Source organism: Gemmobacter nanjingensis (assembly GCF_014652195.1).
Taxonomy (GTDB): domain Bacteria; phylum Pseudomonadota; class Alphaproteobacteria; order Rhodobacterales; family Rhodobacteraceae; genus Gemmobacter; species Gemmobacter caeni.
In genome coordinates, this window is sequence record NZ_BMYI01000024.1 from 1 (window position 1) to 46,655 (window position 46,655).

A 46,655-nucleotide genomic window follows, 5' to 3' on the forward strand; every position below is an offset into this window, starting at 1 on the left:
CCAAATTCGCAAACTACGCCATCTACGAACACTGCCTCCCCTTCAACGTCGCCCGCGCATACGACGAAGCAAAAGGCATCGACACTCCCAAAATCTGGACCGCACAACGCGATCAACAAATGTGGGAAGCCCTGCAAGGCTGATCCCTTCGGGGGTCGGCAACCCCGGCCCCCGCTCCCGACATTTCCCCGGAGGATGCTGACGTGCTGAACGATCGTTACAGCCTGGCTTTCAAGCTATACCCCTACGAACGCTCCTCTGATCAGGATGCGGCGCAGCCCGTGCGGCATCCGGTGGTCATCGTCGGCGGCGGCCCCATCGGCATCGCCACGGCGCTGGATCTGGGCCAGCAGGGCATCCCCGTGCTGGTGCTGGACGATCACGAGGGCATCGGCATGGGCAGCCGGGCCATCTGCTTTGCCAAGCGCACCCTTGAAATCGCCGACCGCTACGGTTGCGGCAGGCCGATGGTGGAAAAGGGCGTGGTCTGGAACCTTGGCAAGGTGTTCCACGAGGATCGCCAGATCTATGACTTCAACCTGCTGCCCGAGGCCGGGCACAAGTATCCGGCCTTCATCAACCTGCAACAGCCCTATTTCGAGCGCTTCATGGTGGAGCGTGTGCGTGAATTGCAGGCCACCGGCACACCGATTGAAATTCGCGGCAAGAACCGGCTGGACGCCATCGAAGTGAAGGACGATCACGTCGTTCTGGACATCATGACGCCGGAAGGACCGTACCGGATCGAGGCCGACTGGCTGATCGGCTGTGATGGGGCCTCGTCCCCGCTGCGCGGCATGATGGGGCTGGATTTCGAGGGGCGGGTGTTTCAGGACAGCTTCCTGATCGCCGACATCCGCATGCACAATGACGAATTCCCGACCGAGCGCTGGTTCTGGTTCGAACCCACGCATGGCGCGGGGGCCTCGACCCTTCTGCACAAACAGCCGGATGATGTGTGGCGGGTCGATTTCCAGATCGGCTGGAACGTCGACCGCAAGGAAGAGATGAAAGAGGAAAACATCCGCCGCCGGCTGGATGCTTTCCTTGGCGAAGGGCTGGGCTATGACATCGTCTGGTCCTCGATCTACACGTTCCAGTGCCGCCGCATGAAGCGGTTCCGCCATGGCCGGGTGCTGTTTGCCGGGGATTCCGCGCATCAGGTTTCGCCGTTCGGGGCACGCGGGGCCAATTCCGGCATGCAGGATGTGGATAACCTCGGCTGGAAACTGGGTCTGGTGCTGAAGGGGCAGGCGCCTGAAAGCCTGATGGACAGCTATGATACCGAGCGGTGTTTCGCGGCGGACGAGAACATCCAGAACTCCAGCCGTTCCACCGATTTCATCACGCCGAAATCGAAGATCAGTCACACTTTCCGCAACGCGGTTCTGCAACTGGCGGAAAAGCATGCCTTCGCCCGCCCGCTGGTAAATTCGGGGCGGCTGTCACTGCCCTGTGTCTATGACAACGGGCCGCTGAATGGCGAGGATGCCCTGCCCGAGGCCCCCGCGCGCACGCGGCCGGGTGCGCCCTGCCCCGATGCTCCGCTGGCTGATGGTTTCGTGCTGGACAGGCTGGGCGGGGACTTCGTGCTGCTGACAATCGACGCCGATGCGCCGGAACAACTGGATGTGGGGGGCATTGCGCTGCGGCGCGTCAAGCTGTCGGTCAACGATGATGCGACCGGCGCACTGGCAGAGCGGTATCTGGGCGGGGCCACGTCAGCCGTGCTTTTGATCCGCCCCGACCAACATGTCGCCGCCCGCTGGGCCGCTTTTGACGAATCCGCTGTGCGACGCGCCGTTGGTCATGCCTGCGGCAAGGAGTAAGAAGATGGATCTGATCCTGACCCCGAATATTACCGATCCCGATGGTTTCTATGCCCGGCTGATCGCCGCCCATGACGGGCTGAGCGATGAGGAGAGCGCGGCGCTGAATGCGCGGCTGATCCTCGTCCTGGCCAACCAGATCGGGAATGCGGCGGTGCTGGAACAGGCACTGGCCGTGGCACAGGTGGGCAAGTAAGCCCACTGAGGGCGCCGTCGCGAGCCTGTCAGACAGAGGGAGTGGCCTCTCGGTCGGCCCGCACATGGGCCGCCAGAGCCGTTTCGGGGCGCTCGTCACAAGGCCCGATGGCGGCGCGCAGCCGGTGCAGTTCCGGCGCCATGATGGCGGTCTCGGCGGCTTGTGCCGGGGATGACAGCCGCAGCAGATCCGGCGCGTTCAGTTCCCTGGCGATGATCTGCGCCAGCGCGCCCAGGCTTCGGGCCGCGCCGGAGCCGATGTCAAAAGCTCCCGTTGCGCCTGACAGCAGCAGTGTAACGATGCAGTGCGCCACATGGGCGGTCGAAGCAAAATCGCGGATCAGACCCGATGCGCGGACCTCTGCGGGCTGGCCTTGTCGTATGGCGTCGATCAGCGATGGCACCAGCCTGCGCCGATCCTCGCCCGGCCCATAAAGGTGAAACAGGCGCGCCCAGACCAGCCCGGTGCCACAGACCGCCGCCAGATCGCAATGCAACTCCGCCTTGGCCTGCCCGTAGGGGGTTGAGGGGGCGATCAGACGGTCTTCATTCCACAGTCCCGCGATCTGCGCATCGTACTCTGCACAGGTGCCAAGCGCCAGAACCCTTGTCCCGCCCGCCGCGCAGAACCGGCGTATCAAATCCAGCGATGCAGCCTGCCATGCCGTGTTGGAGGGGGCGGTCCAGAAGCTGCCATGCGGCACCTCCCAGGCGGCGTGGATCAACAGCGGCGCCAGCCCTGCAACACGCGCGCGGTCTTCCTTGCGCAACAGGTCTGCCCGATGCCAGATCACCCCGGTTTGGGCCGGGCCGGGATGGCGGCTGACCGCATGGACCGGGATGCCGCGAAACCGCAGCTCTGCCAGAATGGCCCGACCGACGAAGCCGGTAGCGCCGGTCAGCGTAACCGGATCAGCCATGTACAAAATCCGGCCAGTCGCGGTCACGGCCCGAGATGACCGAGGGCGGTGCTGCCCAGCGGATGCCAAAGGCTGGGTCGTCCCAGCGGGCGCCGCGTGCGGCCTCGGGACTGTGCGGCACATCCATCAGATATTCCACCACGGCGCCGGGGGTCAGCGTCAGAAACCCGTGCGCAACCCCGCGCGGCAACAGCAGCGCCGCACCGTTTTCCGCCGAAAGCTCCACCGCATGCCAGCGCAGATAGCCGGGGCTTTCGGGCCGCAGGTCAAGCGCGACATCCTGAATGCGGCCCGCCACACAGCGCACCAGCTTCTGTTCGCCCTTCGGTTCGGCCTGCCAGTGCAGGCCGCGAAGGGTATGAGGAGCCGTATTGGTGGACAGGCTGGCCTGAACGGGCGTGAAATCGACCCCTGCCGCGGCAAAGCTTGCGGCGCACCATGACCGCCGGAAACCGCCCCGCGCATCTTCGTGGCTTTGGCTTTCCACCAGCCAGACGTCGGGCAGGGGCGTCGGGGCCAGCCGCATCAGAGCCGCCGCATTTCCGGCACGGCGGTCCACAGACCCCCGGCAAATCCGGCGCTGCGCAATTGGCCGACGATCTCGGGCGCGATGTTCCAGGGCAGGATCAGAATCTCGTCCGGCCCCATCGCCAGCAATTCGTGCGGGGCGATCACCGGAATATGGCTGCCGGGCAGCAGGCGGCCCTGTTTGGCGGCTGACAGATCGGCCACCGCCAGCAGATCTTTAGGGCGCACCCGCGCGGCATTCAGGAAGGTATTGCCCTTCGCCGCCGCGCCATAGGCTGCTACCTTGCGGCCCATGTCGGTCTTGGCTGCAAGCCAGGCCTGAAAGCCTTGCAGCACCTTGCGGACGCGGGCGTTGAAGCCCCTGTAGAAATCGTCGCTGTCCAGCCCGCGCGCTGCCTCTTCCGCGCGCAGCGCCAGAAGCGCGGGCGAGGCCGGGCGCACAGTGGCCGAAGCGAGAATGCGCAGGCTGCCGCCATGGGTAGGCAAAGTTTCGACATCGAAGACCTGAAGCCCGTGGCGGGCGAACAGCCGCTCCACCGCCAGCAGCGACCAATAGGCATAATGCTCGTGATAGATCGTGTCGAACTGTACCTGATCGACGAGGTTCAGCAGATGCGGCACCTCAACCGACAGCACGCCTTCGGGGGCCAACAGCAGGGCGAGACCGGCGACAAAGCCGTTGATATCGGGCACATGCGCCAGCACATTGTTGGCCACCACCAGATCGGCGCGGCCATGCCGGGCGGTCAGTTGCCCTGCGGTTTCCGGCGTCAGAAAGGCCACTTCCGTCGGCACATCGGCGGCGCGGGCGACCTCGGCCACATTGGCCGCAGGCTCGATCCCGAGACAGGGGATGCCCGTCGCCACGAAATTCTTCAGCAGATAGCCGTCGTTCGAGGCGACCTCGATCACCAGCGATCCCGGGTCAAGCCCCAGCCGCGCGGTCATCGTATCGCAAAACGCCCGCGCATGACCGAGCCAGGATGCGGAGGCAGACGAGAAATAGGCATAATCGCTGAAAATCGCGCTGGCATCGACCACATGGTCAAGCTGGACCATGCGGCAGGTGGAACAGACTACCGTTCGCAAGGGAAAGCGCGGTTCGTTGGCCCTGTCCGCATTTGGCGGCAGGTAGGAGTTGGCGACGGCCATGGTGCCAAGATCGCACAGGACCGGGCCGAAAGGGGCATCGCAGGCGCGGCAACGGGTTACGGCATCGGCCATGTCAGATCTCCAGATAGCGGCGGATGGCCTGATCGCTGTGCGCGGCCATATCGGTGTCGCGGGCCCAGGCATCGTACCAGCGGGCCGTTTCGGTCAGGGCCTGTGCCGTGCCAAGGCGAGGTGCCCAGTTCAGACAGTGGCGGGCCAGACCGCTGTCAAGCGCGAGGCGTGATTTCTCGGGCATCGGGGGCGCGTCGGAAAGACGCCAGTCCAGCGGTCGGCCCGTCGCCGCCTGCCAGCCGGCCAGAAGGTCGCGCACCGGAAGTTCGGCCTCGGCCGGCCCGAGGTTGACGGCCGGCGGGGCATCACCCGTGGCCAGGGTCTCGGCCAGCAGCAGATATCCTGCCACCACATCCAGCACATGCTGGAACGGCCGGGTCGCGTCGGGGTTGCGCAGACGCAGCGCTTTGCCTGCCTGCTGCGCCCGGACCAGATCGGGGATCAGCCTGTCCGGCCCGAAATCCCCGCCGCCGATGACATTTCCCGCCCGCGCCGTCGCAAGCGCGGGCAGATCGGCAAAGCTGGCCCGGTGGCTGGAAACCAGAATCTCGCAGGCGGATTTGGAGGCGGAATAGGGATCATCGCCGCCCAAGGCATCGGTCTCGACGAAGGCGCGGCTGCCGTCATTGCGGTAAACCTTGTCCGAAGTGACGATGACCGCCGCTGTGGCACCGGAGCCGCGCAGGGCCTGCAACAGGTGCAGGGTTCCGGTGACATTGCTGTCCCATGTGCCTTGCGGATCACGGTATCCGGTCGAGACGATCGCCTGCGCCGCCAGATGCAACACGACCTCCGCCCCGGCGACGGCCTGCCTGACCGCCCCGGCGTCCCGCAGGTCGCCGCGCAGATCCCGCGCCAGATCCTGGGCCACGTTCAGCGCCCCGAAGGCCGCAGGCCCGGCTGCGGGGGGGAGGGCGAAGCCGGTGACATCTGCACCAAGCGCGGCCAGCATCCGCGCTGCCCAGGCACCCTTGAAGCCGGTATGCCCCGTCAGCAGCACGCGGCGCCCGGCCCAGAACCGGGGATCGGGGCGCCTTACCACAGCTTCCACGGCGCCCGGCCCTCTTCCCACAGGCTCTGCAACTGATCGCGGTCGCGCAGCGTGTCCATCGGCTGCCAGAAGCCGTGATGGTCGAAGGCCATCAACTCGCCATCCCGCGCGAGGCTCTTGAGCGGCTCCTGCTCCCACACGGTCATATCGTCCCTGATCCGGTCCAGCACTTCCGGCGACAGGACAAAGAAACCACCGTTGATCATGCCGCCGTCGCCTGCCGGTTTCTCGGTAAAGGCGCCGACAAGATCGCCTTTGCGCTCCAGCGCCCCGAACCGGCCCGGCGGCGTTACGGCAGTAACCGTGGCCTGCCGCCCGTGTGCACGGTGAAAGGCGACCGCGGCACCGATGTCCACATCGCCGACCCCATCGCCATAAGTCAGACAGAAGGCAGGGTCATCGCGCAGCAGGTGCCCGACCCGCGCCAGACGCCCGCCGGTCTGTGTTTCCTCGCCGGTGTCGATCAGCGTCACCCGCCAGGGTTCGGCGGCGGGCCGCAGCACTTCGACGGCACCATTGGCCAGATCGACCGTAAGGTCCGAGGAAAGCTGCCCGTAGTTCAGAAAGTATTCCTTGATCTGCCAGCCGCGATAGCCAAGGCAGATGATGAAATCCTGAATACCATGCGCGGCATAGATCTTCATGATATGCCACAGGATCGGGCGGCCACCGATCTCGACCATGGGCTTGGGTCTCAGCCCGGTTTCTTCAGAAAGCCGCGTGCCGCGCCCTCCTGCCAGAATGACTGCCTTCACTCGGATGCCACCTTTCTGGCCAGATCATAGAAATTCCGGGTGAACCGCGCGGGCTGGCCCAGAGGGTTCGCGGCGATCTGCGCGCGCAGGCCGTGGCGCAGCGCAAGGCGGCGGGCGGGATGGGCCGCCAGACCGGCGGCGGCGGACACATAATCGGCGACCGACAGCGTCGCCAGATCGCCCAGCCCCGCATTGGACAGGTTCGAATAGCTGAGCCGCTCGGGAAAGCCCGCGCCGACAAGGCTGACCGTGGGCACCCCCATCCAGAGCGCCTCGCAGGTCGTGGTGCCGCCGACATGGGGCAGGGTATCCAGCGCGATGTCGATTTCGTTGTAGTGGCGCATATGATCGCCACGGACACCGATGAACTCCAGCCGGTCCGGGTCGACATCGCGGCGGGCGAAGGCGGCTCTCGCCCCCGCGACAAAGCTTCCGACCCCGGCTTCGGGCCGCAGGAACAGGAACCGCGATCCCGGTACGACCCGCAGTACCGCCGCCCAGGCGTCCAGACAGGCGGGGGTGTATTTGTACGGATTGTTCGCCGTGCCGAAGGTCAGATGGCCCTTGCGCGTCTGCGGCGTGCCCTCCGCGATCTCGTGCGGCCAGAACAGTCGCGACAGGGCGACCCAGGTTTCGGGCATCGCGAAGGGCCGTTCGATCAGCAGGCGCGGGTCTTCGGGCTGGAGATAGGGATCGGTCAGGATCAGGTCGATCTGTTCCAGCCCCGCCGAATGCGGATAGCCCAGCCAGCTTGCCCCCAGACGCGCGGGCCGTCGGGCCATCACCTCCAGCTTGTTCATCGCCGTGGACCCGCCGAGTTCGAACAGGATATCGAGCCCGTCCGCCGCGATCCCTTCGGCCACCTGATCATCCGGGCGCTTCGGCCAGTGACGAAAGCCGGTCACCTGCGCTTCCAGATGACGCTGCACCTGATCGGGTTCCTTCTCGCTGAAGGAATAACAGAAGACTTCGACCGCATCGCGGTCATAGTTTTCCAGCAACGGCAGGGTGAAATAGGTGATCGGATGGTGCCGCAGATCGGAGGACATGAAGCCCACGCGCAGCTTGCGGCCACCGGCAAGCGCCGGCAGGGCGACGGGCGGAACCGGGGTGATCTGGCGGGCAACGCGGCGTCCCCATTGCCGATGCCAGTCCACCAGCTTCAGCCGGTCGTCCAGGGTCTGCACCTGCCCCAGTTCATAGTGAACCGAGGAATGCAATCCTTGGGCCTGCCAAAGCGGCAGCAGGTTGTCCAGGCTGCCGGTCTGCGCCATCCGGTCTTCGTCCAGCACCCGTTGCAGGATGGTCCGCAGGGTGCGCGCGGCCTCGGGGATGCGCGTTGGAAACCGTTCCATCAACTGTTTGGCCAGGTGGTAGGCCCGTTCGATATGATCCGCCTCGTTGCCGTACCGGCTGCGCGACAGGCTTTCGGTCAGCCGGTCCAGCGCCACGAAACTGTCGGGATGACCCGCGACTGCCCGTTCCAGCGCCTGGTTCACCTGTTCGCGATCGCTGTCCCCGATCAGGTTGGCCAGTTGCAGGTTGGCGGCCAGATGTGCCGGGTCCTGCGCCAGAACCGCGTTCAGGATGGCCTGAGCCCGTGCCACATCGCCGGTGCGAAAGGACAGCCGCGCGTCGATGACAGCCAGTTCGCTGTCCCCGGGCCGCTCTTCGCACAGCTTTGCAATCAGGGCGCGCGCCTCGTCCACGCGCCCGGCAACCTGAAGCGCCTGAACCAGAAACGCCGTCATCTCGGTATCGCGCGGCGCCAGAGCCAGGCCACGCCGGAAGGAATCGCAGGCTTCCTCTGTCTGCGACAGTGCCATCTGCTGACGCCCCAGAAGCCGCCAGAGCGTTGCCGATGTCGGCTCGATCTTCAGGGCACTGCGGAAACAGGCCGCCGCCTTATCCGGCTGGCCCAGAGCCTCATAGACATTGCCAAGGTTCTGCCAGGGTGACCGGTCATGCGGGCGCAGCTTGCGGGCAAGCTCCAGAACTTCGGCAGCCTTTCCAAGCCGCCCGGCGCGTTTCAGCAGAACCCCCATCAGATTGACAGTGGCGCCATCCTTCTGCGCCTTGGCAAACAGCGGCTTGAAAGCTTCCACTGCCTCGGCGTGGCGGCCCAGTTCGGACAGCGCAAGCGCATGGCCGCGCGCCGTCAGCCGTGTCGAGGCGCCTGCTGCCCTTGCCTGGGCAAAAGCGGTGACCGCACCCTGAAGATCCCTGCGATCCAGCGCCTCCTGCGCAGAGGCAAGGGCAAGCTCGGCGGGGGTGAGGCGGATGTCTTTCATGTGCTGCGGCACCGTCAGTTGAACCGATGGCGCAGCACTTCCGCGCCGCGCCGCAAATCCGTGGCGGTGCCGGAATTGTCGACCAGCACAAAGGCTGTGCGGTTGCGTTCAAAGAACGCCAGCGCGCCGTCTCCACGGGCGGTCGCCGTGGCGGGCATGTCCGGTCCGTCGACACTGCGCAGCACGCTGAACAGCAGGATTTCCCCCAGATCGGGCGTTTCGATGACCAGGGCGACGCCCGGACGTTCCGGCGTGGCCACGATCTGCGCGGCGCGGATCGACCAGCCCTGCGGCAGCCGTGGCAGATCAATGCCCAGCCGGGCCGCGATGCGGGTCGGATCTTTCGGCATCGGGCCAAGATCGTTGCTGAGCGCGATGCGCAGGCTCACGGCATCCTGCACGTCCAGTGCGGTCTCGAAAAGCCGGGCAATATCGCCCGAGGGGGTTTCGGGCGTCCGGGGGTAAAGGCCCTGTGCGGTCCAGCCCATGACAAACATCGCCGCCGCTGCGGCGAAAGGCAGCCAGCGGCGCAGTGACTGGCGCTGCGCAAGCCCTGTCTCCAGTCGGCTTGCGGCCAGCCGCATCTGCGGCGGAGGGGGGCTTTCCACCGCAGCCATGGCCAGCCGCAAACCTTCGGTGAGGCGCATTTCGGCCATCACTTCTGCGGCGCGCCCGGGATGCCGCGACAGATGTTCTGCCACCGCATAGCGTTGCTCGCCGTCAAGCTGATCGTTGATGAAGGCGGCGATATCCGTCTCGATCTGGTCCTGGGGATCACCTGTCATCTTGGCCTCGCACCAGTTTGAGGGAAGGGGGAACCGCCCGGGCGGCGGGGCCGTCTTCGAAACGCCGCAGGGCAGCACGGGCCCGCCCGACCCGCGACATGACTGTCCCGGCCGGGATATCGAGGATTGTGGCGGCCTCGGTCACGCTCAGCCCCTCGACCCCCATCAGATGCAGCGCCTCGCGCTGTTCGGCGGGCAGCGCGAGAAATGCCTGGCGGAGTTGCTCCAGCCGGACGACATGTTCGCCTTCGGGCGGCGAAAATCCGGGGTTGCTGTCGGCCCAGGCCTGTTCGCGTGCGACCGAAGCGCGGTGCGCGCGCCGTTGATCGACAAAGAGATTGTGCAGGATCGCCATGAGCCAGACGCGCAGGTCCGCGCCCGCCCGGAAGCTGCCGCGCCTTTCATAGGCCTTCAGCAGGGCGCCCTGAACCAGATCGTCCGCTTCCGTTTCGGCACGCGTCAGAACCCGTGCGTAACGGCGCATCGGCTCCAGATGGGGGGTCACGTCAAAACTCTTCATGCCCGGTATACGGAGCGGTGCGCGGTTTCATCCCGCGCGATAGCCCGATCCTTTCTCTCCGACCAGTGCCGCATTGCGTTCGCGCAGATGCGCGGCGGCATCGTCATACAGGAATGGCAGAAACGCATAGCGACGTCCCCGGGTTACGCGGCTCACCTTGTGCAGAAGCGAGCAGGAAAACACCACTGCCCCGCCCGGCGGTGCCTTGAAGCCGCGCGGCCCGTATTCGGGAAAGCTGACCTCGCCGCCGTCGAAATCGTCGTTGAGGTTGACCGAAACCGCAAACCGGCGATGCGCGGTGCCAGAGGTGGTATTGTCGCGATGTGCCGCGAAATGGCCACCATCCTCGGCAGCATAGCAGGAAACGATATACCGCTCCATCCGGGTGACCCTGAACTGGTGTGCCCTGGCGATTTCCGGCACGACGCGCCGCAGGAAGCGGCTTTGCAGGCTGGCGATCAGATCCTTGTCGGTGATGTCAAAATCGCTGCGCTGCTTGTGCTTGCGGTCTGTCATGCCGATAGTGCGGCCGTTGACCTGCCGCATGAAGCCGCTTTCGGTGCCGCCATGGGACTCGTAAAGTCCGATCAGATGACGGCAAAGGTCAGGCTCGAACAGCCGGGGCAGGAACAGGACCGGCGCCTGAAGATCAATGCCGGCAAAGCGTCCGGGGGCGGGCTGCGCCTCCACCAGCGCCAGGAACTCGGCCACATCGCCGCCATCGGCGCGGAATGGGATTGTGGCCACCACCCGCAGCGTCGGGTCCAGCAGAAGCCAGAAGCGGTTCATGGCCAGCTGTCTGGCGGCTGTATCCGCATCGGCCGGAACCGCGCCATATAGTTTGGCCACCGACAGGTCGAAATCCCAGAACACCCGGAAGCCGGGTGTGCGGTTGGCCAGACGGCCCTGCGCCTCGTCGCCGGGATCATTGCTGACCGCGAAGAAGCAGGCGTGTTCGTCGTCGAACAGGTCCGTCCGGGCCAGAACCGCGCGGATGGCGGCCTGCGCCTGTGCATCCCGCGTCGAGCCCAGAAAGCAAAGCGCGATATGGCGTCCGGCCGTGGTATCGAAGGCAAAGCGGGGATTGGCTGGGGTGCGCTGGTAGAACCACGGGGCCGGATCGCCGGGCAGCGGCATGGTCGCGGAAATGGCAAAGGCGTCTGACATGCTGGCCCGTGTTCAGGGGAAATTCCTGACACATACGAAGCCATGCGCGGCTTTCATCCCGAAAAAGATCCGCGCGCCCCGGCGTTACCCCCCCGAACGGAAACCACCGCCCCGGATCCGGGGCGGTGGTTTCCCTGCGGCCGGCGGATCAGGCGGCGGATTGCGCGGCGCCCAGCTTTTTCCGGCGGCCTGCGGCCCAGGTCAGCAGCAGGTGATCCGCCATCAGCCCCATGAAGGCGACGGCAAAGCCAAGCACCAGCCCCTTGCCCACGTCAGTGGACGACAGGGCGCGCTGCATTTCCTGCCCCAGATCCTGTGTGCCGATGAAGGCGGCGATGATGACCATGAAGAGGGCGAACATGATCGACTGATTGGCGCCGATCACCAGCATGGGCACCGCCAGCGGCAGTTTCACATGCCACAGAACCTGTCGGGGACCGGCGCCTGACATGGCGGCGGCCTCAATGGTTTCGGCGGGCACGCCGCGCAGACCCTCGATGGTGAAACGCAGAATCGGGACCGTGGCAAACACCATCACCGCCGCGATCACCGCCACGTCATTGACGCCGAACAGCATGACCACCGGGATAAGGTAGATGAAGCTGGGGAAGGTCTGAAGCGTGTCGCAGATCAGGATAAACCGGCTGGCGCGCGCAGGGCGCCCCGCGGCCCATACCCCCAGCGGCAGGCCGATCAGCAGCGCGATGACAACGGCCACCGTGACGGTATAGACCGTGATCATGGCGCGGTCCCACCAGCCCGACAGGGCAATCGGCAGGATGAAGGCCAGACAGATCAGCGCAGACCGCGCGCCGCCGACCAGCCATCCCAGCCCGGCCAGAAAGGCCAGCACCGCCGAAAAGGGCAGCCACAGGAAGCCGTCGCGCAGCGGGATCAGAACCCAGGTGATCAGGAACCAGCGCAGCCAGTCGGTCAGCGGGGTGACCAGGCGGATGAAGCCGTCCACCCCGGCATCTATCGGTCCGGCGAGGGTCAGCGCCTGCTTGCGCTCGACCACCGCGAAATAGGGATGCAGGGCAGCCAGCGCGAAGCCGGCAGCGCAAAGCCCCAGCCAGATCAGCAGATGCCGGTTGCGCACCATCCAGGATGCGCCCGCAGTCAGATGCTCGGGCTGTTTCAGCGCCCAGACCTTCGACAGCCGGTCCAGCACCACGGCCAGCAGTACGATGGTGATGCCGATTTCCACCGACAGCCCGATCTTCAGCGATTGCAGCAGGTTCAGCAGCTTCTGCCCCAGCCCCGGCATGCCGATGAACGAGGCCAGCACCACCATGGCAAGGCTTTGCATGATGACCTGGTTTATCCCGATCAGCAGCTCGGTCCGGGCCGCCGGAATGCGGACGCTGCGCATCAGCTGCCATTTGGTTGTGCCGCTCATCTTGCCGCTTTCGATGATCTCGGGCGGCACAGCGCGCAGGCCCAGCAGCGTCATGCGGATCATCGGTGGCACCGAGAAGATGATGGTGACGATGGCGCCCGCTTTCGGCCCGACGCCGATGAACACCACAACCGGAATCATATAGGCGAAATGCGGCAGCGACTGCGCGATGTTGAGGATCGGGTTCATCACCCGCTCGACCCGGCGGAAGCGCCACGCGAGCGTGCCCGCCAGTATCCCCAGCAGCACCGAGAAGGGCGCCGCGACCACGATGACGGAAAGCGTCTCCATCGCCCATTTCCACTGGCCCATGACCGCGATCCAGACGAAGGTTCCAGCCGACAGCAGTGCCAGGCGCCATCCGGCCAGAACATAGCCCGCCATACCCATGGTGGCGGCGATCACCACCCAGGGGATCGGCCCCAGCATGGGCCAGCGCGATTTGCCGTAAAGCAGGTTTGCCGTCACATCGAGGCAGAATTCCACCGCATCCGAAATGGCGCGGGTGACCACCATCAGGCCCAGATCATCGCGCAGGAAGGCAAAAGCCGTGTTGATCCAGCGGGCAAAGGGCAGGATCAACGGCTCCGGCAGGCGCATCAGCCCGTCCGGCAGGATGAAGCGGCCGAGGCACAGCAGCGCCGCAAGGCAGAACAGGGCCAGCGCGGGCCGGGGAAGGCGGGACAGGGCGCCGCTCATGCCGCAGGCCCCAGCAGAAGATCCAGCGCGGCGGCACGGTCGATCACGCCGCTGATCCTGCCATCCGCACCGCTGACCGGAATCATCGGCCGGTCGTCCTGAAGGATGCGGCGGGCCAGCGTGTGCAGCGTTTCGGTAGCGGGCAGCGCCGTGCCCTCGACGGACCGCCCACTCACCGGCAGCGCCAGCGCCCCGGCATGTACCACCCTTGCACGATCCACCGCCGAGGTGAACTTGGCGACATAGGGCGTGGCGGGGGCCATGACGATGCGTTCGGGCGTGTCGATCTGTTCGACCGCGCCGTCCTTCATGATGGCGATACGGTCGGCAAGGCGCAGCGCCTCGTCGAAATCATGGGTTATGAAGACGATGGTCTTGGCCATCATGGCCTTGAGTCGCAGGAATTCATCCTGCATCTCGCGCCGGATCAGCGGGTCCAGCGCCGAAAAGGGTTCATCCAGAAACCAGATGTCCGGCTCTACCGCCAGACTGCGGGCGATGCCGACACGCTGTTGCTGCCCGCCCGAAAGCTCGCGCGGGAAATAGCCTTCGCGCCCACCCAGACCAACCAGATTGAGCATCTCGCTGGCCCGCGCGATGCGCGAAATCCGGTCCTGCCCACGCATTTCCAGCGGAAAGGCCACGTTTTCCAGAGCGGTGCGATGCGGCAGCAGGCCGAAGCTCTGAAACACCATGCCCATCTTGCGGCGGCGCAGGTCGATCAGCTCGGTTTCCGTCATCGCGCCCAGATCGCGACCTTCGACCGTGATCGCCCCGGAGGTAATGTCGATCAGCCGGGCAAGACAGCGGATCAGCGTGGATTTGCCCGAACCGGACAGCCCCATCACCACCAGCATCTCGCCGCGTGCGATATCGAGAGAGACGTTGCGCACCGCCGCGATATGGCCGCTGGCGCGCAGTTCCTCCATCGTGGTGTCGGGGCCCAGCCGGCCAGCCAGCTGCGCCGGGTGATCGCCGAAAACCTTCCAGACATTCTTGCAGGAAATCACACTTTTGTCTTGAGCCATTGCCGGACCTCGCAGGGAAGAAAGGGCCACCCGGCCAGGCCGGGTGGAGTTGGGCGTGCTGTCACAGGGAAGTGACGGACGTACGCTCGGGCGAAGTCACTCGGTCCAGGGCTTCCAGACGGCCTCGTTCGCGGTCAGCCATTCCGCTGCGGCATCTTCGGGTTCCATGCCGTCCACATCGACGAGCTTGGCCATTTCCGCGATCTGGGCATTGGTGAAATTCACTTTCTGAAGCACCGAATAGGCCTTGGGCCATTTGGTCTTCATCTCGTCCCAGGCCGCGATCTTCAGGTAGCCATTGGCCGGATTGCCACAGTCATAAACCTTGTCCGGCAGCGGGCCCTTTGCCGGGTCTTTGTCGCAGCCTTCCTCCCAGGCCGGGAATTCCACGAATTCGCCGGGCCAGACTGCTTCGGCGAAGTTGGGTGTCCAGTTGAACAGGACGATCGGGGTCTTGCTTTTCTCCGCTGCGGCGATTTCGGCCCAGAGCGCGGCGGCAGATCCGGCATTGACCACGACGAAGTTCATGCCAAGCGCATCGACCTTTTCCTGGTCATGTTTCAGCCAGTCCACCGGGCCGCCAAGGAAACGACCCTTGTCGCCGGTTTCGGGCGTGGCGAACAGCCCGGCGCATTCGTTCAGCGCCTTCCAGTCGGGCAGGCCGGAGCAGGCATCCTTGGTCCACATCGGATACCACCAGTCCTCGCGGGTGATGGCGGTATGGGTGGCGACGTCGTGGATGCCGCCCTTCTCGACCGCCGCGCGGAACGAATTGCCGAAGGCGCCTTCCCAGACCTCCAGCTCCAGCGTGGCATCGCCCAGACGGATCGCCTCGTACACCGCCTGACTGTCGGTCGAGACATATTCGACGGAATTGCCAAGCGACTGGAACATCTGTCCGACGACGTTGGACATCACGATCTGGCTGGACCAGTTGTGAATCGGAATGATGATCGGGTCCGGGGAATCCTCGGCGATTGCGGTTCCGGTGGTCAGCACAAGAGCTGCTGTGGAGATGAGCAGGCGCGTTCTGTTCTGCATGGTTTTCGGTCCCTGTTGTCTGGCGCCGGTGTCGGGGCGGCGTTTTTCCCCGGAAAGGTGACATCTTTCCTGAGAGGCAATGTTAGCCAGCGCTTGTGAACAGGTCAGACCACCGGGATGAACAGGCTGGAAAAAGTTGTTACAAGATGTTAACAGAATATCGACCAGCAAGACGAGGCGGATCGACCCTTGACCTCAGCAGCGGCGCATATCGTTGTGATCGAAGACGATGCGGTAACCCGGACCGCACTTGCCGGGTATCTTGAAACCTTCGGTTATCGCGTGACCGTCTGTGCGGGGGCCGAGGCCGCTGAACGGGTATTGAACCAGGAAAGCCCGGATCTGCTGATCGTCGATATCAACCTGTCCGGCAAGGACGGGCTGGAAATCACGCGCGAACAGCGGGCGCGGTCGGAAATCGGTATCATCCTGCTGTCAGGCCGCACCGATGATGTCGACCGCATCGTCGGGCTGGAACTGGGGGCGGATGACTATGTCTGCAAGCCGTTCAACCGTCGCGAATTGCTGGCGCGGGTGAAGAACCTGCTGCGCCGCACGGCGGCCATGCGGCAACTGGCGCGCCGGGTGGTGCATTTTGCCGGTTTCACCTTCGACACGGCGGCGCGGCATGTGGTCGGGGCGGGGGGAGAGTCGATCCAGCTGACCCGCGCGGAATACGAACTGCTGCGCGCTTTCGTCCTGAACCCCGGCATCGTGATGAACCGGGACAGGCTGCTGTCGGCGATCACGCACCGACGCAACGTGACCAGTACGCGGACGGTGGATGTGATGGTGAAGCGCCTGCGCGAGAAATTCGGCGATGACCCGAAAGTCCCGCGGATCTTTGGCACTTCGCACGGCGAGGGCTATGTGTTCACTGCGCCGCTGGCATGAACGGCACAGGCGCGGACAGTACGGACAGCGTGTCACGCAGATCATGCTCCGCCCGCGCGACAGCAGCCCGCAAGGCGGCGAGCGTGGCTTCATCCGGCAGCGCATCCGTCCGGTTCAGCCCGGACAGAAGCGCCAGAAGCTCGGGCATGTCAAAATTACCGACCGCGCTTTTCAGCTGATGCGCCTGGCGTGACAGCGCCGTCCGGTCCCCGGCCCGGACCGCCGCGATGACAGCCTCGGCCCCCGGCCGCAGCGATTCCAGCATCAGGCGGACAAGGGTGCGGGTCTGGTCCGGCCCGAGGTCGGCCAGTGCTGCCTGGACCGAGGCGGCCACCGCGGGGGCCTGGCTGTGGCGGTTCAGCACGGCAACCAGCGTTTCCGGCGACAGCGGCTTGGCGATGATGTCATTCATGCCCGCAGCCCGGCAGGCCTGCACATCTTCGGGCTGCACATGGGCCGAAAGGCCGATGACCGGCAGCCGCGCGGCCATCGGGCCGGGCAGGGCGCGGATGTTGCGGGTTGCCTCGATGCCGGAAATGCCGGGCAGATTCACATCCATCAGCACGGCGTCAAAGCTGCCCTCAGCCACCAGCACCACCGCTGCCTCGCCGGTTTCCGTCAGGGTGCAATGGTGCCCGAGCGTCCGCAGGAAGGATCGCGCGACCTCCTGATTGACCGGGTGATCCTCGACCACCAGCACCTTCAGCGGCCGTGCGGCGGGTTCCGGCAGGGTGATCATCCCGTCGGCAGGCGCGGCCTCGGCGCGCTGGAACGGCACGGTCAGGGTGAAGGTCGCGCCCTTGCCCGCGCGGCTTTCGGCGGTCAGAACCCCACCCATCAACCCGGCCAGCCTGCGCGAGATCGACAGGCCAAGCCCGGTGCCGCCATAGGTGCGGGCCGTCTGGGCGTCTTCCTGCTGGAAGGGGGTGAAAATCCGCTCCATCGCCACGGGTGCGATGCCCTTTCCGGTATCCTCGACCTGAAAGCGCAGGCGCAACACGCCGTCGCGCCCGTCGGTCGGCAGAAGAATGGCGCGCAGCACCACTTCGCCTGTGGCGGTGAACTTGACGGCATTCGACAGCAGGTTGAACAGGATCTGCCGCAGCTTGCCCATATCGCCCTGCAAGGGTGGGACCGGCGCTTCCGGCAGCACCGTGCGCAACTGCAAGCCCTTCTCCTCGGCCACCGGCGCCATCAGCAGGGTGATATCATGCAGCGCCTCCGTCAGGTCGAAGGCCATGCTTTCAGTGTCGGCGGTGCCCTGATCCAGTTTGGAATAATCCAGAATGCTGTTCAGAAGCCCCATCAGGCCATTGCCCGAGGCGAGGGCAACATTGATGCGGGCGGCCTGATGATCCGTCAGCCCTTCCTGCGGCAGGCTGCGCAACATGCCCAGAACCCCGTTCATCGGCGTGCGGATTTCATGGCTCATCATCGCCAGAAATTCCGACTTTGCGCGGTCCGCCGCTTCGGCACGGGCCCGGGCGGCATCATGCGCCGCGACCTCGCCGCGCAGTTGTTCCGTCTGTTCGTCCACCAGTTGCTGAAGCTCGTTGCGGTGGCGGTGCAATTCCTGCAGATGGCGCTCGCGCTCGGTCGCGAAGGCGCGGTTCGCGATGGCTTGCAGACGGAACACCTCGACCGCGCGTTCCATCCCGGCAATCTCGTCCGCGCCGTCCGGCTGGATGATCGGGCCAAGATCACCCTCGGCCAGCCCGGTCATCCGGGCGGACAGCGCATCCAGCCGCCGGATCAGGTTGCCCCGCACATAAAACCACAGCACCGCCATCGACAGAACCAGCGCGAGCATGGCCGAAAAGGCATAAAGCCGCTGCGTCGCGGTGATCGCCTGTTCGGCGGCCCGTCCTGCCGCGACCGCGCGTGCCTCGATCCCGTCGGCAAGTGCCGCCGCCGCAAGTTCCAGCGTCACAGCGGCCTGACGCAGCTCGGTTTCCGCTGTGGCGATGTGATCGGTCAGCACCAGAACCGAACCGGCGGTTTCGAACAGCGTGGCAGTTTCCGGCGGTGTCGCCACCCCCGAGCCGATGGTGCGCAGCAACACCAGCGCCCGTTCGGCGCGGCGTGGATCGTTCACCGAGGCCAGACGCCGCGCGATCACCTTGGCGCGCAGGTCCAGATCCTGCCGGATGCCATCGAGTTCGTCCTGACTGCGTACCCCCGCCACACGGTTCAGCAGCAAGCCGACCTCCGAGGCATGGGCGCGCAGTTCGAACATCAGGCCCATCTGGAACAGATCGACCTCGATCAGCTTGTCCAGTGCCTCCAGCCGGGTATGCAGGCCCGAGGCGGGGTCCATTTCAAGGTCATAGAGGCTGGAAATGACCGCTGCCGCACCCATTTCGGCATTGGCCACAAGCGTATCGGCGATTTCGGTCAGTTCGACTGCGGCAATGCGGCCCGCCTGCAACTGTGCGTCACGGCGGGCGATCAGATGGATGCGCTGCCGGACCTGCCCGTCGATTGCCACCAGAGCCTGACGCACCGCCGCCTCTGCCTCCAGCACGCGGGCCAGCGCCTCGCCCCGGACTGCGGGTTGCCGGGTCAGGCGGTCCCGCAGCGCGTCCGCCTGCGCGAACAGGAAGGCGGATCGTTCGGTGCGCTGCGCCTCGTCGGTGACGGCCGCCAGCTCGGGGGCCATGGCGACGACCCGGCTGGTTTCCTCGGCCACGCCGCGCACTTCGGAAATCGCCGGAATCGCCTCGGTCACCACGCGCGACTGAATGCGCGCTACATCCTGCAACTCGAACCAGCCCAGAATGCCGGTCGCGACCGGAAAGCCCGCGATCAGCAGGACGGCCAGCATGAGCCGCCCGCCGAGGCTCGATTTGTAGTCGAGGATACGCAATGCTTGCCTCTGGGGTGCTGTTCACCGCAGGTTAACATCATTTCCGCTGAAGGGGAGAGGGGGGAAGATGCGCAAACTGCCAGGCCTTACCCTTGCGCTTGCCGGATGGCTGGGCGCCAGCCTGCCCGCCCTTACCGAAACGGTCTGGAAGCTGGAGGCGCGCAGCTTTCCCTTCGATGACAGCAGCCCGGCCCATCCGGTAGACTATCACCCGCTGGATCATGCCACGCGGCCGTGGCGGCTGTGCATTCTTTATCCGCACCTGAAAGACGCCTACTGGCTGTCAGTCAATTACGGGATGGTCGAAGAGGCGCGGCGGCTGGGTGTGGCCTTCGATGTGTTCGAGGCGGGCGGATACCCCAATCTCGACCGGCAGGCAGAGCAGCTGAAAGGCTGTTCGGGGGCTGAATTCGATGCCGTGATTCTGGGAACGGTCTCTTATGACGGGCTGACCCCGCTGGTCGAGGCTCTGGCGGCGCGCAAGCCCGTTATCGCGGCGGTGAACGACATCGACGACCGGGGAATCTCCGGCAAGGCCAGTGTTCCCTGGACGGAAATGGGCGCCGCCGCCGGGCGTTTCATCGCCGCGCGTCATCCGCGCGGCAGCGCGCCGGTGCGGCTTGCATGGTTTCCGGGGCCGACAGGGGCGGGCTGGGTCAGTTTTGTCGAACAGGGGTTCCGGTCGGCCATCGCCGGCAGTTCAGCAGAAATCGTGACGACACTTTATGGGGATACCGGGCTGGAGCAGCAGGTGCTTCTGGTCGAAGAGGCGTTGGATCAGCGGCCCGACATCGACTATCTGGTGGGAAGTGGTCCGATGGCCGAAGCCGCCGTGTCGATCCTGCGGGCGCGGGGCGCGACGGATCGCGTGCGGGTTGTTTCGACCTATCTGAGTCATGCCGTCTATCGCGGGGTGATCCGGGGGCGGATCATGGCAGCGCCCACCGATTTTCCCGTTGAGCAGGGTCGGCTTTCGGTCGAGATGGCGGTTCGGGCGCTGGAGGGGCGGCTGGAGCTGGCACATGCCGGGCCGCCGATCCTCGTGGTAACCGCGGAAACTGCCGGCCCTGCCGTGGTCGAAGGCTCACTGGCCCCGGCCAGTTTCGTGCCGGTCTTTTCGCTGGCCCCGCCGCCCTGATCCGGCGCTGGTGCCGGGCTGTTCAACGGCAATTTTGTTTGCAGGCAAACAAATAATTCATTATTTTCAATATATTGCGACTCATCCCCTTCTTGTGTAGAGCCTGCGCAGCCCCTTGCTGCCCGGAGGAACGCCCCATGTCGCCCAGCCTGACCGAAATCCGGCAGAACCTTGCCCATGCCTATGATCTTGCTCCTTCGCTGGACCTGGCAGAGCAGACGCGTGAGATCTGGGGCCGTATGGCGCGGGTGGTGCCCTTTGCCGACTGGGCCATGCACGCACCCTATGTTCAGGCGATCAATCGGCTGAAGGCGGAACGCGGCGCGGTTGTTCTGGCGCATAACTACATGACGCCCGAAATCTATCACGGGATTGCCGATGTGGTGGGCGACAGCCTGCAACTGGCCATCGCCGCGACGCGGGTGGACGCGCCGGTGATCGTGCAATGTGGCGTGCATTTCATGGCCGAGACCTCGAAAATTCTGAACCCCGGCAAAACGGTGCTGATGCCCGACATGGCGGCGGGCTGTTCGTTGGCCGAGGCGATCACGCCGGAAGGCATCGCCGTGATGCGCGCGCGGTATCCCGGGGCGCCGGTGGTCAGCTATGTCAACACCACGGCGGCGGTGAAGGCGGCCTCGGACATCTGCTGCACCTCGTCCAATGCGGCGCAGATCGTGCGGGCACTGCCGGGCGATACTGTCATTATGACGCCGGACAAGTATCTGGCGCAGAACGTGGCGCGGCAGGTGCCGGAAAAGCGGGTGGTCTGGTGGGACGGGGCCTGTATCGTCCACGAACGCTTTACTGCGCAGGACCTGCGGGATTTCCGTGCGTTCCAGCCCGATACGACCATCATCGCCCATCCTGAATGCCCGCCCGATGTGGTGGCGGAGGCGGATTATACCGGCTCTACCTCGGGCATCATTGATTTCGTCGCGCGCGAACGCCCGGCGAAGGCCCTGCTGGTGACGGAATGTTCGATGGCCTCGAACATCGCCGACGCCCATCCGGCGGTGGAGTTTGTCGGCCCCTGCAACATGTGCCCCTACATGAAGATGATCACGCTGGAAAAGGTGCTGTGGTCGCTGCATTCCATGACGACCCCGGTCGAGGTGGCGGCGGAACTCGTGGCCCCCGCCCGCGCGGCAGTGGAGCGGATGATCGCGCTTTCCGCCGCGAAGGCCGCCGCATGATCGAGACCGGCCGCATCGTCATTCTGGGGGCGGGGATTGCCGCGCTGACGGCGGCGCTGCGGCTGGCCCCGCGTCCGGTTCTGGTGATCTCGCCCGATCCTCTGGGGCAGGGCGCCTCGTCGGCCTGGGCCCAGGGCGGCGTGGCGGCGGCGCTGGGGCCGGATGACAGCGTGGCGGCGCATGTGGCCGATACAGTAGTGGCGGGGGCGGGCATCGTTGACGTCGCCGTCGCGCAGGCCGTGGCCGAAGCTGCGCCCGAGGCGGTTGCGGCACTTGCGACACTGGGTGTGCCGTTCGACCGCGACGCCGCCGGGGCCTTCGCCCTGTCGCGCGAGGCGGCGCACGGCCAGCCCCGTGTCGCGCGGGTGCAGGGCGACAGCGCCGGAGCCGCCATTATGGCGCGGTTGATCGCCGCCCTGCGCAACACTCCTTCGGTTCAGGTGCTGGAGGGCTTTGCGGCGGAACGGCTGGCGCTTTCGTCCGGCCGCGTCACCGGCGTCTGGCTGGCGCGCGCGGACGTGCCCTCGCAGCCCGTTCTCCTGAAGGCGCCGGCGGTTCTGCTGGCTTCGGGCGGGGCGGCGGGGCTTTATGCGATCACTACCAATCCGGGCAGGGTGCGGGGGCAGGGGCTGGGCCTTGCCGCACGGGCGGGGGCGCGGGTGGCGGATGCGGAATTTGTGCAGTTCCATCCCACCGCCATCGCCTGCGGCGGCGACCCCGCGCCACTGGCGACCGAGGCGCTGCGGGGCGAGGGCGCGTTGCTGGTCAACAGCCGGGGGCTGCGCTTCATGGCGGGCGCGCATCCGGCGGCCGAGCTTGCGCCGCGCGACATCGTGGCCCGCGCGGTCTTTGCCCAAAGCCAGTCCGGGCTGGCGCCGGCGCTGGATGCGCGGGCGATCTTTGCCGGAAACGGAAAAGCGCATTTCCCGACGGTGGCCGCCGCCTGTGCGCAGGCAGGGATCGACCCGGCGCGACAGCCCATCCCCGTCGCCGCAGCCGCGCATTACCACATGGGCGGCGTGGCTTGCGACCTGCGTGGTCGCAGTTCGTTGCCGGGGCTGTGGGTGGCGGGCGAAGTGGCCGCGACCGGGCTGCATGGTGCGAACCGCCTGGCCTCCAACGGACTGCTGGAGGCGCTGGTGATGGCTACACGCGCGGCGGCGGATCTGGCAGAGAACCTTCCCCCTGGGGAAGCCCCGGAGGTGCATCTGGCACCGCAAGTCGTTGGGCTTGGCCCTGACCCTGCCATGGTGGCCGATCTGCGTGGCCTGATGACCGATTGTTGCGGCGTGATCCGCAGCGAATCCGGCCTGCGCCGTGCGCTGGGGGATCTGGCCCTGATGTCCCGGCGCGCGCTGCCGGAACCGATGCTTAACATGGTGGCGGCGGCAACGCTGATTGCTGCTGCCGCGCTGTTGCGGTGCGAAAGCCGGGGCGGGCATTTCCGCGCCGACCATCCGCAACCCGACCCCACTCTGGCCCGCCGCAGCCGCCTGACGCTGGCGGAGGCCGAGGCGCTTCGTGATGAAAAGGTACCTGCCTGATGCTGCCCGACCTTCTTCTGGAACCCCTGGTCCGCAACGCCCTGACCGAGGATCTTGGCCCGACCGGCGATGCGACCGTCGCGGCGGTCATCCCGCCGGGGCTGCGCCAGGCGGTGCGGCTGAACGCGCGCAGTTCCGGGGTTGCCTCGGGCCTGCGGCTGGCGGCGATGGCGTTCCGCATGGTCGATCCGGCGCTGCGGGTAGTGGCGCTGGCTGAGGATGGCGACCGTTTCGAACTCGGCACGACGCTGATGACCGTTGAAGGGGCAGCGGGGTCGATCCTGATGGCGGAACGGGTGGCGCTGAACTTTGCCGGGCGCATGACCGGCATCGCCACGCTGACTGCCGCCTTCGTGGCCGAGACGCGGGGCACCCGCGCCCGCATCACCTGCACCCGCAAGACCACACCGGGCCTGCGCGCGGTGGAAAAGGCTGCCGTGCGGCATGGTGGCGGCTCCAGCCATCGCTTTGGCCTGTCGGATGCCATTCTGATCAAGGACAATCACATCGCCGCTGCCGGGGGAATCCGGCCGGTGCTGGAGGCCGCGCGGGCGGCGCGGTCCCATATGATGCGGGTCGAGATCGAGGTGGATCGTCTGGACCAGCTTGAGGAGGTGCTGGCGCTGGGCGTGGCGGATGTCGTGCTTCTGGACAACATGACGACCGCGACACTGGCCGAAGCCGTTGCCATGACGGCGGGGTGTGTGGTGCTGGAGGCGTCGGGCAACATGGCGCTGCCGCGCATCGCCGAGGTAGCGGCGACCGGGGTCGATTACATCTCGGTCGGGGCGCTGACGCATTCTGCCCCGGTGGTTGATCTGGGGCTGGATGCCTGAGCGCGGGGCGCGTCAGGCGTCGATCTCGGCCAGAAGCTGCTGGTAGCGGGCGGTGTAATCGGCGCGCACCTGCACCGGCGGGCGCAGCCGGATCGACAGATCGGGGACCAGCCCATGCGGCGGGCGTCCGAACAGGCGGTCGGCCTCGTCCCGCGTGAATCCCGCGATCTGCACCGCCTCGGCCCAGGCGGAAACCGTGTCGGCGGCCTTGATCGCCTTCTTGATGGCAACGGGCAGCGCGGCGGGCAGGCCAAAGCGCAGATGGATGGCGGCGGTCAGGCGCTGGTCAAGCTCGGCATAGTCCGGGCCGATGGCGGCTTTCACCGGGCTGATCATGTCGCCGATCACATATTCCGGGGCGTCATGCAGCAGGGCCGCCAGCCGCCAGCGCGCCGCGATGCCGGGGTTCTGCCGGGCGAAGATATGTTCCACCAGCAGCGAATGTTCCGCCACTGAATAGGGCCAGTCGCCCGAGGTCTGCCCGTTCCAGCGCGCGACGAAGGCCAGGCCATGCGCGATATCGGCGATCTCGATATCCATGGGGGTCGGGTCCAGCAGGTCCAGCCGCCGACCGGACAGCATCCTTTGCCAGGCCCGCGCCGGTTTGCCCCGATTGTTTCCTGATCTCGTCATAGATTTACCACTGGACCCGTGACAATTGCCGCACGAGTTACAGAGTGCTATCTCAGCGTCAAACGGAAATGCAAGGAGACCGGCGCATGCCGCAGGATTACATCGTCAAGGACATCGCTCTCGCGGATTTCGGCCGCAAGGAACTGGATATTGCGGAAACCGAAATGCCCGGTCTGATGGCCTGCCGCGAGGAGTTCGGCGCATCGCAGCCGCTGAAGGGTGCGCGCATCGCCGGCTCGCTGCACATGACGATCCAGACCGCCGTTCTGATCGAAACGCTGAAGGCACTGGGCGCCGATGTGCGCTGGGCTTCGTGCAACATCTTCTCGACGCAGGATCACGCGGCGGCGGCCATCGCGGCCTCGGGCACGCCGGTCTTCGCGATCAAGGGTGAAACCCTTGAGGAATATTGGGAATATACCGACCGCATCTTCCAGTTCCCGGAAGGCACCTGCAACATGATCCTCGATGACGGCGGGGATGCGACGCTTTACATCCTTCTGGGCGCGCGGGTCGAGGCGGGCGAGACCGGCCTGATCGATGTGCCGACCTCGGACGAGGAAGTCTGCCTGTTCAACCAGATCCGGAAGCGTCTGGCTGCAAGCCCCGGCTGGTTCACCAAACAGCGCGACGCGATCAAGGGCGTTTCGGAAGAAACCACCACCGGCGTGCATCGCCTGTATGACCTGCACAAGAAGGGCCTGCTGCCCTTCCCGGCGATCAACGTCAACGACTCGGTCACCAAGTCCAAATTCGACAACAAATACGGCTGCAAGGAATCGCTGGTTGACGGTATCCGCCGCGCCACCGACACGATGATGGCCGGCAAGGTCGCCGTGGTCTGCGGCTATGGCGATGTGGGCAAGGGTTCGGCTGCCTCGCTGCGGGGCGCAGGCGCCCGCGTCAAGGTGACCGAGGTGGACCCGATCTGCGCGCTGCAAGCGGCGATGGACGGCTATGAGGTCGTCGTGCTGGAGGATGTGGTGCAGGATGCAGACATCTTCATTACTACCACCGGCAACAAGGACGTGATCCGCATCGAGCATATGCGCGAGATGAAGAACATGGCCATCGTCGGCAACATCGGCCATTTCGACAATGAAATTCAGGTTGCCGCGCTGAAGAACCACAAATGGACCAACATCAAGGATCAGGTGGACATGATCGAGATGCCCTCGGGCAACAAGATCATCCTTCTGTCCGAAGGTCGTCTGCTGAACCTTGGCAATGCCACCGGCCATCCGTCTTTCGTGATGTCGGCCTCGTTCACCAATCAGGTCCTGGCGCAGATCGAGCTGTGGACCAAGGGTGCCGAATATGCGCCGGGCGTCTACATCCTGCCCAAGGCGCTGGATGAAAAGGTTGCGCGCCTGCATCTGAAGAAGATCGGCGTGAAACTGACCGAACTGCGCGCCGATCAGGCCGATTACATCGGCGTGAAGGTCGAAGGGCCGTTCAAGTCGGATCACTATCGTTACTGAATCATCTGAACGGGCGCGGGGCGTTTGTCCCGCGCCCGCTTCATCGGCGTGCAGGTCGGGCCGGATTTCATCAGACAAGGCTTTGCCGCGCGATAATTACAGCTTTTGTTGGAAAAAACCGGCGGGATCGCGGTCTTCCAAGGCAAAATCAGATCAATGAGTGAGGCGGGATATGGCAGAAGAAACCAAACGTGAAAAACTGCGTGGCCGCATGCTGGAAAGCATGCCCAAAGGGGCGCGGGTGGCAGAGATCGGCGTCTGGGAAGGCGCTTTCAGCAAGCGTATCATGGAAATCTGCGATCCGGCGGAGCTGCATCTGATCGACCCGTGGCTGTATCAGCCCGAATTCGGCAATACCGGCTTTGGCCGCAAGAAGAACGAAAACCTGATGGAGCAGAAGTATCAGGACGTTTGCGACATGTTCAAGGATGACGCGCGGGTGAAGATCCATCGCGACATGTCGGATGCGGCGCTGGCCTCGCTGCCCGATGCCTCGCTGGACTGGGTCTATATCGATGGCAACCATAACGAGCCCTTCATCGGCCAGGATATCGCGCTGTGCCTGAAGAAGGTGAAGCACGACGGCATCATTGCGGGTGATGATTTCAACTGGATGTCCGATGCGCAGGGCGCCCCGGTGAAACGCGCCGTGGAGGCCATGGTGGAAGAACTTGGCGATCAGGCCGAGCTGAAGCTGATGGCGAACCAGTGGATCGTGAAGCTCAACCGCCCGGCAGCCTGACCCTTTCGCCAGCGGGGAACCCGCGGCGATAATTCCCTTTGTCGTGGCCCGGCGATGGCCTAGGCTGCCGTCGTGGCCCGCGAGGGGCGAAAAAGGAGCATGGGATGAGCAAAAGAGACGAACTGATCGCCAAATATGCCGATGACCTGCGCAACAAGTGCAAGATGGACCCGGATATGGATCTGCTGCGCAAGGTGACCATCGGTTGCGGACCGGCGATCTACAACGCGGACAGTGAAACCGTTGCCGCCTCGCAGCCGGACGAGCTTGAAACCGTGAAGAAGAACTTCCTGATGAAGAAGCTGGGTCTTGCCGACAGCCCGGCGCTGATGGAAGCGATCCATGCGGTCGTGGAGATTTATGGCCGGTCCGAGCGCAACAAGTATCGCGCGGTTGTCTACTACATGCTGACCAAGCATTTCGGTAAAGAAGCCGTTTACGGCTGATCCGCCCGGCAGATGCACAGCGCCCGCAGATCCTGCGGGCGTTTCGCATTTTAAGGACTTGGTCTTTGCAAGGCCTGACCGAGTCGCGCTATGGTCAATCCATGGACAGGATGTCCGGGGCCTTTTTCAGAACACGCGTGGTGCTAAGGGAGCGCGTGGGGTGGATGGAGGGCCCCTTTGGGGTTGGGGCCCTCCATTTTTTACGGCTCGACGCCCCCCATCCGGCAGACGATCTTCCATTCGGCTTCCGTCACCGGCTGCACTGACAGGCGCGACGTCTTGACCAGCGCCATCTCCTCCAGCCCCGGTTCGGTCTTGCAGGCCTCCAGCGTTACAGGCCGTGCAAGCGGGCGAATGGCGCGGATATGTACGCAATCCCAGCGGGGATCATCGCTGGTGCTGTCCGGCGCGCTTTCGGCGCTGACCTCGACGATGCCGACGATCTCTTTCCCCTGATTGGAGTGGTAGAAGAACCCCCGGTCACCGATCTTCATGGCGCGCATGTTGTTGCGGGCCTGATAGTTGCGCACGCCGCCCCATTCCTCGCCCGCGTCCCCTTTGGCGACCTGCTGGTCCCAGCTCCAGGTGTCAGGTTCGGATTTGAACAGCCAGTAGTTCATCCTATCACCTTCTTCCATTCGGTGATCTGCACGCTTTCGAACAGCCCGGCCCTGGCATAGGGATCGGCAGCGGCCCAGTCGCGCGCCTGATCCAGCGTCTCGACCTCAAGGATCACCAGCGAGCCGCACATCTCGCCCGCCTCGTTCAGGAACGGCCCGGCCATCTCGACCACGCCGGTCGACCGGATGTGTTCCAGATGGGCGGGGCGGTTTTCCTGCCGGATATGCAGGGATTGCGGTTTGTCCTTGCAGACGAGGGCGACGCGCATGGGTTACTCCTGTTTCAGCGGGCGGGAAAGAAGGCTCTGTATGGCCTCGGTGACGGTGATGCGGCCATCGACCAGCGCGGCAACGGCGGTCGAAACCGGCAGATCCAGCGCCTGCGTGCGGCCGATTTCAGCGACAGCGCGGGCGGTCGCGGCGCCCTCTACCGTGGTTGCGGGGTCGAAACTTTCGCCCCGGCCCAGCGACAGGCCAAAGCTGAAATTGCGCGATTGCGCGGATGTGCAGGTAAGAACAAGGTCGCCGAAGCCCGACAGACCGGCCAGCGTTTCGGCCCGCGCACCGCGTGCCAGCGCAAAACGCAGCATTTCGGCATAGCCGCGCGTCATCAGGGCGGCGCGGGCGGAATCGCCAAGGCCCGCGCCGATCACCACGCCCGCCGCAATGGCCATGACGTTCTTCAGGGCGCCGCCCAGTTCGGCTCCGATGACATCCGGGGTGCGATAAAGCCGCAGCACCGGGGTCGAAAGCCGTGCTTGCAGATGCGCACCAAGCGCATCGTCCCGGCAGGCGAGGGTCAGTGCGGTGGGCAGGCCGATGGCAATGTCTGCGGCGAAGCTTGGGCCGGTCAGCACGGCGGGGGCGGGACCGCCGAGCGTGTCGAGGATTTCGACAGGGCCCAGTCCGGTGGTCAGATCGACCCCTTTGCAGCAGGCGACCAGCGGACGGCTGGCAAGCCGCGCGCCATGATCCGCCACGAAGCGGCCAAGCGCCTGCATCGGCACCGACAGCAGCAGCAGATCGGCGTCATCGGTCTGGGCAAGATCGGCGGTCACGGTCACGCTGCCGGGCAACACCAGCCCCGGAAGCCGGCGGATCTCGCGCCCAGCCTGACCACGCCCCCACAGGACCACGGGGCCTTCGCGGCCAAGCGCGGCGGCCAGCGCCGCGCCGAAGGCGCCAGACCCGAGAATGGCAATCTTCATGCCTTCGCCCCCTTCTTGCCCGACCCCAGAAGGGCGGGGCTGGTGCGGTCCAGCGGCCAGCGCGGGCGGGCCGACAGATCCAGCCCGTCAGGGCCACGGGTTGCCAATTGCTCGATCCCCGCCCAGGCAATCATGGCGGCATTGTCGGTGCAAAGCGCAAGGGGCGGGGCTAGGAAAACCGTCTCTGATCCGCTGCACAGGGCCTGAAGGCGCGCGCGGATTTCGGTATTGGCCGCCACCCCGCCTGCCACGGCGAAGGTCTGGACCGGATGCGCAGCCAGTGCGCGGCGCGACTTCTCGAACAGCACATCCGCCACGGCCTGCTGAAAGCCTGCGCAAAGGTCCGCACGATCCTGCCGCCGCAGCCCGCCGTGTTCGGCAATCAGCGCATCGCGCTGCCGCAACACTGCAGTTTTCAGGCCCGAGAAGGACATGTCGCAGCCCGGCCGGTCCAGCAACGGGCGCGGCAGGGCAAAACGCTTCGCGTCGCCCGTTGCCGCCTCGGCCTGAACGGCGGGGCCGCCGGGTTGCGGCAGACCCAGCACCTTGGCGACCTTGTCGAAGGCCTCGCCCGGCGCGTCGTCGATCGAGCCGCCCAGACGGGTGAAATCATCCGGCCCGTCCACGCGCAGGAACTGGCAATGGCCGCCCGAAACCAGCAGCATGAGATAGGGATAGGCGATTCCGTCGGTCAGCCGGGGCGTCAGCGCATGGCCCGCCAGATGATTGACCCCGATCAGCGGCAGCCTGGTCGCGGCCGCAAGTCCCTTGGCGCACATGACGCCGGACAGGACGCCACCGATCAGCCCCGGTCCCGCTGTCACGGCGATGCCGTCCAGATCGGCCAGACCCAACCCCGCCGCAGCCAGCGCACGTTCGACGCAAAGGTCGATGCGCTCTGCATGGGCGCGGGCGGCGATTTCCGGCACCACGCCGCCGAAATCGGCATGCAGCGCCACCTGCCCCTCGACAACTGAGGACAGGATTTCCGGCGCGGCGCCCGCGCGGCGGCGCACCACGGCGGCGGCAGTATCGTCGCAACTGCTTTCGATGCCCAGCAGGGTCAGGCTTTCGGTCATGGGCTTTCCGTTGAAACGCAGATGCGACCGGGGTAACACCGCAGTCATGCTCAGGCAATCCCGCGCCCCCGCTGCGGTGCGGCCTGCGGTCATCCTGACCCGGCCCGCTGCGCAATCCGCCCGTTTCGCCGCGCAGCTTTATGCGCGGCTGGGCGAGGGATTCGATATCCTGTGCTCGCCGCTGATGGAGCCGGAGTTTCCCGCAACCCGCCTGCCCGATGGCCCGTTTGAGGCGCTGATCCTGACCTCGGGCACCGCGCTGGAGGCCCTGCCGCATCTGACCGGTTCCTTACCCCCCCGCGCCTTTTGCGTCGGGCGCCGCACGGCTGATGCGGCTCGGGCGCACGGGTTCGATGCCGTTTCTGCCGATGGGGATGCCGAGGCTCTGCTGGCCCTGTTGCTGGATCAGCGCCCGCAGGGTGGCCTTCTGCACCTGCACGGGGAAGAGCCGCGTGGCGATCTGGTTGTGCGGCTGCGCGCTGCCGGGCTGCGCGCCGAGGGGCTGTGTGTGTATCGCCAGCGGCCAAGGTCGCTGGCCGCTGCGGTGATCGCCCGGCTGGAACAGCCGGGGTATGTCCTGTTCCCGGTCTTTTCTCCACAATCGGCCCAAAGCCTCGCCGAAGCGCTGCGCGTCTTGCCGCGTCCGGCCGCCATGATGCAGTTCACGGCAATTTCCCGTGCAACCGCCGAACCGCTTCTGCGTTTCTGTCTTGGGCCGGTGTCTGTTGCGGCGCAGCCGGATGCCGGGGCGATGCTGGATCTGCTCGATCCGCCGCCATGGGACAATCCGTGCCTTGAGGCACCGGGATCGAAAGACTAACTTCGGGTGGAAGCGCAGAAAAAGGGGGATGGAATGGCCGAGACCGGGGACCGCGCAGCGGATCAGAAGGCGGAGCCCGTCACCCTGACGGAGCCGGAACAGGGAATGCCGGTTGCAGAGCCGGATATAAAGCCCGTGTCAGAACCCGCGCCCGTCGCAGCGGAGCCACCCCCCGCCAAAGGCGGCGGATTTGGCCGTTTCGTTGGGTTGACCTTCGGGGGTGTCGTGGCAGCAGGGCTTGGCTTTGGGCTTGCGACCTTCGGCGCGCGTGAGGGCTGGCCGCTGGTCACGCCGCCGCAGGCTGGCGTCGAGGCCATGCAGCACATGCAGCAAGAGATCACGAGCCTGCGCGCGCAGCTTGAGACCGCGACCGCGCTGGCGGGACGTATTGAGGCGCTGGAACAGCGTCCTGCCCCCGTGGCAGATCTGGCACCGCTGGAGAATCGCCTGACGAAACTTGAATCACAGGGCGATGGCGGGGCCGCACTGGCGGCGCTTCAGGCGCAGGTGGCCGATCTGGCCGCGAAAGTGGCGGCGCAGGCCGGGGATGCGGGGCGGATCGCCGAGGAGATCCAGAGCCAGGTGCAGGAGCGGCTGGATGCGGCCGAGGCGGAAACCGTGCAATTGCGCGCCGCTGCCGAACGTCGCGCGGCGCTGCTTGAGGTGGAAACCGCGCTGAAAAGCGGTAGTGGCCTGTCTGCCGCCGTCAGCCGGGCCGAAGCGGCTGGTGTGACTTCCCCTGCCGCGCTGACGGAATTTGCGGCCTCCCCGGTGACGCTGACCAGCTTGCAGGACACCTTTGCCGAGGCCGCGCGAGCGGCGATTTCGGCGGATGCAGGCACCACGGCGGAGGCGGGTCTGGGCGAGCGGATGGCGAGCTTTCTGGTCAGCCAGACCGGCGCCCGATCGCTTGAACCGCGGGAGGGTGACGATACTGATGCCGTGCTGTCACGGGCTGAGGCGGCGCTGCGGCAGGGCGATGTGGCGGCTGCGCGCGGATTGGTCGGGCAATTGCCCGAGGCGGCCCAGACCGCGATGGCAGGCTGGTCGGCCGAGGCGGATCGCTGGCTTGCCGCACAAATGGCAATTGCCGATCTTCTTTCGGCCGGTTGACAGGAGAACCCGATGCTTTGGACGCTTGTGAAAGTTCTTCTGTTCTTTGCGTTTGTCGCCGGGTTGACCTGGGGCGGCGTGATGCTGCTGGAAAACGGCGAGCCTGTTCGCATCGTGGCGGCAGGGCAAGAGTTTACGCTTGGGCCGCTTCAGGTTGTCGTCGGGCTGTTTGTCCTGCTGTTCGGGCTGTGGCTGCTGTTGAAGGTGGTCAGCCTGCTGTTTGCGGTGCTGCGCTTCATCAATGGCGATGAAACCGCGCTCAGCCGTTATTTCGACCGCAACCGCGAGCGAAAGGGCTATCGCGCGCTTGCCGATGGCATGGTTGCGCTGGCGGCGGGCGAGAATCGCGTGGCGCTGTCGCGGGCTTACAAGGCCGAAAAGCTGCTGGGCGAGCCGGAACTGACCGACCTTCTGGTCGCACAGGCCGCTGAGGCGGCGGGCGACAATGCCAAGGCGACCGAGGCCTACAAACGGCTGCTGGAACATGACCGGACCCGGTTTGTCGCCATCCGGGGCCTTCTGTCGCAGAAGGTGGCAGAAGGAGACCGCGAGACCGCGCTGAAGCTGGCTGAAAAGGCGTTTGCGCTGAAGCCTCGTCATGCCGAAACGCAGGATATTCTGCTGAAGCTTCAGGCCGATGCGCAGGACTGGAAGGGCGCGCGGCAGACGCTTCAGGCCAAGATGCGTGGTGGTGGGCTGACGAAGGATGTGTTCCGCCGCCGCGATGCGGTGCTCGCGCTGCAAGAGGCGCAGGGGATCATGGATGAAAGCGCCTCGATCGAGGCGCGCGAGGCGGCGATTGCCGCCAACAAACAATCCCCTGATCTGATTCCCGCGGCCGCTATGGCGGCCCGCAGTCTGGCGCTGGCCGGGAATGCCAGGGGCGCGACCCGCATCCTGAAAAAGGCGTGGGAGGCGCAGCCGCATCCCGATCTGGCGGCGGCTTTCGCCGAGATCGAACCGGAGGAAAGCGCCGATGCCAGGCTGAAACGCTTCCGCGCTTTGACAGCGGTGCATCCCGATCACCCGGAAACCCGGATGCTGCTGGCCGAGCTGAACATCGCGGCCGAGGATTTCCCGGCGGCCCGTCGTGTGCTGGGCGATCTGGTCGAGACCAAACCCACCGGGCGGGCGCTGGCGTTGATGGCGGCCATCGAACGGGGCGAAGGTGCCGATGAGGCGGCGGTGCGCGGCTGGCTGGCCAAGGCGCTGACCGCGCCGCGCGGCCCGCAATGGTGCTGCGACAAATGTCAGGCGATCCATGCCGCCTGGGCGCCGATCTGCGATAATTGCGGTGGCTTCGATACGCTGAGCTGGCGCGAGCCGCCGCAGACTGCGACACCTTCGCCCACCGGGACGGAAATGCTGCCGCTGCTGGTTAATCCGCCCGCGCCGCCTGCTGCCCCGGAACCGGAGCCCGAAGTTGCCGAGGTGATCGAGCCGGAGGTGATGGACCCGCCGCAACCTGCACCGAAGCAGGCGAAGGACGACGAGCCGATCGACCTCGCGGCGATTGTCCGCAGCGCAAGCTAGGGGCGCGAGGCCGCCGGGCTGCCGCCCGTCCATTTGCGGAAGGCGCGGTAAAAGGCGCTGGGCTCGCTGTAGCCCAGTTCGGTCGCGATATCGGCAACCGACAGGCTTGCCTCTTGCAGAAACTGCCGCGCCAGTGTGGCGCGGCGCGCGTCCTTGAGCGCGGCAAAGCTTTGGCCTTCGGCATGCAGGCGTCGGCGCAGGGTAGCGGTGGACATCCCGAAGCTGCGCGCCAGTTCCGGAAAATCGGGCCAGTCCGCGGGTGCCTGGCTGGCCAGCAGGTGCCGCACCCGCGCCGCCATGCCACCATCCTCACGATAGCGCACAAGGATATTGCCCGGCGCCCCGCGCAGAAACCGTTGCAGTGCGGCCTCGTCCCGGTTCACCGGCAGGCGCAGCCAGGTGGCTTCGAAGCTGAGGCTTGTGACCGGCTGGCCGAACAGCACCGGGGCGCCGAAGAAGCTTTGATAATCCTCGCGCTGCGGCGGGGCCGGGCAGGCGAAGCTGACCTGACGCAAGGGGATGCGCCGCCCGATCAGCCAGCAGGCCACCCCCATCAGGATCAGCCAGTAGGTGCGATAGGCGAAGGCGCTGCGCGGTTCGGCGGTGGTCAGTTCGATCACAGCAAGGCCATCACGGATCGTCAGTTCCCCGCGCGGGTCATCCAGTACCACGGCCAGAAAGGCGATGGCCCGGCGCAGCGCGGGGGCCAGTGTCTCGCTGCCAAGGCTGGCGTGGCACAGCAGGGCAAAACTGCCGGGCCGCATCGGGCGGGCGGCAAGGCCGAAAAATTCATCCCCCGTCACCCGCGCAATCTCGGTCCACAGGCGGCCATATTCCGCTGTGCTGAGGGGGCTGGCCCCATCTTCCGGCAGGCCGAGGCGGGCCAGCAAAGGGGCGGGCGCAATTCCGGCAAGCGGCAGGCAGGACAGGGCATCGGCCACGAAGCCGGGGGTGATGGGGCGGTCTTCCATTGGGATATGGTAAAAACGATCATTGAATTAGGCAATGAATGTCATTGAATGCAAGGCGGAAGGGCCTACCCTTGCGCGCGGAGGATGAAGGGAGGCGAAGGCATGGAAATCAGGGATCGGGTCGTTCTGGTGACCGGGGCCGGATCGGGCCTTGGGGGTGCCGTGGCGCGCATGGTGGTGGAGGGCGGCGGCAAGGTCGTTCTGCTGGATGTGAATGCCGAAGCGGGCGCCGCGCTCGCGGCCGAGCTTGGCACGGCCGCGCTGTTCCGCCGTACTGACGTGACCAGCGACGCCGAGGGGCAGGCGGCGATCGCCGCCGCGCTGGGCAACTTTGGCCGGGTGGATGCGCTGGTGAACTGCGCAGGTATCGCGCCGGGTGAGCGCATTGTCGGTCGCGACGGGCCGCATGCACTGGACAGCTTCGCCCGTACCATCTCGATCAACCTGATCGGCACCTTCAACATGCTGCGCCTCGCCGCCGCCGCCATGGTCGGCAACGATCCCGGCCCGGATGGCGAACGCGGGGTGATCGTCAATACGGCCTCCATCGCGGGGATCGAGGGGCAGATCGGCCAGGCCGCCTATGCCGCTTCGAAAGGCGGGGTGATTGCCCTGACGTTGCCCGCCGCGCGGGAGCTTGCGCGCAGCGGTATCCGCGTGTTGACCATCGCGCCGGGCATCTTTGCCACGCCGATGATGGCGGGCCTGCCGCAGGATGTGCAGGACAGCCTTGGCGCGGCGGTGCCCTTCCCCTCGCGTCTGGGGCAGGCGGCGGAATACGCCGCGCTGGTGCGTCATATCTTTGAGAACCGCATGCTGAACGGCGAGGTCATCCGGCTGGACGGTGCGCTGCGCATGGCGCCGCGCTGAAGCCGGGAACAGGAGGAAATCATGGCACGAACTGACGATCCCGTGGTCATCACCGGCTATGTCCGGACACCGATGGGCGGCTTCATGGGCGATTTCGCCGGGCTTTCCGCCAGCGAACTGGGGCTGGTGGCTACGAAAGGCGCGCTGGCCCGCAGCGGACTCGACCCGCAGTCGGTGGAGCAGCTTTACTTCGGCTGCGTTCTGCCCGCCGGTCAGGGGCAGGCGCCCGCGCGGCAGGTGGCGCTGGCTGCAGGGCTGCCGCTGTCCACCGGGGCGGTGACGCTGAACAAGATGTGCGGCTCTGGCATGATGGCCGCGATGCTGGCACATGACGCGTTGCTGGCGGGCAGCGCTGAAGTCATCGTGGCGGGCGGGATGGAAAGCATGTCAAATGCGCCCTACCTGCTGCCCAAGGCCCGTGCAGGTTACCGTATGGGCCATGGTCAGGTGATGGACCACATGTTCCTCGACGGGCTGGAAGATGCCTATGACAAGGGTCGCCTGATGGGCACCTTTGCCGAGGATTGCGCGCAGACCATGGGCTTTACCCGCGAGGAACAGGATGGCTATGCGCTCACCTCGTTGTCGCGGGCGCGTGCTGCGATTGCCGATGGCAGTTTCGCGGCCGAGATCGCGCCCGTGGTCCTGAAGGGCCGTGGCGGCGAAACCGTCATCGACACGGACGAACAGCCCGGCAAGGCGCGGCCTGACCGTATCCCGACCCTGCGCCCGGCCTTCCGCGAGGGCGGCACGGTGACGGCGGCCAATTCCTCGTCGATCTCGGACGGGGCGGCGGCGCTGGTGCTGATGCGCCGGTCCGAGGCGGAAAAGCGCGGCCTGACCCCACTTGCCGCGATTCGCGGCCATGCCACCCATGCCGACAAGCCGGGCCTGTTTCCGACCGCCCCCATCGGCGCCACGCGGCGGCTGATGGATCGCGCGGGATGGTCGCTGGCCGATGTGGACCTGTTCGAGGTGAACGAGGCTTTCGCGGTGGTGGCCATGGCCTCCATGCGCGAGCTGGACCTGCCGCACGACAAGGTGAACGTGCATGGTGGTGCCTGTGCGCTTGGCCATCCGATCGGCGCTTCGGGCGCGCGGATCATGGTCACGCTGCTGTCTGCCTTGCAGAAATATGGCCTGAAACGCGGCGTCGCGTCCATCTGCATCGGCGGTGGCGAGGCAACGGCGGTGGCGCTGGAGTTGCTGTAAGGATCGGGTGCAACAGCCTTTCGCTGCCAACCCCATGGCAAAGGAATAGCTGTTGCACGTCTTCCTGCGCTCGTTTAAACGAAGCCGCGATGCTTTGGTCAGGTGACTGACCGCGACAGCAGGAAAGACTTGTGCGCGCGGCCCGCCCGTTGTAGGCCGCAGCAGAGAAGAATGCCGGTGTAGCTCAGCTGGTAGAGCACGTCATTCGTAATGATGGGGTCGGGGGTTCGAGTCCCTTCACCGGCACCACTAACCAAATGAAGACAAGCGGTTAGTGGTGCGAATTTCTTCTCAGCACCGATCAGCAGAAAATCCGCAGGCCTTTGACCCGTTCATGGGCTGACGCAAGCTGACTTCGCCAGGATGGTTTCCTGCCCTTCCGCGATGCGGATGACTACGCCTTGTGGCGAGGTCAGGCTGTGCAGGGCAGGCAGATCCCGCCCTGTCAGCAGCCCGCGCAGGACCAGCAGAACCACCTTATGCGCCACGATGATGGTGGGTCGTTGCATGTCTTCCAGAAATGCCCGGAGCCGGAGGGTCAGCTTTTCCAGCCCCTCGCCGCCCGGAGCGTTCTGGTAGAGGTCGAAATCATCCTTGCAACTGGCCGCCAATACCGGGAATTGCGCGGCGCGTTCGGCGGGGGTCAGCCCTTCCCACGCCCCGCAATCCAGTTCGCGCAGGCGCGCATCCGTCACGGGAACCACCTCGCCAAGCGCGATGGCGGCGGTGCGTTGCGCGCGGGGCAGGGGGCTGGCGTAACAGGTATATCTGCGCAGGTCCGGCAGATGGGTGGCAAGAATACGCGCCTGTTGTTCGGCCTGCCGCAGGCCCAGTTCGGTCAGCGGCGAGTCCTTGCTGCCCTGAATGCGCCCTTCCCGGTTCCATTCGGTTTCGCCATGGCGCAACAGCAGGATTTCGGCGGCGCTCACAGCAGCACCGCGCTGTCGGTATTGGCGGAAAGATGCACGGCGGTGCCGGGTTCGAACCAGTCCTGCCCGGCGCTGTGGCTTTGATCGACCACGATTTCGGCCCCGCCGGCCTGCACCAGATAGCGGATCTGGCTGCCCAGAAACTCGCGGTGCAGGATCTGACCGGACAGCGCATTCGCGCCTGCCTCGCGGCGCAGCGTGATGTTCTGCGGCCGCAGCACCATGCGCGTGCCAGTTCGGCCGGCGCTGGAAGGCAGCGACAGCGTATCGCCGGTGCGGGTGCGGAAGCGGGCGCCGCCGGGATCGGCCTCGACCGTGCCTTCCAGAATGTTCGCCGTGCCCAGAAACTGTGCCACGAACAGGTTGACTGGCGTATCGTAAAGCTGCTGCGGCGTGCCGACCTGCTGGATCACGCCGCCATCCAGCACCGCCATGCGGTCTGCAGTGGTATTCGCCTCCTCCTGATCATGGGTCACGAAGATGGTGGTCAACCCGAGCTTGCGTTGCAGCGCCAGAAGCTCGCGCCGCATCTGCACGCGCAGGCTGGCGTCGAGGTTCGACAGCGGCTCGTCCAGAAGCAGAACCTTGGGCGCGATGACCACCGTGCGGGCCAGTGCGATGCGCTGCTGCTGCCCGCCCGAAAGCTGGTTCGGCATGCGGTCGGCCAGATGGGCAAGGCCCACCAGCTCCAGCGCCTCATCCACGCGGCGGCGGATCTCGGCGCTGGCCACCTTGCGTTCGCGCAGGCCGAAAGCCACGTTCTCGCGCACCGACATATGTGGCCAGAGCGCGTAGGACTGGAACACCATGCCGACATCACGCTTCCACGGCGGCAGATCGGCCACGGGTCGCCCGCCGATGCGGATTTCGCCCTGCGGACGTGGCCCGAAGCCGGCAATCGACCGCAGAAGCGTCGATTTGCCAGAGCCGGAGGGGCCGAGGAAGGCGAAGAATTCGCCCGGTTCGATGGTCAGGTTGACCCCGGTCAGCACATTGGTGCTGCCGAAGGACAGATGCAGGTCGCGGATTTCGATTCCGGCCATTTCGCTGTGCATGTGAAGAGCTCCTTGCAGCTTGTCTCAGTGCTCGCGCCCGGCGGTGCGCAGCTTCTTGTCGCGTTCGATGATGATCTGGGACAGGACCGTGCCCAGTGCGACGATGACCACGGCCAGCATTCCCAGCGCTGCCCCGGCGCCGCGCCCCGACGGGGTCTGCATGAACAGGTAGATGCCATAGGCCAGCGGGCTGTCACGGTCCGAGGACACCAGCATGATGGTGGCCGACAGTTCCACCGCCGCCGTAGCGAAACTCGTCACGAAGCCCGCAAGAATGCCGCCGGTCATCAGCGGCACCACGATTTTGCGGATCGAACGCAGCTTGGTTGCGCCAAGGCTTTCGGCCGCTTCCTCCAGCGCGAGGCTGACCTGTTGCAGCGCCGCCATGCAGGCGCGCAGCGCGTAGGGCAGTCGCCGGATGGTCAGCGCCAGCGCAATGATGACCCACCAGCTTGCCAGCGGCTTGTCGAGGAAGGGCACGTTCACATCCTGGAAGGTGCGCAAGTAGCCGATCCCGAGTACAACCCCCGGCACGGCCAGCGCGGCAGTGGCAAGGTAATCCAGCCACTTGCGCCCTGCGATGCCGGTCCGCAGCACGATATAGGCGATGGCGGTGCCGATCAGCACGTCCAGCGTAGCGGCGAGGCCCGCGTAAAGGATGGTGTTGACGACATAATCCTGCGACGCCTCCCACATCCGGGCGTAATTGGCGAGGGTATAGCCGTCGGGTAGCGGCGCGAAGCTCCAGATCGTGCCGATGGACAGCAGGAACAGCCCGATATGGGGTGACAGGACTACGGCGAGGATGAACAGCACCACGCCATAGGCCAGCACCTTTTCGCGCGGGGCGAGGTCGCGTTTGGCCAGCCCGCCGCCCCCCTTCTGCACCGTCGCGTAATCCTTGCCGCGCATCACGAGGAACGAGGCCCAGAGCGACAGGATCGAGAAGGCGACCAGGATGACCGAGATCACATAGCCCATCGGATCGCTGATCCCGACCGAGGTGATGCGCAGATAGGCCTGCGGTGCCAGCATGTTGTTGACGTTCAGCAGCAGCGGCGTGCCCAGATCGTCGAACACCTTGATGAACACCAGTGCCGCCCCGGCCACATAGCCCGGCGTTGCCAGCGGAAACACCACGCGGCGGAACAGCCGCAGCCCGTGCGCGCCAAGGTTTTGCGCCGCTTCTTCCATCGAACGGTCAATGTTGCGCAGGCTGGCCGACAGGTTGATCAGGATGAAGGGGAAGTAATGGATCGACTGCACGAGGATCACACCGTTCAGCCCCTCCATGAAGGGAATGGTAAAGCCCAGGTGCTGCCGCAGCAGCAGATTGATCGTGCCATTGCGCCCGAAGATCAGCTGCATCGCCACCGCGCCGACGAAGGGCGGCATGATCAGCGGGATGAAGCCAAGGCTCTGGATCAGGGCCGAGCCGCCGAAGTTGAACCGCGTGGTGATATAGGCCAGCGGCAGCGCGATCACCGTCGCCACCACCACCGACATGGCCGAGACGTAGAAGGAATTGACAAAGCTCTCGCGGAACAGCGCCGTGGCGAAGAAATCACCGAAATTCTGAAGCGTCAGCGCGCCGGTCGCCGGGTTCTGGAAGGCGACATGGATGACCTGAAGCACCGGGAAGATCAGGAAACCGATCAGGAAGATGGCGATGAAGACGCCGGTCAGCGCGATGGGGCTGAGGCGCGGAAACAGGAAGGCGGGAAGCCGGTCGGCAAGCGTCTGCCGTCCCGTGCCCGTGGCGGGTCTGTGGCTCATGGGGGTGGTCCTGCTGGAAAGGGTGCGTGGTGCCGCCGGGGGCGGCCGCACCACGCTGACGGGCGCCGCAGGGCCCTACTTTCCGCGGCGCCGGTTCGGGCATCACATGCCGGCGGCTTTTTCCGCCAGTTCACGGGCCTTGGCGTAATTGGCCACGACCATCGCATCCCATTGTTGTTCAAGCTCGGCCTGGCGCTGGCCGATCTCGTCGCCCTGTTCCTTGCGGACTTTGGTGAAGGCGCCTGCAAAGGCCGGGTCGAGGCTTTGTTCCTCGGTGATCGGCATGGCCTCGATCAGCTTGCGCGCCTCGGCGATCAGCGCCTTGGCTTCGGCATTGTCGCTGCCCGCATGCTTTTCTTCAGCCAGTTGCACAGCGCGCACGGCGGCGCGCAGGTCGTCCAGCCGGTAGGTGACCATGACGTCGAAAAGCGAGCTGACGACGTAGTAACGCGCGCCCGATTTATCGACATCAAACTTCACCGCCGCGCCGATGGAATTGTCGGTGAACGGATTCGGCAACCCTTCAGGTGCTTTGGCATAGGTGGCGGGGTTCACCGGCAGGCGCATGATTGCCGGATCGAACAGCGTTTCCTGCCCCGGTTCCGACAGCAGGAAGGATACGAAAGCCTTCGCCCCCGCCTCGTTCGCCGGATTGGCGACAATGCCGATATTGGCGGGCACCAGCGCGGTGACCGTCGGATAGGCGAAATCGACCGGGAAGCCCGAGGCGCGTGACGAGAAGGCGAAGAAGTCGATCACGATGCCCATGCCGAAATTGCCGGTGTTCACCCCATCCGGCACGCCGAAGGACCGTTCGGTCACGCTGGCGAAGTTGCCCGCCATCCATTTCCAGTCGGCCCAGCCCTGATCCCAGCCTTCGCCCTGAAGCACGGTTTCCACCGTCAGATGCGTGGTACCCGACCGCGAGGGCGAGGACATGCCGACATGACCGAAATACTCGGGCTTCTCCAGATCTGCCCATTCGCGTGCAGGCTCCAGCCCGTTTGCCTCCATGTAGCGGGTGTTCCACATGATGCCGTAACCCGAGGCGGCAAAGCCGTAATAAAACCCGTCGGGATCGTTGATCGGGTAGCTGCCGATCTGGTCGGGGATGCCTTCGGTCGAAAGACCGGCCTTCAGCAGCAGGCCCTCTTTCTTCAGCACCTCGAACGCATCCGGCGCTGAGGCCCAGAACATGTCGGCGGTGTTGTTCGAGGCGATTTCCTTGATGTATTTCACGCCGGATGAGGTGCTTTTGTTCAGCACCTCCAGATCATATTCCGGGTGTGCGGCCTCGAAGGCCTTTTCGATCACCGAGGTCATGTCCTCGGGGAACGAGGTGACGATCACAACCTTGTCGGCCGCATAGGCCGTGCTGGCAAGACAGGTCAGCGCCGCAACAGCGACGGACCCGCGGAGTGCTTTGCCCATGGTTCTCCTCCCTTGAGCGTTTCATTTCACGCCGCTCAGGAGTATGGGTTGCGCGGAATTTGCACAAATTATTGATTTTTATTGATTTTACTTGTGCTCACGGGTCAATCTTGACACGCGGAACGGGTCACGAATGACCCGTCGTCACAACCCGCAGGCTTTCAGGCGCAGATACAGCCGCTTGCGGGGGATGCCCAGCGAATCAGCCGCCTCGGCCTTGCGGCCTCCGCTGCGCCGCAGGGCCGAGATGAGCAGCGCGGTTTCGAATTCCTGCATCGCGGCATCATAGCCCTGCGGTCCTGCGGCCTGTGCATTGTCGTCGCGCAGCGAGACGCGCAAGCCGATCACCAGCCGTTCCGCCACACCGCGCAGTTCGCGCAGGTTGCCAGGCCAGGCATGGTTGCGCAGGCGCCGGATCTCGGGGGCCGAGATTTCGGGGAAGGGGCGTTTGTGCCGCGCCACGGCTTCGCGCAGGAAATGTTCGAACAGCAGGAAGAAATCGTCGCCGCGATCCCGCAACGGCGGAACTTCGATTTCGGCAAGGTTCAGCCGGAAGATCAGGTCGGTCGGCAGGTCGGTGACATCCTCGGGCGGCATCGAGGCCACCACCCGGCAGCGGCCCGCTGTTTCCGGCCCGGTCAGAAGCGAGACGAGGCGCAATTGCAGCGCCTTGCCCATGGTGGAGATACGGTCGATGAACAGCGTGCCTTTCGCCGCAAGCTCCAGCACGCCGGGGCGGCCTGCGCCATTGCCAAGGAACGTCTCGTCGAAATTCGCCTCGGTCAGCCCACCGCCGTCCAGCATGACAAATTCGCCCTCGGACCCGGAAAAATCATGGATCACGCGGGCAATCTGGCCCTTTTCTGTGCCGGTCTCGCCCAGAAGCAGCACATCGACGCGATGCCCGGTCACCGCCTCCACCTCGCGGCGCAGGGTTTTGACCGGCTCGGATTTGCCAAGGATGCGGGCGCGGATATCGGTGCCGCGCGCGATCCGGGCTTTCAGGCGCTGGTTTTCCAGCACCAGCTTGCGGGCGTTCAGCGCCCGGCGCACTGTGGCGATCAGCAGTTCGGGCGGGGCGGGCTTTTCCAGAAAGTCGAAGGCGCCGCTGCGGATGGCACCGACGGCGGCCTTGATGTCCCCATGCGCGGTGATGAGCACGAAAGGCACCGAAGGCGCGGCCTTGCGGACGGCGGTCAGCAGATCCATCCCTGACATGCCCGCCATGCGCAGGTCGGACAGCACGATTCCTTCGAACTCGGGTTCCAGCACGGCCAGAAGCTCGGGGCCCGCCGCGAAGCCTCGCGTGGAAAAGCCCGCGCCCTGCAACAGTTCCAGCGTCGCGTCGCGGAAATCGGGATCATCGTCGACGACATAGATTTCATGGTTCATTGCTGCGGTCCTCCGCTGTTCCCGGCAGGCGCAGGCTTGCCACCGCCCCATGCCCGTCGGCGCGCGACGAGATCCGCAGATCCCCCTGCATGTCGCGCATGATGTTGTAGGAAATCGACAGGCCAAGCCCCAGTCCGCGTCCGGCCTCTTTGGTGGAAACGAAGGGCATCATGGCGCTATCGGGGTCCAGATCGCCCAGACCCACACCGGTATCGGCGACATGCAACAGCCAGTCCTGCGCCTGGCGGGCCGCCGTAACCCCGATCCGCCGCCGGTCGGGCGGGGCATCAGGCCCCAGATCCTCGATGGCATCCACTGCATTCGTCAGCAGGTTCAGGATGACCTGCTCTGTCAGGATCGGGTCGCCGGTCACGCTGGCTCTGCGCGTATCGGCGGCGATGTCCAGCCTCACCCCGGTTTCGACAAGCCGGGTTTCCAGCAGGGCCGCCGCGTTGTCGACCATGCTGCCAAGGTTCAGCGTCTGGCTTTCGAACCGGCCTCGGCGGGCAAAGCGGCGCAGGTGCTGGATGATACCCTGCATCCGTTCGGCTAGGGCGCTGACAAGCTGCGCCTGACGCTCCACCGCCGCCATGTCCCCCGTTTCCATCGCCGATTTCAGCAGCGCCATGCGGTAGGTCATGGCGCCAAGCGGCTGGTTCAGCTCGTGACTGATTCCGGCGGCAAGGGTGCCAAGCGCCGCCATCTTGCCCGCCTGCACCAACTCGTCCTGGGTCTTGCGCAGGTCTTCGATGGCGCGGTCACGGGTGGTGATGGCGCGACGAAATTCGCCTACCGCGAAGGTCAGGCGGGCCATGTCATCGCTTGCAGGCGGGGGCGGGGCCTGCCCTTCCGCCGTCGCCAGAAGATCGTCGGTCAGGCTTCGCAGCGGCACCACGATCCGGGTGCGGATCAGCCGGTCCAGCGCCATCGCACCCACCAGTACCACCAGAAAGGTGCCCCCGATCAGCCAGAGCGCGGTGCGGCGAACCCGGTTGGCCGAAGCTTCGATCCGCGTCAGCACATCGGCTTTTTCATGGGCAGAAAGCTGCTCCAGCCGGCTCTGAAGTGCCTTGATCCCCTGAAGGGTGGTTTCGATTGCGGCATAGGATCGCGTCCGCGCCTCCAGCCAGTCAAGCCGCCGGGTCAGGATTGATCCGTCGCCTTCGACCAGGGCGAAAAGCCGCTGCAACGACTGGCGCAGCGTCAGATATTCGGGTGCCTCGGGCACAAGGGACAGTCGTTCGGCCATCCGTGCCGCGAAATCCTGCAAGAGCGTCGCCAGTTGCCCGATCCGCTCAGCATCATCCGCCACCGCGCCCTGAACCAGCAAGGTCATCGACGTTGCCGCATCGGCACCGATCTCGGCGAAGACATCACGCTCGCGCCGCTCCCGCGTGATGGCGGCGGCAAGGGCATCGCGGTTGCGTGGGTTGTCCGCCCGCCGCAATTCCAGCATCCGGGTTTCGATATTGTAATCGAAATCGCGCAGGATCGGCTCGATCTCGTCCTGGATGTCGATGTTGAGCCAGCGCAGGCTGTCCAGCGCCGCTGCCATGTCGCGCGACAGGGCAAGCTGGGTCTGTGTGCCCTCGATGACACGCTGCATGTTGGCGCGCAGCGGGTCGCCCGTGATGGGCGCGGCCCCCAGGCGTTGCGCAGCCAGCGCCTGCGCCATGGCCTCGTCGATCCGCCGGGTTTCCGCCAGAAGCGCCGCCTCATCGGCCTGTCCCCCCAGAACCGAGGTCGCAAGCCCGGCCAGATCGGCAGAATGCCGGGCCAGTTCGCCCGTCAGCACCAGGCGCGGCACCTCGGTATCGGCCAGCGCGCGGTATTGTCCCTGCGCCTGCCACAGAAAATAGATCGCCAGCGCCAGATTGGCCCAAAGCAGCAGCACGATCAGCCCGACCATCAGCAAAAGCCGCTGCCATATGCCCAGATGCCGGATCATGGCCTGACCCGCTTTTCCAGCCCGGACAGGGCGATGTCGATTGTCGCGAGCTGGCGTTCGATCCGGTTTTCCCAGTCGCGCAGCAGGGTGCGTTGCGGTGTCGGCAGGTCGGTCAGTTCCATCACCCGGTTGGCAAAGCTGGTGCCTTCGGCCATGCGAACCTCATGTTCCGAAATCGGGATTGACTGCATCATCCGACGGATCGCGGCGGTTTCGGCCCTGGGTCCGCGCGCCTCCAGCGCATGCAGCCTTGACCACAAGCTTCGGCGCCGGTCCAGCCGTTCGGTGATTGCCAGATCAAAGATCACATTCACCGCCCAGTAGCGTTCCGACGCCAGCCCGGCATTGTAGCGCAGCCACTGTGATCTGACGGCGGCGCGGATTTCCGACGGGATCAGATCGCCCGCCGCTTCGCGTACACGGGGCGAGATCGGGATGCGGCCGATCCCGGGCTCCAGCAGCAGGCGCTGGCCATCGTCATCGGTGACGCTGGCGATAAAGGCACAACCGGCGCCGGGGTTTCCGGCCCCGGCCAGAAGGCCGATCTGTGCCGGAAACAGGATGGCGGGCGTGCCGTAGTGAAACTGTAGTTCCGGCTCGGCGGTGCCCGCCAGAAAGTCGATGGTCAACCCGATGCCGAAGCGCCCGCTGCGGATGCCATCGGTCACGCCGAAGCTGCGCGAGGTGACGGTGGCAAGGTTTTCGGTCAGGGCCAGAAAGAAGCCCCAGCCATCATTCCAGCCCCGCACCTGCAAGAACCGCTCCACCGTCATATGAGCCGTACCGGAGCGTGAGGGTGGCGCCATGCCAATCTGGCCGCGCCAGACCGGGTTCAGCAGGTCATCCCAGTCCTGCGGCGGGTTCGGGCCATCGCGGCGCAGGGTCCAGCCGATGGAGGACAGGGCGAAAGGGCCGTATCCCTCTGTCGGGATGCCGGTGCAGCCGCTGTCTGCGGCAAACCGCCCCTGCCTTGCCAGAAGTTCAAACGCCTCGGGGGCGGAAGCCCAGAACACGTCGAAGGCCCGATCATTGCCGCGCAGCAGTTCCTCGACCGCCGAAACGGTGTTCTTGTTCAGTACCAGAACATCCAGTCCCGGTGCCCTGGCCTTCATCCGGGCGACGTAGGGGTCGGTCATTGCCGGGGGCATCGAGGTCAGGATTCGCAGCACCTCGGCCCGCGCCGGGGCCGCCACCACGATCAGCGCCCAGACACAGGCTGTCAGCGCGGCCGCAAGATGCCGCGCCGGTTGACGGACAGGTCTGCCCATAAGTGATCTCCTCCCGGTTTCATGAGAAACGGGATGGGCAGGGCCTTGTCCAGTGCGGTGGGGAGGGAGGCGGGCTATGGGTCAATTCTGACACGCTCCCTCTCTCTGGTCAGAGTTTCGCGAGGTTTGGATGAGCGTTGGCGAATGGTTTGAGGTTTTCGAGAAATGTTGTGATGCGGTTGAGGTTTGGGAGATTTTTGAGATCGATGTTCCATCTGCGTG

The 46,655-nt window shown here is 65.5% G+C and carries 41 protein-coding genes, 1 tRNA gene and 1 pseudogene; 17 read left to right on the forward strand and 26 right to left on the reverse strand.

Annotated elements, in window-relative coordinates:
• From IE126_RS22600 to IE126_RS22610, 3 genes and pseudogenes are all read left to right on the forward strand, one after another.
• Positions 1–143: pseudogene (locus IE126_RS22600) on the forward strand (MBL fold metallo-hydrolase); the annotation flags it as partial.
• Between the two features lie 60 nt (positions 144–203).
• Complete coding sequence (locus tag IE126_RS22605; protein ID WP_189382403.1) at positions 204–1,829, forward strand: FAD-dependent oxidoreductase; 1,626 nt, start codon at positions 204–206, stop codon at positions 1,827–1,829.
• A gap of 4 nt (positions 1,830–1,833) precedes the next feature.
• The gene (locus IE126_RS22610) at positions 1,834–2,025 is read left to right on the forward strand and encodes a DUF2783 domain-containing protein (protein WP_054302020.1); all 192 of its coding nucleotides are present in this window, start codon (positions 1,834–1,836) and stop codon (positions 2,023–2,025) included.
• Between the two features lie 28 nt (positions 2,026–2,053).
• Here IE126_RS22610 and IE126_RS22615 read toward each other — a convergent pair whose 3' ends face one another.
• From IE126_RS22615 to IE126_RS22670, 12 genes are all read right to left on the reverse strand, one after another.
• A complete protein-coding gene (locus IE126_RS22615; protein ID WP_189382405.1) occupies positions 2,054–2,944 on the reverse strand; it encodes an NAD-dependent epimerase/dehydratase family protein in 891 nt (296 codons plus the stop codon).
• A complete protein-coding gene (locus IE126_RS22620; protein WP_189382407.1) occupies positions 2,937–3,470 on the reverse strand; it encodes a dTDP-4-dehydrorhamnose 3,5-epimerase family protein in 534 nt (177 codons plus the stop codon). Before IE126_RS22620 ends, IE126_RS22615 begins: the two co-directional genes overlap by 8 nt.
• Entirely contained in the window at positions 3,470–4,696 is a 1,227-nt protein-coding gene (locus tag IE126_RS22625) for a class I SAM-dependent methyltransferase (RefSeq protein ID WP_189382409.1), read from the reverse strand. The genes IE126_RS22620 and IE126_RS22625 overlap by 1 nt, the downstream gene beginning before the upstream one ends.
• 1 nt (position 4,697) lies before the next feature.
• Complete coding sequence (rfbG, locus tag IE126_RS22630; RefSeq protein ID WP_229825828.1) at positions 4,698–5,747, reverse strand: CDP-glucose 4,6-dehydratase; 1,050 nt, start codon at positions 5,745–5,747, stop codon at positions 4,698–4,700.
• Positions 5,732–6,502, reverse strand: coding sequence for a glucose-1-phosphate cytidylyltransferase (gene rfbF / locus IE126_RS22635; protein ID WP_189382411.1), 771 nt, complete (start codon positions 6,500–6,502; stop codon positions 5,732–5,734). Before rfbF ends, rfbG begins: the two co-directional genes overlap by 16 nt.
• Positions 6,499–8,793, reverse strand: coding sequence for an O-linked N-acetylglucosamine transferase, SPINDLY family protein (locus IE126_RS22640; protein WP_189382413.1), 2,295 nt, complete (start codon positions 8,791–8,793; stop codon positions 6,499–6,501). Before IE126_RS22640 ends, rfbF begins: the two co-directional genes overlap by 4 nt.
• A 14-nt stretch (positions 8,794–8,807) precedes the next feature.
• Complete coding sequence (locus IE126_RS22645; RefSeq protein ID WP_108130696.1) at positions 8,808–9,578, reverse strand: anti-sigma factor family protein; 771 nt, start codon at positions 9,576–9,578, stop codon at positions 8,808–8,810.
• Positions 9,568–10,083: a sigma-70 family RNA polymerase sigma factor gene (locus IE126_RS22650; RefSeq protein ID WP_229825829.1), complete on the reverse strand. Its 516-nt coding sequence runs from the start codon at positions 10,081–10,083 to the stop codon at positions 9,568–9,570. The genes IE126_RS22645 and IE126_RS22650 overlap by 11 nt, the downstream gene beginning before the upstream one ends.
• 42 nt (positions 10,084–10,125) lie before the next feature.
• Positions 10,126–11,265, reverse strand: coding sequence for a 2OG-Fe(II) oxygenase family protein (locus IE126_RS22655; RefSeq protein WP_108130698.1), 1,140 nt, complete (start codon positions 11,263–11,265; stop codon positions 10,126–10,128).
• Between the two features lie 148 nt (positions 11,266–11,413).
• Complete coding sequence (locus tag IE126_RS22660) at positions 11,414–13,363, reverse strand: ABC transporter permease (RefSeq protein ID WP_189382417.1); 1,950 nt, start codon at positions 13,361–13,363, stop codon at positions 11,414–11,416.
• Complete coding sequence (locus tag IE126_RS22665; protein WP_108130700.1) at positions 13,360–14,391, reverse strand: quaternary amine ABC transporter ATP-binding protein; 1,032 nt, start codon at positions 14,389–14,391, stop codon at positions 13,360–13,362. Before IE126_RS22665 ends, IE126_RS22660 begins: the two co-directional genes overlap by 4 nt.
• 96 nt (positions 14,392–14,487) lie before the next feature.
• Entirely contained in the window at positions 14,488–15,432 is a 945-nt protein-coding gene (locus IE126_RS22670) for an ABC transporter substrate-binding protein (RefSeq protein WP_189382419.1), read from the reverse strand.
• Between the two features lie 189 nt (positions 15,433–15,621).
• Between IE126_RS22670 and IE126_RS22675 the strand changes: the two genes are divergently transcribed.
• Complete coding sequence (locus tag IE126_RS22675) at positions 15,622–16,326, forward strand: response regulator (protein ID WP_054302010.1); 705 nt, start codon at positions 15,622–15,624, stop codon at positions 16,324–16,326.
• On the opposite strand, the gene IE126_RS22680 is transcribed toward IE126_RS22675, so the two are convergent.
• Positions 16,307–19,192: an ATP-binding protein gene (locus IE126_RS22680; protein ID WP_189382421.1), complete on the reverse strand. Its 2,886-nt coding sequence runs from the start codon at positions 19,190–19,192 to the stop codon at positions 16,307–16,309. The genes IE126_RS22675 and IE126_RS22680 overlap by 20 nt on opposite strands.
• A 67-nt stretch (positions 19,193–19,259) precedes the next feature.
• Between IE126_RS22680 and torT the strand changes: the two genes are divergently transcribed.
• From torT to nadC, 4 genes are all read left to right on the forward strand, one after another.
• Positions 19,260–20,330 carry a TMAO reductase system periplasmic protein TorT gene (torT, locus tag IE126_RS22685; RefSeq protein ID WP_189382423.1) on the forward strand — a complete coding sequence of 357 codons (1,071 nt, stop codon included), beginning with the start codon at positions 19,260–19,262 and terminating at the stop codon, positions 20,328–20,330.
• Between the two features lie 137 nt (positions 20,331–20,467).
• Positions 20,468–21,526 (forward strand): quinolinate synthase NadA, encoded by a 1,059-nt coding sequence (gene nadA, locus IE126_RS22690; protein ID WP_189382425.1) that lies wholly within the window; start codon positions 20,468–20,470, stop codon positions 21,524–21,526.
• On the forward strand, positions 21,523–23,070 hold the full coding sequence (locus IE126_RS22695) for an L-aspartate oxidase (RefSeq protein ID WP_189382427.1): 1,548 nt from the start codon (positions 21,523–21,525) through the stop codon (positions 23,068–23,070). Before nadA ends, IE126_RS22695 begins: the two co-directional genes overlap by 4 nt.
• Positions 23,070–23,906 (forward strand): carboxylating nicotinate-nucleotide diphosphorylase, encoded by an 837-nt coding sequence (gene nadC, locus IE126_RS22700; protein ID WP_189382429.1) that lies wholly within the window; start codon positions 23,070–23,072, stop codon positions 23,904–23,906. Before IE126_RS22695 ends, nadC begins: the two co-directional genes overlap by 1 nt.
• Before the next feature lie 12 nt (positions 23,907–23,918).
• On the opposite strand, the gene IE126_RS22705 is transcribed toward nadC, so the two are convergent.
• Entirely contained in the window at positions 23,919–24,488 is a 570-nt protein-coding gene (locus tag IE126_RS22705; RefSeq protein ID WP_229825830.1) for an HD domain-containing protein, read from the reverse strand.
• A gap of 137 nt (positions 24,489–24,625) precedes the next feature.
• Here IE126_RS22705 and ahcY point away from each other — a divergent pair, with 137 nt between their 5' ends.
• From ahcY to IE126_RS22720, 3 genes are all read left to right on the forward strand, one after another.
• Complete coding sequence (gene ahcY / locus IE126_RS22710; RefSeq protein ID WP_108130707.1) at positions 24,626–26,020, forward strand: adenosylhomocysteinase; 1,395 nt, start codon at positions 24,626–24,628, stop codon at positions 26,018–26,020.
• 172 nt (positions 26,021–26,192) lie between these two features.
• Entirely contained in the window at positions 26,193–26,762 is a 570-nt protein-coding gene (locus IE126_RS22715; RefSeq protein WP_108130708.1) for a class I SAM-dependent methyltransferase, read from the forward strand.
• A gap of 104 nt (positions 26,763–26,866) precedes the next feature.
• Positions 26,867–27,208 carry a DUF2853 family protein gene (locus IE126_RS22720; RefSeq protein WP_054302001.1) on the forward strand — a complete coding sequence of 114 codons (342 nt, stop codon included), beginning with the start codon at positions 26,867–26,869 and terminating at the stop codon, positions 27,206–27,208.
• Positions 27,209–27,408: 200 nt separating this feature from the next.
• Here the strand turns inward: IE126_RS22720 and IE126_RS22725 are convergent, their stop codons facing one another.
• From IE126_RS22725 to tsaD, 4 genes are read right to left on the reverse strand one after another with little or no spacing between them, the layout of a single operon-like run.
• The gene (locus IE126_RS22725) at positions 27,409–27,828 is read right to left on the reverse strand and encodes an EVE domain-containing protein (RefSeq protein ID WP_108130709.1); all 420 of its coding nucleotides are present in this window, start codon (positions 27,826–27,828) and stop codon (positions 27,409–27,411) included.
• Positions 27,825–28,097: a YciI family protein gene (locus IE126_RS22730; RefSeq protein ID WP_054301999.1), complete on the reverse strand. Its 273-nt coding sequence runs from the start codon at positions 28,095–28,097 to the stop codon at positions 27,825–27,827. The genes IE126_RS22725 and IE126_RS22730 overlap by 4 nt, the downstream gene beginning before the upstream one ends.
• Positions 28,098–28,100: 3 nt before the next feature.
• Positions 28,101–29,036 (reverse strand): NAD(P)H-dependent glycerol-3-phosphate dehydrogenase, encoded by a 936-nt coding sequence (locus IE126_RS22735; RefSeq protein ID WP_189382432.1) that lies wholly within the window; start codon positions 29,034–29,036, stop codon positions 28,101–28,103.
• Complete coding sequence (gene tsaD, locus IE126_RS22740; RefSeq protein WP_189382434.1) at positions 29,033–30,115, reverse strand: tRNA (adenosine(37)-N6)-threonylcarbamoyltransferase complex transferase subunit TsaD; 1,083 nt, start codon at positions 30,113–30,115, stop codon at positions 29,033–29,035. Before tsaD ends, IE126_RS22735 begins: the two co-directional genes overlap by 4 nt.
• Positions 30,116–30,125: 10 nt before the next feature.
• Here tsaD and IE126_RS22745 point away from each other — a divergent pair, with 10 nt between their 5' ends.
• Genes IE126_RS22745 through IE126_RS22755 form a run of 3 tightly spaced genes read left to right on the forward strand, consistent with a single transcriptional unit; the run spans position 30,126 to position 33,581 of the window.
• Positions 30,126–30,935, forward strand: a complete 810-nt coding sequence (locus IE126_RS22745; protein WP_189382436.1) for a uroporphyrinogen-III synthase — start codon at positions 30,126–30,128, stop codon at positions 30,933–30,935.
• A 33-nt stretch (positions 30,936–30,968) separates the two neighbouring features.
• The gene (locus IE126_RS22750) at positions 30,969–32,048 is read left to right on the forward strand and encodes a COG4223 family protein (protein ID WP_189382439.1); all 1,080 of its coding nucleotides are present in this window, start codon (positions 30,969–30,971) and stop codon (positions 32,046–32,048) included.
• A gap of 12 nt (positions 32,049–32,060) precedes the next feature.
• Positions 32,061–33,581, forward strand: a complete 1,521-nt coding sequence (locus IE126_RS22755) for a heme biosynthesis protein HemY (protein ID WP_189382441.1) — start codon at positions 32,061–32,063, stop codon at positions 33,579–33,581.
• Here the strand turns inward: IE126_RS22755 and IE126_RS22760 are convergent.
• Complete coding sequence (locus IE126_RS22760; RefSeq protein ID WP_189382443.1) at positions 33,578–34,552, reverse strand: AraC family transcriptional regulator; 975 nt, start codon at positions 34,550–34,552, stop codon at positions 33,578–33,580. The two genes, IE126_RS22755 and IE126_RS22760, sit on opposite strands and share 4 nt — an antisense overlap.
• A 102-nt stretch (positions 34,553–34,654) precedes the next feature.
• On the opposite strand from IE126_RS22760, the gene IE126_RS22765 reads away from it, so the two are divergent.
• The 3 genes from IE126_RS22765 to IE126_RS22775 all read left to right on the forward strand — a co-directional run bounded on the left by IE126_RS22765 (position 34,655) and on the right by IE126_RS22775 (position 36,883).
• Complete coding sequence (locus IE126_RS22765; protein WP_054302025.1) at positions 34,655–35,422, forward strand: SDR family NAD(P)-dependent oxidoreductase; 768 nt, start codon at positions 34,655–34,657, stop codon at positions 35,420–35,422.
• A gap of 21 nt (positions 35,423–35,443) precedes the next feature.
• Positions 35,444–36,634: an acetyl-CoA C-acyltransferase gene (locus IE126_RS22770; RefSeq protein WP_189382445.1), complete on the forward strand. Its 1,191-nt coding sequence runs from the start codon at positions 35,444–35,446 to the stop codon at positions 36,632–36,634.
• A gap of 173 nt (positions 36,635–36,807) precedes the next feature.
• Positions 36,808–36,883 (forward strand) — tRNA-Thr (locus IE126_RS22775).
• Positions 36,884–36,966: 83 nt separating this feature from the next.
• Here the strand turns inward: IE126_RS22775 and IE126_RS22780 are convergent.
• The 7 genes from IE126_RS22780 to IE126_RS22810 all read right to left on the reverse strand — a co-directional run bounded on the left by IE126_RS22780 (position 36,967) and on the right by IE126_RS22810 (position 46,433).
• Positions 36,967–37,563 (reverse strand): histidine phosphatase family protein, encoded by a 597-nt coding sequence (locus IE126_RS22780; protein ID WP_189382447.1) that lies wholly within the window; start codon positions 37,561–37,563, stop codon positions 36,967–36,969.
• Complete coding sequence (locus IE126_RS22785) at positions 37,560–38,618, reverse strand: ABC transporter ATP-binding protein (protein WP_108130719.1); 1,059 nt, start codon at positions 38,616–38,618, stop codon at positions 37,560–37,562. Before IE126_RS22785 ends, IE126_RS22780 begins: the two co-directional genes overlap by 4 nt.
• A gap of 24 nt (positions 38,619–38,642) precedes the next feature.
• On the reverse strand, positions 38,643–40,394 hold the full coding sequence (locus IE126_RS22790) for an ABC transporter permease (protein ID WP_189382449.1): 1,752 nt from the start codon (positions 40,392–40,394) through the stop codon (positions 38,643–38,645).
• Positions 40,395–40,496: 102 nt separating this feature from the next.
• Positions 40,497–41,825 carry an ABC transporter substrate-binding protein gene (locus IE126_RS22795; RefSeq protein ID WP_189382450.1) on the reverse strand — a complete coding sequence of 443 codons (1,329 nt, stop codon included), beginning with the start codon at positions 41,823–41,825 and terminating at the stop codon, positions 40,497–40,499.
• 144 nt (positions 41,826–41,969) lie between these two features.
• Positions 41,970–43,217 carry a sigma-54-dependent transcriptional regulator gene (locus IE126_RS22800; RefSeq protein WP_189382452.1) on the reverse strand — a complete coding sequence of 416 codons (1,248 nt, stop codon included), beginning with the start codon at positions 43,215–43,217 and terminating at the stop codon, positions 41,970–41,972.
• Positions 43,207–45,165, reverse strand: coding sequence for an ATP-binding protein (locus IE126_RS22805; RefSeq protein ID WP_189382454.1), 1,959 nt, complete (start codon positions 45,163–45,165; stop codon positions 43,207–43,209). The genes IE126_RS22800 and IE126_RS22805 overlap by 11 nt, the downstream gene beginning before the upstream one ends.
• On the reverse strand, positions 45,162–46,433 hold the full coding sequence (locus tag IE126_RS22810; RefSeq protein WP_189382456.1) for an ABC transporter substrate-binding protein: 1,272 nt from the start codon (positions 46,431–46,433) through the stop codon (positions 45,162–45,164). Before IE126_RS22810 ends, IE126_RS22805 begins: the two co-directional genes overlap by 4 nt.
• Positions 46,434–46,655 lie beyond the last annotated feature (222 nt).

Excerpts from the sequence above, each read along its gene's own strand:
- IE126_RS22610 (WP_054302020.1), top strand. The coding sequence starts at position 1,834 with ATGGATCTGATCCTGACCCCGAATATTACCGATCCCGATGGTTTCTAT.
- IE126_RS22615 (WP_189382405.1), bottom strand. The coding sequence starts at position 2,944 with ATGGCTGATCCGGTTACGCTGACCGGCGCTACCGGCTTCGTCGGTCGG.
- IE126_RS22620 (WP_189382407.1), bottom strand. The coding sequence starts at position 3,470 with ATGCGGCTGGCCCCGACGCCCCTGCCCGACGTCTGGCTGGTGGAAAGC.
- IE126_RS22625 (WP_189382409.1), bottom strand. The coding sequence starts at position 4,696 with ATGGCCGATGCCGTAACCCGTTGCCGCGCCTGCGATGCCCCTTTCGGC.
- IE126_RS22640 (WP_189382413.1), bottom strand. The coding sequence starts at position 8,793 with ATGAAAGACATCCGCCTCACCCCCGCCGAGCTTGCCCTTGCCTCTGCG.
- IE126_RS22645 (WP_108130696.1), bottom strand. The coding sequence starts at position 9,578 with ATGACAGGTGATCCCCAGGACCAGATCGAGACGGATATCGCCGCCTTC.
- IE126_RS22655 (WP_108130698.1), bottom strand. The coding sequence starts at position 11,265 with ATGTCAGACGCCTTTGCCATTTCCGCGACCATGCCGCTGCCCGGCGAT.
- IE126_RS22660 (WP_189382417.1), bottom strand. The coding sequence starts at position 13,363 with ATGAGCGGCGCCCTGTCCCGCCTTCCCCGGCCCGCGCTGGCCCTGTTC.
- IE126_RS22665 (WP_108130700.1), bottom strand. The coding sequence starts at position 14,391 with ATGGCTCAAGACAAAAGTGTGATTTCCTGCAAGAATGTCTGGAAGGTT.
- IE126_RS22670 (WP_189382419.1), bottom strand. The coding sequence starts at position 15,432 with ATGCAGAACAGAACGCGCCTGCTCATCTCCACAGCAGCTCTTGTGCTG.
- torT (WP_189382423.1), top strand. The coding sequence starts at position 19,260 with ATGCGCAAACTGCCAGGCCTTACCCTTGCGCTTGCCGGATGGCTGGGC.
- nadA (WP_189382425.1), top strand. The coding sequence starts at position 20,468 with ATGTCGCCCAGCCTGACCGAAATCCGGCAGAACCTTGCCCATGCCTAT.
- IE126_RS22695 (WP_189382427.1), top strand. The coding sequence starts at position 21,523 with ATGATCGAGACCGGCCGCATCGTCATTCTGGGGGCGGGGATTGCCGCG.
- nadC (WP_189382429.1), top strand. The coding sequence starts at position 23,070 with ATGCTGCCCGACCTTCTTCTGGAACCCCTGGTCCGCAACGCCCTGACC.
- IE126_RS22705 (WP_229825830.1), bottom strand. The coding sequence starts at position 24,488 with ATGCTGTCCGGTCGGCGGCTGGACCTGCTGGACCCGACCCCCATGGAT.
- ahcY (WP_108130707.1), top strand. The coding sequence starts at position 24,626 with ATGCCGCAGGATTACATCGTCAAGGACATCGCTCTCGCGGATTTCGGC.
- IE126_RS22715 (WP_108130708.1), top strand. The coding sequence starts at position 26,193 with ATGGCAGAAGAAACCAAACGTGAAAAACTGCGTGGCCGCATGCTGGAA.
- IE126_RS22720 (WP_054302001.1), top strand. The coding sequence starts at position 26,867 with ATGAGCAAAAGAGACGAACTGATCGCCAAATATGCCGATGACCTGCGC.
- IE126_RS22725 (WP_108130709.1), bottom strand. The coding sequence starts at position 27,828 with ATGAACTACTGGCTGTTCAAATCCGAACCTGACACCTGGAGCTGGGAC.
- IE126_RS22730 (WP_054301999.1), bottom strand. The coding sequence starts at position 28,097 with ATGCGCGTCGCCCTCGTCTGCAAGGACAAACCGCAATCCCTGCATATC.
- IE126_RS22735 (WP_189382432.1), bottom strand. The coding sequence starts at position 29,036 with ATGAAGATTGCCATTCTCGGGTCTGGCGCCTTCGGCGCGGCGCTGGCC.
- tsaD (WP_189382434.1), bottom strand. The coding sequence starts at position 30,115 with ATGACCGAAAGCCTGACCCTGCTGGGCATCGAAAGCAGTTGCGACGAT.
- IE126_RS22750 (WP_189382439.1), top strand. The coding sequence starts at position 30,969 with ATGGCCGAGACCGGGGACCGCGCAGCGGATCAGAAGGCGGAGCCCGTC.
- IE126_RS22755 (WP_189382441.1), top strand. The coding sequence starts at position 32,061 with ATGCTTTGGACGCTTGTGAAAGTTCTTCTGTTCTTTGCGTTTGTCGCC.
- IE126_RS22760 (WP_189382443.1), bottom strand. The coding sequence starts at position 34,552 with ATGGAAGACCGCCCCATCACCCCCGGCTTCGTGGCCGATGCCCTGTCC.
- IE126_RS22765 (WP_054302025.1), top strand. The coding sequence starts at position 34,655 with ATGGAAATCAGGGATCGGGTCGTTCTGGTGACCGGGGCCGGATCGGGC.
- IE126_RS22770 (WP_189382445.1), top strand. The coding sequence starts at position 35,444 with ATGGCACGAACTGACGATCCCGTGGTCATCACCGGCTATGTCCGGACA.
- IE126_RS22785 (WP_108130719.1), bottom strand. The coding sequence starts at position 38,618 with ATGCACAGCGAAATGGCCGGAATCGAAATCCGCGACCTGCATCTGTCC.
- IE126_RS22790 (WP_189382449.1), bottom strand. The coding sequence starts at position 40,394 with ATGAGCCACAGACCCGCCACGGGCACGGGACGGCAGACGCTTGCCGAC.
- IE126_RS22795 (WP_189382450.1), bottom strand. The coding sequence starts at position 41,825 with ATGGGCAAAGCACTCCGCGGGTCCGTCGCTGTTGCGGCGCTGACCTGT.
- IE126_RS22800 (WP_189382452.1), bottom strand. The coding sequence starts at position 43,217 with ATGAACCATGAAATCTATGTCGTCGACGATGATCCCGATTTCCGCGAC.
- IE126_RS22805 (WP_189382454.1), bottom strand. The coding sequence starts at position 45,165 with ATGATCCGGCATCTGGGCATATGGCAGCGGCTTTTGCTGATGGTCGGG.
- IE126_RS22810 (WP_189382456.1), bottom strand. The coding sequence starts at position 46,433 with ATGGGCAGACCTGTCCGTCAACCGGCGCGGCATCTTGCGGCCGCGCTG.